This is a genomic window from Anaeromonas gelatinilytica (assembly GCF_016820635.1).
Classification (GTDB): domain Bacteria; phylum Bacillota; class Clostridia; order Tissierellales; family SIT17; genus Anaeromonas; species Anaeromonas gelatinilytica.
In genome coordinates this window covers 1-57,671 of record NZ_WSFU01000054.1, presented here as the reverse complement: position 1 = coordinate 57,671, position 57,671 = coordinate 1, and the positions used below count along the sequence as shown (strand labels likewise).

Annotated in this window: 49 protein-coding genes and 1 riboswitch (1 of these 50 running past the window's edge); of the genes, 43 read left to right on the top strand and 6 right to left on the bottom strand. The window is 27.9% G+C overall.

Annotation, left to right across the window (positions count from 1 at the left end; translation table 11 throughout):
• The 5 genes from GOQ29_RS04295 to GOQ29_RS04275 form a co-directional block, all read left to right on the top strand.
• A protein-coding gene (locus GOQ29_RS04295; RefSeq protein ID WP_203371403.1) for a serine hydrolase crosses the window boundary here: on the top strand, window positions 1-100 show its final stretch. 680 nt of this gene lie to the left of the window's left edge; 100 of the gene's 780 nt are visible here — the last part of the coding sequence; its start codon lies off the left edge, out of view; its stop codon occupies window positions 98-100.
• Between the two features lie 199 nt (window positions 101-299).
• Entirely contained in the window at window positions 300-557 is a 258-nt protein-coding gene (locus GOQ29_RS04290; protein WP_203371402.1) for a FeoA family protein, read from the top strand.
• An 11-nt stretch (window positions 558-568) separates the two neighbouring features.
• Window positions 569-2,422, top strand: a complete 1,854-nt coding sequence (feoB, locus tag GOQ29_RS04285; RefSeq protein ID WP_203371401.1) for a ferrous iron transport protein B — start codon at window positions 569-571, stop codon at window positions 2,420-2,422.
• A gap of 257 nt (window positions 2,423-2,679) precedes the next feature.
• The gene (locus GOQ29_RS04280) at window positions 2,680-2,889 is read left to right on the top strand and encodes a hypothetical protein (RefSeq protein WP_203371400.1); all 210 of its coding nucleotides are present in this window, start codon (window positions 2,680-2,682) and stop codon (window positions 2,887-2,889) included.
• An 81-nt stretch (window positions 2,890-2,970) separates the two neighbouring features.
• The gene (locus tag GOQ29_RS04275; protein WP_484477060.1) at window positions 2,971-4,959 is read left to right on the top strand and encodes a fructose-1,6-bisphosphatase; all 1,989 of its coding nucleotides are present in this window, start codon (window positions 2,971-2,973) and stop codon (window positions 4,957-4,959) included.
• Between the two features lie 224 nt (window positions 4,960-5,183).
• Here GOQ29_RS04275 and GOQ29_RS04270 read toward each other — a convergent pair whose 3' ends face one another.
• Genes GOQ29_RS04270 through GOQ29_RS04260 form a run of 3 tightly spaced genes read right to left on the bottom strand, consistent with a single transcriptional unit; the run spans window position 5,184 to window position 7,649 of the window.
• Entirely contained in the window at window positions 5,184-5,978 is a 795-nt protein-coding gene (locus tag GOQ29_RS04270; RefSeq protein ID WP_203371399.1) for a MetQ/NlpA family ABC transporter substrate-binding protein, read from the bottom strand.
• Between the two features lie 11 nt (window positions 5,979-5,989).
• The gene (locus GOQ29_RS04265; protein WP_203371398.1) at window positions 5,990-6,643 is read right to left on the bottom strand and encodes a methionine ABC transporter permease; all 654 of its coding nucleotides are present in this window, start codon (window positions 6,641-6,643) and stop codon (window positions 5,990-5,992) included.
• On the bottom strand, window positions 6,627-7,649 hold the full coding sequence (locus tag GOQ29_RS04260) for a methionine ABC transporter ATP-binding protein (protein WP_203371397.1): 1,023 nt from the start codon (window positions 7,647-7,649) through the stop codon (window positions 6,627-6,629). Before GOQ29_RS04260 ends, GOQ29_RS04265 begins: the two co-directional genes overlap by 17 nt.
• Window positions 7,650-7,714: 65 nt before the next feature.
• A riboswitch (SAM riboswitch) is annotated at window positions 7,715-7,815 on the bottom strand.
• A 155-nt stretch (window positions 7,816-7,970) separates the two neighbouring features.
• On the opposite strand from GOQ29_RS04260, the gene GOQ29_RS04255 reads away from it, so the two are divergent.
• From GOQ29_RS04255 to uvrA, 22 genes are all read left to right on the top strand, one after another.
• Window positions 7,971-8,615, top strand: coding sequence for a regulatory protein RecX (locus GOQ29_RS04255; protein ID WP_203371396.1), 645 nt, complete (start codon window positions 7,971-7,973; stop codon window positions 8,613-8,615).
• A gap of 91 nt (window positions 8,616-8,706) precedes the next feature.
• The gene (locus GOQ29_RS04250) at window positions 8,707-9,042 is read left to right on the top strand and encodes a YtrH family sporulation protein (RefSeq protein ID WP_203371395.1); all 336 of its coding nucleotides are present in this window, start codon (window positions 8,707-8,709) and stop codon (window positions 9,040-9,042) included.
• Complete coding sequence (locus GOQ29_RS04245; RefSeq protein ID WP_203371394.1) at window positions 9,030-9,494, top strand: sporulation membrane protein YtrI; 465 nt, start codon at window positions 9,030-9,032, stop codon at window positions 9,492-9,494. The genes GOQ29_RS04250 and GOQ29_RS04245 overlap by 13 nt, the downstream gene beginning before the upstream one ends.
• A gap of 457 nt (window positions 9,495-9,951) precedes the next feature.
• Window positions 9,952-11,751: an ABC transporter ATP-binding protein gene (locus tag GOQ29_RS04240; protein ID WP_203371393.1), complete on the top strand. Its 1,800-nt coding sequence runs from the start codon at window positions 9,952-9,954 to the stop codon at window positions 11,749-11,751.
• Window positions 11,752-11,770: 19 nt separating this feature from the next.
• On the top strand, window positions 11,771-13,591 hold the full coding sequence (locus tag GOQ29_RS04235; RefSeq protein ID WP_203371392.1) for an ABC transporter ATP-binding protein: 1,821 nt from the start codon (window positions 11,771-11,773) through the stop codon (window positions 13,589-13,591).
• Window positions 13,592-13,824: 233 nt separating this feature from the next.
• Complete coding sequence (locus tag GOQ29_RS04230; protein ID WP_203371391.1) at window positions 13,825-14,430, top strand: hypothetical protein; 606 nt, start codon at window positions 13,825-13,827, stop codon at window positions 14,428-14,430.
• Window positions 14,431-14,520: 90 nt separating this feature from the next.
• Complete coding sequence (locus tag GOQ29_RS04225; RefSeq protein ID WP_203371390.1) at window positions 14,521-14,784, top strand: hypothetical protein; 264 nt, start codon at window positions 14,521-14,523, stop codon at window positions 14,782-14,784.
• 23 nt (window positions 14,785-14,807) lie between these two features.
• Window positions 14,808-16,061 (top strand): NAD(P)H-hydrate dehydratase, encoded by a 1,254-nt coding sequence (locus GOQ29_RS04220; RefSeq protein ID WP_203371389.1) that lies wholly within the window; start codon window positions 14,808-14,810, stop codon window positions 16,059-16,061.
• A complete protein-coding gene (locus GOQ29_RS04215; protein WP_203371388.1) occupies window positions 16,051-16,494 on the top strand; it encodes a CBS domain-containing protein in 444 nt (147 codons plus the stop codon). The genes GOQ29_RS04220 and GOQ29_RS04215 overlap by 11 nt, the downstream gene beginning before the upstream one ends.
• 19 nt (window positions 16,495-16,513) lie before the next feature.
• Window positions 16,514-17,131 (top strand): outer membrane lipoprotein carrier protein LolA, encoded by a 618-nt coding sequence (locus tag GOQ29_RS04210; protein ID WP_203371387.1) that lies wholly within the window; start codon window positions 16,514-16,516, stop codon window positions 17,129-17,131.
• A gap of 17 nt (window positions 17,132-17,148) precedes the next feature.
• A complete protein-coding gene (gene alr, locus GOQ29_RS04205; RefSeq protein WP_203371386.1) occupies window positions 17,149-18,330 on the top strand; it encodes an alanine racemase in 1,182 nt (393 codons plus the stop codon).
• A 114-nt stretch (window positions 18,331-18,444) separates the two neighbouring features.
• A complete protein-coding gene (locus tag GOQ29_RS04200) occupies window positions 18,445-18,720 on the top strand; it encodes a CopG family ribbon-helix-helix protein (protein ID WP_203371385.1) in 276 nt (91 codons plus the stop codon).
• A 2-nt stretch (window positions 18,721-18,722) separates the two neighbouring features.
• Window positions 18,723-19,073: a type II toxin-antitoxin system PemK/MazF family toxin gene (locus GOQ29_RS04195; RefSeq protein WP_203371384.1), complete on the top strand. Its 351-nt coding sequence runs from the start codon at window positions 18,723-18,725 to the stop codon at window positions 19,071-19,073.
• A 294-nt stretch (window positions 19,074-19,367) separates the two neighbouring features.
• A complete protein-coding gene (locus GOQ29_RS04190) occupies window positions 19,368-20,192 on the top strand; it encodes a YitT family protein (protein WP_286672865.1) in 825 nt (274 codons plus the stop codon).
• 210 nt (window positions 20,193-20,402) lie between these two features.
• On the top strand, window positions 20,403-20,750 hold the full coding sequence (locus tag GOQ29_RS04185) for a protease complex subunit PrcB family protein (RefSeq protein ID WP_350445969.1): 348 nt from the start codon (window positions 20,403-20,405) through the stop codon (window positions 20,748-20,750).
• A gap of 478 nt (window positions 20,751-21,228) precedes the next feature.
• Window positions 21,229-21,915, top strand: coding sequence for a cell division ATP-binding protein FtsE (gene ftsE / locus GOQ29_RS04180; RefSeq protein ID WP_203371382.1), 687 nt, complete (start codon window positions 21,229-21,231; stop codon window positions 21,913-21,915).
• Window positions 21,905-22,801 carry a permease-like cell division protein FtsX gene (gene ftsX, locus GOQ29_RS04175; protein WP_203371381.1) on the top strand — a complete coding sequence of 299 codons (897 nt, stop codon included), beginning with the start codon at window positions 21,905-21,907 and terminating at the stop codon, window positions 22,799-22,801. Before ftsE ends, ftsX begins: the two co-directional genes overlap by 11 nt.
• A gap of 12 nt (window positions 22,802-22,813) precedes the next feature.
• A complete protein-coding gene (locus GOQ29_RS14970; protein ID WP_203371380.1) occupies window positions 22,814-23,947 on the top strand; it encodes a murein hydrolase activator EnvC family protein in 1,134 nt (377 codons plus the stop codon).
• 143 nt (window positions 23,948-24,090) lie between these two features.
• The gene (locus tag GOQ29_RS04165) at window positions 24,091-25,275 is read left to right on the top strand and encodes a S41 family peptidase (protein ID WP_203371379.1); all 1,185 of its coding nucleotides are present in this window, start codon (window positions 24,091-24,093) and stop codon (window positions 25,273-25,275) included.
• A gap of 67 nt (window positions 25,276-25,342) precedes the next feature.
• Window positions 25,343-26,365, top strand: a complete 1,023-nt coding sequence (locus tag GOQ29_RS04160) for a hypothetical protein (RefSeq protein WP_203371378.1) — start codon at window positions 25,343-25,345, stop codon at window positions 26,363-26,365.
• A 100-nt stretch (window positions 26,366-26,465) separates the two neighbouring features.
• Window positions 26,466-28,430 carry an excinuclease ABC subunit UvrB gene (gene uvrB, locus GOQ29_RS04155; RefSeq protein WP_203371377.1) on the top strand — a complete coding sequence of 655 codons (1,965 nt, stop codon included), beginning with the start codon at window positions 26,466-26,468 and terminating at the stop codon, window positions 28,428-28,430.
• 27 nt (window positions 28,431-28,457) lie between these two features.
• Window positions 28,458-31,283, top strand: a complete 2,826-nt coding sequence (gene uvrA / locus GOQ29_RS04150; RefSeq protein WP_203371376.1) for an excinuclease ABC subunit UvrA — start codon at window positions 28,458-28,460, stop codon at window positions 31,281-31,283.
• Window positions 31,284-31,304: 21 nt separating this feature from the next.
• On the opposite strand, the gene GOQ29_RS04145 is transcribed toward uvrA, so the two are convergent.
• The gene (locus GOQ29_RS04145) at window positions 31,305-31,937 is read right to left on the bottom strand and encodes a YgjV family protein (RefSeq protein ID WP_203371375.1); all 633 of its coding nucleotides are present in this window, start codon (window positions 31,935-31,937) and stop codon (window positions 31,305-31,307) included.
• Between the two features lie 22 nt (window positions 31,938-31,959).
• Window positions 31,960-32,649 carry a hypothetical protein gene (locus GOQ29_RS04140; RefSeq protein WP_203371374.1) on the bottom strand — a complete coding sequence of 230 codons (690 nt, stop codon included), beginning with the start codon at window positions 32,647-32,649 and terminating at the stop codon, window positions 31,960-31,962.
• A 112-nt stretch (window positions 32,650-32,761) separates the two neighbouring features.
• Between GOQ29_RS04140 and uvrC the strand changes: the two genes are divergently transcribed.
• The 9 genes from uvrC (at window position 32,762) to GOQ29_RS04095 (ending at window position 47,957) form a co-directional block, all read left to right on the top strand.
• Window positions 32,762-34,630, top strand: coding sequence for an excinuclease ABC subunit UvrC (gene uvrC, locus GOQ29_RS04135; protein WP_203371373.1), 1,869 nt, complete (start codon window positions 32,762-32,764; stop codon window positions 34,628-34,630).
• A gap of 39 nt (window positions 34,631-34,669) precedes the next feature.
• A complete protein-coding gene (gene hprK, locus GOQ29_RS04130; RefSeq protein WP_203371372.1) occupies window positions 34,670-35,590 on the top strand; it encodes an HPr(Ser) kinase/phosphatase in 921 nt (306 codons plus the stop codon).
• Between the two features lie 308 nt (window positions 35,591-35,898).
• Window positions 35,899-39,438, top strand: a complete 3,540-nt coding sequence (nifJ, locus tag GOQ29_RS04125) for a pyruvate:ferredoxin (flavodoxin) oxidoreductase (RefSeq protein WP_203371371.1) — start codon at window positions 35,899-35,901, stop codon at window positions 39,436-39,438.
• A 100-nt stretch (window positions 39,439-39,538) separates the two neighbouring features.
• Window positions 39,539-40,861, top strand: coding sequence for an extracellular solute-binding protein (locus GOQ29_RS04120; protein ID WP_252187507.1), 1,323 nt, complete (start codon window positions 39,539-39,541; stop codon window positions 40,859-40,861).
• Between the two features lie 118 nt (window positions 40,862-40,979).
• Window positions 40,980-41,894 carry a UDP-N-acetylmuramate dehydrogenase gene (gene murB, locus GOQ29_RS04115; RefSeq protein WP_350445968.1) on the top strand — a complete coding sequence of 305 codons (915 nt, stop codon included), beginning with the start codon at window positions 40,980-40,982 and terminating at the stop codon, window positions 41,892-41,894.
• 19 nt (window positions 41,895-41,913) lie between these two features.
• Window positions 41,914-42,783: an RNase adapter RapZ gene (gene rapZ, locus GOQ29_RS04110; RefSeq protein ID WP_203371370.1), complete on the top strand. Its 870-nt coding sequence runs from the start codon at window positions 41,914-41,916 to the stop codon at window positions 42,781-42,783.
• A 1-nt stretch (window position 42,784) separates the two neighbouring features.
• Window positions 42,785-44,098 carry a gluconeogenesis factor YvcK family protein gene (locus GOQ29_RS04105; protein WP_203371369.1) on the top strand — a complete coding sequence of 438 codons (1,314 nt, stop codon included), beginning with the start codon at window positions 42,785-42,787 and terminating at the stop codon, window positions 44,096-44,098.
• 141 nt (window positions 44,099-44,239) lie between these two features.
• Window positions 44,240-46,465, top strand: coding sequence for a PAS domain-containing sensor histidine kinase (locus tag GOQ29_RS04100; RefSeq protein ID WP_203371368.1), 2,226 nt, complete (start codon window positions 44,240-44,242; stop codon window positions 46,463-46,465).
• Between the two features lie 112 nt (window positions 46,466-46,577).
• Window positions 46,578-47,957 (top strand): tryptophanase, encoded by a 1,380-nt coding sequence (locus GOQ29_RS04095; protein ID WP_203371367.1) that lies wholly within the window; start codon window positions 46,578-46,580, stop codon window positions 47,955-47,957.
• Between the two features lie 21 nt (window positions 47,958-47,978).
• Here GOQ29_RS04095 and GOQ29_RS04090 read toward each other — a convergent pair whose 3' ends face one another.
• Window positions 47,979-49,016 (bottom strand): M42 family metallopeptidase, encoded by a 1,038-nt coding sequence (locus GOQ29_RS04090; protein WP_203371366.1) that lies wholly within the window; start codon window positions 49,014-49,016, stop codon window positions 47,979-47,981.
• Between the two features lie 163 nt (window positions 49,017-49,179).
• On the opposite strand from GOQ29_RS04090, the gene GOQ29_RS04085 reads away from it, so the two are divergent.
• From GOQ29_RS04085 to pyk, 7 genes are all read left to right on the top strand, one after another.
• Window positions 49,180-49,596 carry an NUDIX hydrolase gene (locus GOQ29_RS04085; protein ID WP_203371365.1) on the top strand — a complete coding sequence of 139 codons (417 nt, stop codon included), beginning with the start codon at window positions 49,180-49,182 and terminating at the stop codon, window positions 49,594-49,596.
• A gap of 11 nt (window positions 49,597-49,607) precedes the next feature.
• On the top strand, window positions 49,608-50,570 hold the full coding sequence (whiA, locus tag GOQ29_RS04080; protein ID WP_203371364.1) for a DNA-binding protein WhiA: 963 nt from the start codon (window positions 49,608-49,610) through the stop codon (window positions 50,568-50,570).
• Complete coding sequence (locus GOQ29_RS04075) at window positions 50,570-50,842, top strand: HPr family phosphocarrier protein (protein WP_203371363.1); 273 nt, start codon at window positions 50,570-50,572, stop codon at window positions 50,840-50,842. Before whiA ends, GOQ29_RS04075 begins: the two co-directional genes overlap by 1 nt.
• Before the next feature lie 59 nt (window positions 50,843-50,901).
• Complete coding sequence (locus GOQ29_RS04070) at window positions 50,902-54,381, top strand: DNA polymerase III subunit alpha (RefSeq protein ID WP_203371362.1); 3,480 nt, start codon at window positions 50,902-50,904, stop codon at window positions 54,379-54,381.
• Between the two features lie 81 nt (window positions 54,382-54,462).
• The gene (locus GOQ29_RS04065) at window positions 54,463-54,654 is read left to right on the top strand and encodes a hypothetical protein (protein ID WP_203371361.1); all 192 of its coding nucleotides are present in this window, start codon (window positions 54,463-54,465) and stop codon (window positions 54,652-54,654) included.
• Window positions 54,655-54,726: 72 nt separating this feature from the next.
• Entirely contained in the window at window positions 54,727-55,686 is a 960-nt protein-coding gene (pfkA, locus tag GOQ29_RS04060) for a 6-phosphofructokinase (protein WP_203371360.1), read from the top strand.
• A gap of 16 nt (window positions 55,687-55,702) precedes the next feature.
• A complete protein-coding gene (gene pyk / locus GOQ29_RS04055; RefSeq protein ID WP_203371359.1) occupies window positions 55,703-57,460 on the top strand; it encodes a pyruvate kinase in 1,758 nt (585 codons plus the stop codon).
• The last annotated feature ends 211 nt before the right edge of the window (window positions 57,461-57,671 follow it).

Below are 57,671 nucleotides of genomic sequence, written 5' to 3'. Positions count from 1 at the left end.
GTTAACATGGGATGGAATAGATAATATATACGGAAGAAAAATTATAGGGGATATTTCTGAAAAAGTATATAATTATTTTGTAAAGGCTTATGGAGAATAAATCCATAGGCTTTTATTTTGTTTTTTATAGAGAATAATTGACAAATATCTAATAACGATTTATACTAAAATAGTGAAAATTATTATCACCTAAACACTAAAATGTGATTGAAATCATTTAATATATTTTTTTTCGTGTTATAATGAGAATAGATTTCAAGAGAAAACGAATATAGTTATTATAAAAGGGGGAATCATCAATGAATTTAGCTGAAGTAAATAGAGGAGATAAGTTTAAAATAATAAATATCCCTGATACAATGGTAAGGGCTAAAACATTAAGATTTGGTATTTCTGAAGGGTCAACAGTAGAATGTGTTGAAAAGATACCTGGAGGTCCAATAATCCTAAAAAAAAATTTACAAGAGATTGCAGTAGGAAGAAAATTAGCAAAAAAGATAACTGTGGATGAACTACAAACGCAAAAATCTATAGGCAAGACAGTTATAGCTAGATAGGAGGAAACATAATGGATTGTTGTAATATAAGTCATCAGATAGATATTCCAGAAGGAGTAAAGAAGGTAGTACTTACAGGAAATCCTAATGTCGGGAAATCAATATTTTTTAATTCTTTTACCGGTATATATGTAGATGTATCTAATTTTCCAGGAACAACGTTAGATATTAGTTCTGGAAAATTTAAAGATTATATAATAATAGATACTCCTGGAGTATATGGAGTATCATCTTTTAATGATGAGGAGATTGTTGCTAGGGATGCAATTGCATCAGCCGATATTGTAGTAAATGTAGTAGATGCAGTGCATTTAGAAAGGGATTTATTCTTGACTCAACAAGTAATAGATATGGATATACCTACTATAGTAGCAATTAATATGATGGATGAAGCAGAGAAAAAGGGATTAAAAATTGATATAGACAAATTGAGTAATGAGTTGGGAGTACCTGTTATTCCTACAATTGCTCCAAAGGGACAAGGGTTAGAAGAGGTAAAGAATTCATTACATTTAGCTAAAATAGGTAATAGTAGTATTAAGTTGACTGAAGAATTAGAGGATTTAACTGAAAAATCTACAAATAAAGCTGAAGCTGTATTGATAATGGAAGGAGACCCCCATGTTTCGGCTAAAAATAATATTGGTGATATAGATTATAGAGATAAAATATACTTAGATAGAAGAGAAAGAGTTAATAATATAATTAATAAAATTGTTACAGAGACTACTGATAGTATAAGTTTTGGAACAAAATTAGGAAGACTCATGCTTAAACCGATAACTGGTATACCTATGTTGTTGGTTGCATTGTATTTATTATATGAATTTGTTGGTGTATTTATTGCTCAAACAGTAGTAGATTTTACCGAAGGATTTATTTTTGCTGATACCTATGAACCTTTTATTAGAGGAATAATAAGTAATTTAGTATCGGAAACTTCATTCATAGGGCAACTTCTTATTGGTGAATTTGGAGTATTAACTATGTCAATAACATATACCTTTGGATTGTTACTACCATTAGTAATAGGTTTTTATTTGTTCTTATCAATACTAGAAGATTCAGGTTATTTACCAAGAATAGCGGCTTTAGTTGATAGATTACTAACGTCTATAGGATTAAATGGTAGAGCAGTAATACCTATGATATTAGGATTTGGTTGTGTAACTATGGCTACTGTAACTACTAGATTATTAGGTTCTAAAAGAGAAAGGATAATAGCGGTATTCTTATTAGGATTAGCAATTCCTTGTTCAGCTCAAATAGGAGTTATTGTGGGACTTATTGCACCTTTAGGATCTAAATATTTAATAATATATGCGTTATCAATATTTATAGTATATGTGTTATCGGGAACTGTATTAAATAAAATACTTCCTGGGGAATCAACCGATTTATTAATTGATTTACCTCCGTTGAGAATGCCAAGAATAAGTAATGTATTGAAGAAGACATATATAAAATCAATATCATTTATAAAAGAGGCAGGTCCTATATTTGTGATTGGTGCTATAATAATAACAGTACTTCAATATAGTGGTATATTAACTTTTATACAAAATGCAGTGAAACCTATTACAGTAGGATGGTTAGGTTTACCAAAAGAAGCTGCTACAGCTTTTATAATGGGAATAGTTAGACGTGATTTTGGAGCTGCAGGATTAAGTTCATTAGCTATGACTGCAAATCAAACTATTGTAGCTCTAGTTACAATTACATTATTTGTTCCATGTATAGCAGCTATGTTGATTATGCTTAAGGAAAGAACTAAAACAGAATCGGTTGCAATTTGGGTATCAAGTTGGATAATAGCTTTTGTTACTGGAGGAATATTATATAGAATATTAGAATTTATAGCATAGGGAGATGATTGAGTGAATTGCAATACTACAGAAGGTGTAAGAATATGTTCCCAATGCAACAATAAAATAAAGGATCCTAATTTGATTAGGTGTCCAAGATGTAATACTATATTATTAAAGAAATGTTCGGAGTGTAAAGATTGTAGTATTTTTAAAAAGATGGGTTAATGTTATTTATCCTATCTTTTTTATTGTGTTAATTAAATCATGAATTATGATATAATAATTTAGATATCTAATAGGAGGATACGATTATAATGGAAAGTAACAAGACGCAATGCAATGGTTGTGGAAGAAATTGTTTTATAACTCTTCATAAAGAAGACAATAAATATTATATTGAAGGAAATACATGTGTTGGAGGAGAGGAACATTCTAAAAAAACTTGGGATTTTTTAAAGGAAGAAGATTTTCTTAAAAAGAAAGAAAAGAAAAAAGGACTATTTAGAAGTTTATTCAAAAAATAGATGAAATTCATTCATCTATTTTTTGAATAATTATGATATATTAATAAGAGTATATATTATATACAAATAGGGGGAGTTTCAGTGAAAAATATCACTATTAATCAACTAATGAAGGATATAGATTATTTAAAATTATTATCTGAAGAATATTCTTCAATATCCTCGGTTACATCTGAAATTATAAATTTAAATGCTATTTTAAACTTACCAAAGGGGACAGAACATTTTTTAACAGATCTTCATGGTGAATATGAGGCATTTAGCTATGTATTAAGAAATGCTTCAGGGGTATTAAAATTCAAGATAGATGATTTATTTGATGGTGAATTAAATTGTAAGGAAAAAAGAAAATTAGCTACATTATTATACTATCCCGAAGAAAAATTGGATTTAATAAAAAAGGAGATATCTGATTTAGATAGATGGTATAAGAATACTTTAGTACAATTAATTAAAATATGTAGGGTAGTTTCTTCAAAGTATACTAGATCTAGGGTGAGAAAAACATTACCTAAAGATTTTGCATATATAATTGAAGAATTACTACATGAAGAAGAAGAGAGATTAAACAAACATGACTATTTCAATAATATAATAGATACTATTATTGAAATAGATAGGGCTGATGATTTTATAGTGGCTATAGCAAATTTAATACAAAGACTAGCTATTGATAGATTACACATAGTAGGAGATATATATGATAGAGGGCCTTATGCTCATAAAATCTTAGATGATTTAATTGATAGAAGTAATTCTGTAGATTTACAATGGGGTAATCATGATATTTTGTGGATGGGAGCAGCTAGTGGTTCTTTAGCTTGTATAACTAATGTAGTAAGAATAGCATTAAGATATGCGAATTTATCTACATTAGAGGAAGGGTATGGTATTAATTTATTACCATTAGCTACATTTGCTCTTAATACTTATAAAGATGATGAATGTAATAGTTTTATTCCTAAGAAGCCTATAGAAAATTATTATCAAGAGAAAGATTTAGAATTAATATCAAAAATGCATAAAGCAATATCAATAATTCAATTTAAAATAGAAGGACAGATCATTAAAAATAGTCCAAATTATGATATGGATGATAGATTATTATTAGATAAAATTAATTATCGAGAAAATACTATTGAAGTAAATAATCAGAAATATAAATTGAATGATACAAAATTTCCTACAGTAGATAAAAATAATCCATATAGGTTAACTGAAGAGGAAGAAAGAATAATAAATAGAATCAGGGAGTGTTTTTTAGGTAGTGATAAACTTCAAAAACATATAAAATTCCTTTATTCAAATGGAAGTATGTATTTAAAATATAATTCTAATCTTTTATACCATAGTTGTGTGCCAATGACTGAAGAAGGAAGTTTTAGAAAAGTTAATTTAGGGAATGAGAAATTATATGGTAAGACTCTTTTTGATAAATTAGATTTTTTGGTAAGAATGTCATATTTCAATAATGGAGATTTAGATAAAAAATTATATGGACAAGATATTATGTGGTATTTATGGTGTAATGGTGATTCACCATTATTTGGGAAAAATAGGATGACTACTTTTGAAAGATATTTTATAGATGATAAGAGTACTCATATAGAAATTAAAGATCCGTATTATAAATTTAGAGATAATGAAATCATATTAGATAATATATTAAGAGAATTTGGACTAAATCCAGAAGTGTCTCATATAATAAATGGTCATGTTCCTGTTAAAGCTTCAAAAGGCGAGAGTCCAATAAAAGGGGATGGTAAATTATTAGTTATTGATGGAGGTTTTTCAAAAGCTTATCAATCTAAAACTGGATTGGCAGGTTATACATTAATATACAATTCTTATGGAATAAGATTAGCTTCTCATGATCCATTTGAATCTAAGGAGAGAGCCATTGTTGAAGAAACGGATATATTATCTACCTTAGAAGTACTTGAAAAGATGGATAAGAGAAAATATATTTATGATACAGATAAAGGTAAGGAACTTAATGACAGAGTGAAATATTTAAAAAAATTATTAGCTGCTTATAGAATGGGACTTATAAATGAAGATATAGAATAAAAACTTAAATTTAGGTTATTAGTAAAGTTGATAAAAACAAGAAATTTTCTATTTTAAGAAAATTTCTTGTTTTTTTGTTTAATATGTGGACCTTATGTTTTAGTAGGTAGGAAGGAAACATATAAAAGAATAAATACTAGTTCTAAGAAATATACATTAGTAAATAAGATAAAAGACTTATTAGGTATGAAAGTTATTTTTAGTCATGTAGTGGATGGAGCCTTTTAAAATGTTGGAATTATGCCACCTTCATAATTGTTTTCAATAAAGTTCTTTACTTTTTCGCTTTGCAGAGCTTCAATTAAAAGTTTTAAATCTTTTCTATCTTCGTCTCCATTTCTTATTGCTAATATATTTCCATATGGAGAATCTTCTTTTTCTAATATTATTGCATCTTCGGTAGGGGTTAAGTTTGCCTCTAAAGCATAATTTCCATTTATTACAGCTAAATCTACATCATTTAAAGATCTAGGAATTTGCGCTGCTTCAAGAGGCTTAAATTCTAAGTTTTTAGGATTCTCAATTATATCTTCTTCTGTTGCTAATAGACCAGCATTTTCATCTAGCTTTATTAATCCATTATTTTCTAATAACAATAAAGCTCTACCTCCATTAGTTGGATCACTAGGTATTGCGATACTATTTCCTTCTTCAATGTCATCTATGTTTTCTATATTATTTGAATATACACCTAAAGGCTCTAAGTGAATGCTTCCCAATGAAATGAGATCAGTATCGTTATTTTTATTAAAATCTTCTAAGTACGGAGAATGTTGAAAGAAGTTAGCATCTAATTCGCCTTCAGATAATGACAAATTAGGCTTAACATAATCAGTAAATTCAACAATTTCTAGATTTATTCCTTCTTCAGATAAATCTTCCTTAATTTGTTCTAGAATTTCTCCATGAGGTAATGGAGAAGCTCCTACTTTTAAAGTGTTTTGATCAGTAGTATCATTTCCACAAGCGCTTAAAATAATTAATGCTATTAATAATGATGTAAATAATATTTTTTTCATTTAAATTCCTCCTAACGATTTTTATTTAAACTTATTGCAATTTTATTGCCTAATAATTGAACGCCTTGGACTAAAATAATTATAACTATAACAGAAATAATCATTATATCACCTTGAAATCTATAAAATCCATATCTAATAGCTAAGTCTCCTAGACCTCCTCCACCTATAGCCCCTGCCATTGCTGAATATCCAATAAGATTTATAACAGTCAATGTAGTTCCTAATACTAGAGAAGGTAATGCTTCTGGAATAAGAACTTTAAATATAATTTGGAAATTAGATGCTCCCATAGCTAATGATGCTTCAATAACACCTGGATTTACTTCTTTTAAAGAGTTTTCTACAATTCTAGCAAAGAAAGGAGCAGCAGCTATGGATAATGGTACTATACTTGCTGTAGTTCCTATTGAACTTCCTATTATTACTCTGGATATAGGCGAAAGTACTATCATTAAAATAATAAAAGGGAAAGATCTACCTATATTGATTAAGACTCCTAAAATACTGTTTAAAAATCTATTTTCCCAAAGACCTTCTTTTTCGGTTGCATAAAACATTATACCTAGAGGGAATCCAATTATTAAACCAAAAATTCCTGATAAAAAAACCATGTATAAAGTTTCTAAAAGAGGATTTATTAAGAAACTAAATTGATTTATCATTATTGATCACCTCCCATTTGATTCCTTCTGCATTAAGATAATTAATTGAATTCTTAATTTCATTAGAATTTCCACTAATTTGAATAATTAAATTACCTATGTTTGTAGAAGTTAATTTATCTATGTTTCCTGAAATAATATTGATTTCTACATTATTATTTTTAATTAATGAAGAAATAATAGGTTTTTTTGATGATTCTCCTATAAAAGTAAGTTTTATTAATTTGGAGTTTTCCTTATTTGGAATAGTAATATCCTTAATATCATTTGAATGTATCGAGTTAATAAAACCTTGAGTTACTTTAGATTTTGGATTGAAAAATATTTCTTCTATATTACCTAGTTCCACAATTTCTCCATTATTTATTACTGCAACTCTATCACAAATTTCTTTTACTACTTCCATTTGATGAGTAATCATTATAATAGTTAAGTCTAAAGTCTGTTGTAATTTTTTTAATAGTGCTAATATCGATTTAGTAGTTTCTGGATCTAGAGCAGATGTAGCTTCGTCACATAATAATAATTTGGGGTTATTTGCTAAAGCTCTAGCTATTGCTACCCTTTGTTTTTGACCACCACTAAGTTGTGATGGATAGGTATCTCGTTTATCTGCAAGACCTACTAAATCTAATAATTCATTTACTCTTTCAGCAATAATTTTCTTATCTACTTTAGAGATTTCAAGGGGAAATGCAACATTTCTATATACTGTTCTTGAGTTTAGTAAATCAAAATGTTGGAATATCATACCAATATTTTTTCTTTCCTTTAATAAATCTTTTTTATTTAAATTTGTTATGTTTATTTTATCGACTAGAATAGTACCTTGATCTATTTTTTCTAATCCATTGATTGTACGAATAAGAGTAGATTTACCAGCTCCACTCAATCCTATTATTCCAAAGATTTCATTTTTATTGATTCTTAAATTAATATTTTTTAAAGCTGTAATCTTATCGTTTTTAGTATGATAAGATTTATAAATGTTTTTTAGTTCTATCAAATTTGATACCTCCTGTTTTGAATAATAAAAAAAATCCTCTATGAAAGAGGATTTTTAAATAACCTCTCTCATCTTTCGGTATTTACCGCTGGAATTAGCACCATATACTTTAAGTATTGGTTGCCGGGTTTCATAGGGCCAGTCCCTCCACCTCTCTAGATAAGAGTTTCATTATTAAGTTTTTATTTTATACTAAATAAAAGTATAATCTTTTACTTAAATAATGTCAAGAATAAATTTAAATATTTTTTTGTATAGAAAAATATATACTTTTTTAAAACATGTATTTATGAGATAATTTAAATTATAGGAGAGATGAATATGGCTATAATAAGTGAAATAAAATCTGATAATAAAGATATTAATAAAGTACACATATATGTTGATGGAGAGTATTTTAAATCTACACTGAAAGAAATTAGTTTTAATTTAAATTTATATTCAGGAAAAAAAATAGATAGAAGGACTTTGAATAGGATAATAGTAAAGGAAGATACTATAAAATGTAAAAATAAAGCACTACAGATAATTAATGGAGCTTCACAGAGTGAAAAAAATTTAAAATATAAATTACAAAAATATGGGTTTGAAGAAAATATTATAAATTCTGTGATTAATAGTTTAAAGGAATATAATCTAATTGATGATCAGAGATTAGCTAATAGTATAATTAAAGATAAAAGAGCAATAAAAAAGTTTGGAAAAAATATGATCTATTATGAGTTACTTAAGAAAGGAATAGATAAAGATTTAGCTCAAAATGAAATTGATAAATTAGAAGATAAGAATATAGAATTAGAAAATGCTATAATATTAGCCAGAAAAAAAATTAATAAAATAAAAGATGAGGAGAATAATAAAAAATTCCAAAAATTAGCAAGACATTTATCTTACAAGGGTTTTGAATATGATATTATTAAAAAAGCTATATCGAAAGTAATGAATACAGATTATAATGATTATTAGAAATATTGAAGAGTTATTAACTCTTCTTTTTTATGAAAGGATTCTAAAAATTATTTTAATTGCATAATAATAAAAAATAAGGGTTGATGATATGGATGCTTTAAGTAAAATCATATATAATTTTTTTATTGCTTTTGGAGTAATGTTGGGATCTTGCTTTTTTGCTGGTTTAGCAGCTTTATTATTAAATCATCCTCCGTTGAAAACCATGATTGATATAGGTAGAAATATAAAGATATGGGCAATAGCTATATCTTTAGGAGGAACTTTTTCATCCTTTGAAATTTTGGAAAAAAGTATACTTAAAAGAGAAATGATAAGTTTAATAAAACAAGTATTATATATTATTTCAGCTTTAATAGGTGCTAATTGTGGGTATGCTTTGTTAAAATATCTTGGGAGAATTAGTCGATTATGGTTAGAATGAAAGATATAAATAAATATTTTATAACCATAACATTAGGAATTATAATAGGTATGATAATAGGAGCAATAGCAATAACTATATTTGCATCTTATAAAATTGATGAGTATTATCAAAAAATGAATACTTATTATTCATTATTGGAAGAAAAGGATTCAAAATTAAAAAAAATAGAGGAATCTATAAATAGTAATAAATATATTTTAAAGGATATAAATATAAAAATAGAAAATCTTAATGATGAGATTGATGAGATGGAATTAAATAAACATATAAAAGAAAAATATATTGATCTTATAGGAAAAGAAATAAAGGATATTGATATAAATATGATATCAGAAATAGTAGATAATAGAATAATGAAATTTGAGGAAACATCGTATAAGTTAAAGGTAAGAAAAGTATTATTAAGTGATATTTTAGAGTTATATATTGAGGTAAAAGAAGTTGATTAATATTTCAGAAGAATTTTTATAAAAAAAGTACTTGAAATTTTCTGAAATATATATTATAATTAGTTAGTAAAATAACTCAAAAGAAGGAGGTCGTAAAATGAAAACTTTAATGAATGTGTTAAATAAATTATCAATTAAATCTGATTTTATCAAATCGGCCTATGGGAGTTATTTATAATTTTTTAAATTTGACTTTAACCATAGGTATGGGTATCTATGGTTTTTTTATTGTCTAATTTTAGTATAAATTTATACATATTAGGATAATATTATGCATTTAAAGCCATGGATTTATAAATCCATGGCTTTTTTAAGTAGATTTTCAATCTATAAATAATTTAGGAGGTTATAATATGTTTTTTAGAAAAATGAAAAAAATATTAATGCTGAAGGAGAGATATTTATATGATCCCTAATAGTTTAAATATTATTTATTAATACTAGAGGAGGATTTAAAATGAATAGATTAAAATTATTATGGAAATTTATGAGAGGGAATAGATTGATATATTTGGGAGCTATATTAAGTATTGGGTTAGCAACATTTGCTTCAATAATTAATCCATTAGTGTTAAAGATATCAATTGATTCAGTGATTGGTAATAAAGCTTTAGAGGCACCTGATTTTATTATAGATGGAATAAATAGAATAGGTGGAGTAGAGTTTTTGGAAAGGAATTTATATTTAAGTGCATTAGTACTAGTTATACTTACAATTATTCAAGGAATATTTTTATATGCTAAAGGAAAATGGTCAGCTCAAGCAGCAGAGTCTATTGCTAAGAATATAAGAGAAAGTTTATATGATCATATTCAACATCAACCTTATGGTTATCATGTTAAATCAGAAACAGGAGATTTAATCCAACGTTGTACTTCAGATGTTGACACTATAAGAAAGTTTTTGTCGATACAATTTGTAGAGATAGGCAGAGCAATATTTATGATATCATTTGTAGCTGTTATTATGTTTTCATTAGATTTTAAAATGGCATTGGTATCAATAGCTGTAGTACCTATTATATTTACATTTGCTATTGTATTTTTTCTTAAAGTGAAAAAGGCATTTAGATTATCTGATGAGGCAGAGGCAGATATGTCTACTGTGTTACAGGAAAATTTAAGTGGTGTAAGAGTTGTTAGAGCTTTTAATAAAGAAAAATTTGAAATTGATAAATTTGAGGAAAAAAATGAGACTTATAGATATTTGTCCTATAGATTAATAAAATTATTAGCAGGATATTGGGCATTATCAGATTTGTTATGTTTACTTCAAATAGGAGCAGTTTTAATTTTAGGTACTTATTGGGCAACTACTGGAAATATAACATTAGGAACATTAGTAGTATTTACTAGTTATGAAGGAATGTTATTATGGCCTGTTAGACAGTTAGGTCGTATACTAACAGATTTAGGTAAATCTTTAGTATCTTTGGAGAGAATAGAAGAAATTTTAGAGTCACCTATAGAAGAAGTGAAATCTAATGAATTAACTCCAAACATTAAAGGACATATTAAATTTGAAAATGTTTCATTTGATTATGGTGATGGTAATGAAATATTAAAAAATATATCCTTTGAAGTAAAAGAAGGGGAAACTATAGCTATCATGGGTCAAACTGGTTCAGGAAAGTCATCTTTAATTCATTTATTAGCGAGGTTATATGATTATAGGTGTGGATCCATAAAAATAGATGGTGTAGAGCTTAAAGATATACAACGAAAATGGATAAGAAAAAATGTAGGTATAGTTTTACAAGAACCATTTTTATTTTCAAGGAGTATAAAAGATAATATTAGTATCGCAAGGATGGAGGCAAAGGATGCAGAAATAATTGAATCTGCTAGAGTGGCAGCTATTCATAATGTAATTGAGGATTTTGAAAGAGGATATGATACTAAGGTGGGAGAAAAAGGAGTTACATTATCAGGAGGTCAAAAACAAAGGATAGCTATAGCTAGAACATTGATAAATAATAGTCCAATTTTAGTATTTGATGATTCTTTGAGTGCAGTAGACGCTGAAACTGATTTAGCAATAAGAAGAGCCTTAGAAGAAAGGAAAAAAGGAGTAACAACATTTATAATTTCTCATAGAGTGTCTACAGTTGCAGGAGCTGATAAAATTATAGTTTTGAAAGATGGTGAGATAGTTCAAGTAGGAACTCATGAAGAATTGATAAAGAAAACAGGATTATATAAAAGAATATGGACTATACAAAATAACATAGAATCAGAGATTGGCAATATAGTATAGGACGAAAGGAGTGACTGAAATGACAGGATTTGAAGAGCAGGATTATAGTAGTAAATTAGATTTAAGTATATGGAAACGAATATTTAAATATATGAGAAACTATAAAAAGTATTTAATAATTTTAGGCTTTGTTATGGTGTCAGTGGCAGGAATAGATTTAATATTCCCTTTGATGACTAGAAGAGCAATAGATAACTTTGTTGTTCCGGGCAATGTTAATGGTCTAGGTAGGTTTACAATTGTTTATGTATTATTGATCTTATTTCAAGTTGTAAATGTAGGATTATTTATAGCCTTAGCTGGAAAAATTGAAATGGGAATTCAATATGATATTAGAAAATTAGGCTTTAAAAAATTACAGGAATTATCTTTCACATACTATGATAAAACACCTATTGGATGGATAATGGCTAGGATGACTTCAGATGTTAGAAGGCTAGGAGAAACAATAAGTTGGGGTTTAGTAGATTCTGCTTGGGGATTAACTTTTATGTTTGGTGTCGCAGTGGTACTTTTAGTACTTAATTTTAAACTAGCTCTAATTACTTTATCTGTTGTTCCGATATTAGCTATATTGAGCATGTATTTTCAAAAGAAAATATTAAAGGCATATAGGGATGTAAGGAAAATTAATTCAAAAATAACAGGAAGTTTTAATGAAGGTATAAGTGGGGCACAGACTACAAAAACATTAGTTAGAGAAGAGGAAAATCTAAAAGAGTTTACAGATTTAACTGGATCTATGAGATATGTATCTATAAGAGCAGCTATTTTTTCAGCTTTGTTCTTACCTATAGTATTAACATTAGGAAGCTTAGGTACTGGTTTGGCTTTATGGTTTGGAGGTAATGGAGTATTAACAGAAAACATCAGTTATGGTACATTAGTTGCGTTTTTATCTTATACCACATTGTTTTTTGAGCCTGTTAGAGAAATAGCAAGAGTGTTTGCTGAGCTTCAAGCTGCTCAAGCCTCTGCTGAAAGAGTTATATCTTTAGTAGAAATGGAACCAGATATAAAAGATAATGAAGGTATTAGAAGGGAATATGGAGATATACTTAATCCCAAGGAAGACAATTGGGAAGATTTAAAAGGGGATATAGAGTATAAAAATGTAGTATTTAAGTATGAAAATGGTGAAAAAGTATTAGAGAAGTTTAATCTTAAAATAAAATCTGGTGAAACTATTGCATTAGTAGGAGAAACTGGATCTGGGAAAAGTACAATAGTTAATTTAGTTTGTAGATTTTATGAGCCTAGTGAAGGAGAAATATTAATAGATGGTATAGATTATAGAAAGAGATCTCTATCTTGGCTTCATTCTAATATTGGATATGTTTTACAAAGTCCACATCTTTTTAGTGGAACAATAATGGAGAATATAAAGTATGGTGGTAATAATATTACAGAAATGGATGTTATTAGAGTATCTAAATTAGTTAATGCTCATGAATTTATTACAAAATTGGATAAGGGATATGATACTCAAGTTGGAGAAGGTGGAGGAAAATTATCAACGGGTCAAAAACAATTGATTTCTTTTGCTAGAGCAATTGTATCTAATCCCAGAATATTTGTTTTAGATGAAGCTACTTCATCGATTGATACAGAAACAGAAAAGAAAATACAAGATGCAATTGAAAAAGTATTACAAGATAGGACCAGTTTTATAATAGCTCATAGATTGTCAACAATAGTAAATTCAGATAGAATATTAGTCATAAAGAAAGGAAAGATAATAGAGGAAGGAACACACAAACAATTGATTAAAAACAAAGGTTATTATTATGATCTTTATACTAATCAATTTAAGGAAGAAGAGATTAATTCGATTAGCTAAAATAATATTAAACTGTATCTGTTACACCATTATTATCTAAGACTATCTTAAAGGCTATTTGAGTTGTTGGAATTATAAGAACTATTAATTTTACTTTAGAGCTTATACATCTAGTTCCAGGAGAAAAATATATTCCTCCCTATACTAATTTATGATTAATATCATCAATTAGTTATATAATATTATTTTTTTAATTATTAAAATCTAGTATAATAATATAAGGGAGGGGTATTATGTTGTCTAAGGATAAAGATATAGATATAGATTATAATATTATTTTAAAGAATAATATTCCATTGCTTGTGAATAATCCTGATTGGAAAGATTTATTTGGGGATTCGAATGATAAAGAAATAAATATAGAAAAGGAAAAATTATTAGAATTATTAAGAGAAGAGAAAAATTATAATAGAAAATTAAAGAAATTACAAAGAGAAAAAAGAGATGCAATGGTTAATATAGTTAATTTATCTTATAGAGTGAATAAGGATGATAATACGGCTTTAGAAAATTTAGATGACTCTAAGAATAAGATAATTGAAATTAATGATGAGATAAAAGATATTACATTTAAATTAGAGTCTATTCCTAAAGATATTCGTGAAGAAAATTATGAATTATTAAAAGCAACAATTAAAGTAGCTTATAAGGAGTTAAGAGAAAGAGAGAGCAAAATGGATTTCATAAATGATGAAATAGAAGAATTAAGGAATAGACTTAAATCATTGATAGAAGAAAAAAATGATTATGAGGAAACCATACATAAAATATATACATATCTTCATGGAATGATAGGAAAAAATGAAATAGAAAAATTAGATAAAGAATTCTTTGAATAAAAGAAATGTTTAAACATTTCTTTTTTTTTATACGAGATTTGTAGTAAAATAGAATAAAGGAATGTAAAAATATATAAGTGGGGTATTATTATGACGTTTGATCTAGTATTATTTCTGATATTTATTGTTAGTACTTTAGAAATATTCACCAAATTCATAAGTAAATTATTAAATAAAATAGTAGAAAGAGAAAAAGAAAGTAAACTTTATATAATATTCAAATTAATATTTGTAATACTATTTTTAGGTACGGCCATATATTTTCTATATAGAGGAATCTATCTTTTAGGAATTTGGTTTGGAATTCCTATGGATGAAAGTCTTTTAGATATACTTAGAGGATTAGGTAAATAATATAATTAATTAGGTGAGGAATAATGATTATAGGTGTTGGAATAGATATATTAAACATAGATAGAATAAATAAAATAAATACAAATAAATTTTTAAGTAGATTATTTTCTGAGGAAGAAATAGATTATATTAACACAAAAAATGGTAGTGTTACTACTATAGCCGGGATGTTTTCTTCAAAAGAGGCTATATCCAAAATGATAGGTACAGGAGTAAGAAAGTTTAAATGGAAGGATATTGTAATACTACATAATGATTTAAATAAACCATATGTATATTTAAAAGATAATGCAAAAACGATTGCAGAACAAAAGGGCATAGAAAATATAACATTAACAATATCTCATGAGAAGAATTATTCAGTAGCTATGGCTATTGGAGAAGGCCATGAATGTAAGACCAGATATGTTTTAGAGGAGATGAAATCTATTCTTCCTAATAGAAAGAAAAATTCTCATAAAGGAACTTATGGTAGGGTGGGGATAATAGCTGGTAGTATGGGCATGACGGGAGCTGCATATTTAACATCCATATCTGCATTGAGAACAGGTAGTGGACTAGTATATCTTTATATTCCTAAATCATTAAATAAAATTCTAGAAATAAAAACAGTAGAGACTATAACATTACCTTTAGAAGATAAGAATAAAGGATATTTTATTGAAGAAAGTTATAAGGATATTCATAGTTTAAATAATTATGATGTTTTGGCAATAGGACCAGGAATAGGTCAAAAAGAAGAAACTAGAAGTTTTATAATTGATGTAATAGAAAATTACAACGGAAAATTAATCTTAGATGCTGATGGAATAAATAATTTAGCAAAAAATACTGATATATTAAAGTGTCGAAAGGGTATAACAATAATAACACCTCATATGGGAGAATTATCTAGATTAATCGATGTAAGTGTTAAAGATATAGAAAAAGATAGAATTCAATATGCTATTGATACTTCAAAAAAATTTAATGTAATAACTGTATTGAAAGGGTATAATACAATTGTTACGGATGGAGAAAAAACATATATTAATTCTACTGGTAATCCTGGAATGGCTACAGCAGGAAGTGGAGATGTACTTACAGGGATTATATCAGGGTATATAGCCCAAGGCATTGAAGGATTTGATGCTTGTAAAATTGGAGTTTATACTCATGGATTATCTGGAGATTATGCTAAAGAAGAAAAGGGAGAATATGGATTGATAGCAACAGACATTATTAATAGTCTACCAAAAACAATAAAAGAAATAAGGAGGAATGAAGATGAAAGCTAGAGATATAATGACTAAAGAAGTTATTACAGTATCTGAGGAAGAGAATATTGAAAATGCAACAAAACTACTTATTAAAAATAAGATTAGTGGGGTACCAGTAGTTAATGAAGATAATAAAGTTGTTGGAATTGTTACAGAAACAGATTTAATATTTAAGGATAAAGATATAAGTATACCATCTTATGTACCATTGTTAGGAGGATTTATTTTATTAGACAGTGTTAAAAAATTTGAAAATGAATTAAAAAAAGTAGCTGCCTATAAAGTAAAAGATTTAATGAGTACACCTGCTATAAAGGTAGAAGAAGATGATGAAGTTAGGAAAGTAGTGAATCTTATGTTAGATAAAAGAATAAATAGAGTACCAGTGATTGATGAAGAAGGAAAAATAAAAGGTATAATAGCTAGATCAGATATACTAACTCATTTATAAATGGGAAGGGAGTAGTTAAGTGAAAAAAAATTTTGTGGGTTTAATATTTCTATTATTAATAATAGTTACCTCTTGTCAGGTAAAAAAACCGACAAATGAAGAATTATTTAATGAATTACAAAAAACTATTAATGAAATAGATAATTATATGTGTAAAGCAGAAATAACAATAATAGGAAATAAAAGTCCAGCAGAGTATTCAGCCACTCATTTATTTTCAAAACCTAATAAATATAGAATTGAATATGATGATGGAAAACAAATTATTACATATGATGGGAATAAGACATATTTGATATATCCTGATATTGATAAATCTTCAGTGATAAGAAATAATAAAAAAACAGAAGAAGATAAAAGTTTTTTTATAGGATATTTTATACAGTTAATCTTAACGAATGAAGAAATGCAATTGGAAAATGAAAAACAAAAAGGAAAGGATTATTTCGTGATTTCCTTAGAGATGCCTGGTAATAACATATATAGAGCTAAACAAAGGCTGTGGATTGATAAGAAAAATTTTAAGCCTTATAAGATGGTAATATTAGATAAGGATGAAAAAGAAAGGGTTATTGTATACTATAAAGAATTTAAATATAATGTAAATGTATCAGAACAAAAATTGTTTAATCAATGATAATATGGGGTGAAAAAATGTTTAAATTAGAAAAAACAAGACCTGTATGGGTGGAGATAAATTTAGATAATTTAGCTAATAATATACGAGAAGTAAGAAGAGTCACAAGAAAAGAAACAATGGTTACTGCAGTAGTAAAAGCAAATGGATATGGACATGATGCAGTAGAAACATCAAAAGTGTTTTTAGAGAATGGAGCTGATAGATTAGCTGTAGCTACCTTATCTGAAGCTATCGAATTAAGAAAAGGTGGGATATTGAATACACCTATACTTATATTAGGATATACACCAAACTCTCAAGTGGAGGATATTATTGATTATAATATTATGGCTACTATATATACTTTGGATCAAGGGAAAGCAATATCAGATGAGGCATTAAGAAAAAATAAGATATCTAAGATACATATAAAATTGGATACTGGTATGGGAAGATTAGGATTAAAAAATAATGAAAAAAGTATAGAAACCATAATAGAAATCTCTAAATTGCCTAATGTAGAAATAGAAGGTATATTTACTCATTTTGCAAGAGCTGATGAAAAAAATAAAGAATTTACTAAAATACAATTTAGCAGGTTTGAAGAAATAATTCAGAAATTAGAAAAAAGAGGAATTAATATACCAATAAAACATGTTTCTAATAGTGCGGCTATTATTGATTTACCAGAGTATAATTTAGATATGGTTAGAGCTGGTATTATGTTGTATGGTTTATATCCATCAAAAGACGTAAACAAAGATAATGTAAAGTTAAAGCCAGCTATGAGTTTAAGAGCAAAATTATCATATATTAAGAATGTACCAGAAAATACTGGTTTGAGTTATGGACATATATATAGTACAGACAAGGAATCTAAAATAGGTACATTACCAATTGGATATGCTGATGGTTTTACTAGGTTATTGAGTGGAAATGCAGAAGGAACAATTAAGAATAGGAGAGTAAAAATAGTAGGGAGAATTTGTATGGATCAATGTATGATTGATTTATCTGAAATAGATAATGTTAATATTGGAGACATTGTAACATTATTTAGTGATGGAGAGAATAATACATTGCATATTGATGAAGTTGCAGATAGATTAGGTACTATTAATTATGAAATTGTATGTATGATGGGAAAAAGAGTGCCAAGAGTATTTAAAAAAGGGGATACTATTATTGAGATAAAAGATTATAATTTATATAATTGAAAATATATTATTTGTAATATATAATCTAGTATATACTGTTATATATACGAATATAATATAGATAAATATATAAATTGGAATGATATCTTAATAATTTCTTTTGGAGGTGCTCTTATGACTCAAACAAAAAGAATAATGATTAGTCTTCCTGATACTATGTTAGAAGAAATTGATGGAATTGTTTCTATTGAAAAGAAAAACAGAAGTGAATTTATTAGGGAAGCTATGAAACTTTATATTCGGGAAAGGAAGAGAGTACAAATCAGAGAGCGAATGAAAATAGGTTATAGAGAGATGGGAAATATAAACTTATCAATAGCTGAAATAGGTGTAGAAGAAGACAATCATGAACTCTGTGATTATGAAGCAAAATTGACAGGATGTGAATGATTTTGATTATTAAAAGAGGAGATATATTTTATGCTGATTTGAGCCCAGTTATAGGTTCGGAGCAAGGTGGAGTTAGACCTGTACTAGTAATACAAAATGATGTTGGTAATAAGTATAGTCCAACTATAATAATTGCAGCTATTACATCTCAAATTAATAAGGCTAAACTACCTACTCATATAGAGATAGTTGCATCGGAATACGGATTAACTAAAGATTCTGTTATACTATTAGAACAAATAAGAACAATAGATAAAAAGAGATTAAGAGAAAAAGTAGGACATTTTGATGAGGATATGATGGATAAGGTAAACGAATGTATAAAGATAAGTGCGGGATTAGTAGAATTCTAAAAACTTAATAAAAATAATTAAAGTTAGAAATTATTATATTTCTAACTTTTTTAATGCTTTTATTTATCGAATCCAATATAAGCAATGTTGGGTATAATAAATTACGACAAAATTTCCTTGGAAATATTATTATTTTTATATATTTAATAAAAACATTTTTTCTTAGTTAATTATAATATAAAATAAACATGCAGAATCATTTATAAATGTAATAGATATATTTTTTATGTAAACTATAAAGGAGGAGATATAACAATGAATGATAAAAAGTAGTATAGATATTTAATAGATTATTTGGCTATAGCTATGGGTACGGTTATAATGGCGATATCATTAAATATGTTTTTAGAACCAAACATGATAGCACCTGGAGGAGTTAGTGGATTTGGAATAGTTATACAAAAAGTTACAAATGGATTTTTAAAGGTTTATGTAACTAATTTATTAATCAATGTTCCTTTATTTATTATAGGAGTAGTAACTTTAGGGAAAGCATTTGGAGCAAAAACATTATATGCAACTCTTACACTATCTTTTTTCATAAGAGTTTTACCTAAGAATATAGCTACGACTAATTTATTATTAGCCTCAATATTTGGAGGTTTACTTATAGGTATGGGAATAGGAATGGTATTTAAATTTGGAGGAACTACAGGAGGAACTGATTTAGCAGGAGCTATATTACATAAATATATACCTAGTTTAAGTATTGCTAAATTAATGATGGTTATTGATTTTATGGTAGTTGTATTTGCAGGGTTAGTAGATCAAAAGCTTGATACTGCACTATATTCTACAATTGCATTATATATATTAGTTAAAGTAATTGATGAGATTATGGAAGGGCTTAGTTATTCTAAAGCTTTCTTGATAATTTCAGAGAAACCAGAAGAAATAGGTGAAGCTATATTAAAAGAAATTGATAGAGGAGCAACTATATTAAAAGGAAAAGGCATGTATACTGGATTAGATAGAGATGCATTATTATGTGTAGTGAATAGAGCAGTAATTACAAAACTTAAAGAATTAATTCATAAATTAGATAATAGAGCTTTTGTTATGTTAACAGATATTCATGAAGTATTAGGAGAAGGATTTAAAAAGATTAATAGTAACTAATTATTTCTATATGAATTAACATACAAGAATAATCCCTCTATAGATGGAATATTATTTATTAGATGGAAGAAATATAAAGGATATTCAGTGATTTTTAAGTTAAATAGGGGGGGTTGTATGAAAAAATTATGGATAATTATTATCTTGTTAATAATTATCTTAGGTGTTATTTTTATCCCTAAATTTTTGTTGGATCGGGGGGATGAAAAAGTGGCTTTTAAAGTTATCGAAGAAGATGCAATACCTGATAAAATACAGCAGTTATTGCCTAAGTATCAAAAAGAAGAAAGAGCTCTTGCTTGTAAAGTAGATAAGAAGATATATGTTATTGTTACAAGAGGGGAAAAAAGAACTGATGGATATAGAGTAACAATAGATAAGATTGAAAAGAAATCTAATGAAGATAAATTTGATTTAATTGTTTATGCAGAATATAAAGACCCTAAACCAGATGAGATAGTACCTCAGGTGATTACATATCCAACTATAGTAGCTGTTACTGAGCTTGAAGCATTACCAGAGAGAATTTATCTTGAAACGAAATTTATTGAGGAATGATAAAACTTTATATTATATAAAAAGCTAATTATACAGATGAAATTAGTAAATTTTTAGAGGATTAATATATAAACATTTATATGCAAAAAACAGAAGAATTAATTCTTCTGTTTTTTGCATATTTGCATATAAATGTTATAATGTATATTAATGATTAAGATTATATTATAAAAGTGTAAATAAAAATATTAAATATTACTATTTAATTACAAAAAATAGAGCATTTTTCTAAAATGTTTCTAAATGGTTACAAAATTATTGAAAAAAGTCCTTTTAATTTCCTTTAAATTTTATTATAATAGTTTATAAGTAATATTATCTTAATAATATATTTTGAGTTTGGGAAATGTTAATTATAGTTAATGATTTATAATACAATGAAGATAATTTAAAAGAATATGACTATTTTGAGTCATAATAAATAAATAAAAAAACATAAATTGTTGTAGATTTATAAAACCAGACAGGAGTGAAGACATTGATACATCTACAAAACGTTGTAAAAAAGTATAAAAAAGGTGTTGTAGCATTAAATGATATTAATATTGACATAGAAAAAGGTGATTTTGTATTTTTGGTAGGTTCTAGTGGAGCTGGAAAATCTACTTTGATAAAATTACTTATGAAAGAAATAAATCCTGATAAAGGGAAAATAATTTTTAATGATAAAGATATAACAGAAGTTAGTAATAGAGGTATACCAGAGATAAGACGTTCTATTGGTATAGTTTTCCAAGAGTTTAGATTATTAGAAAATAAGACAGCTTATGAAAATGTAGCATTTGCTATGGAAATAGTAGGCAGTACTCCAAAGGAAATAAGGAGACAAGTACCTAATGCATTGGGGTTAGTAGGTTTGAGTGATAAGGCTGATAGTTTTCCTAGTCAATTATCAGGAGGAGAACAACAAAGAGTATCCATTGCAAGAGCGATTGTAAATAGACCTACTGTGCTTATTGCAGATGAGCCTACAGGGAATCTTGATCCAGATACCGCTTGGGAAATAATGGGTATATTAAAAGACATAAGTAGAAGAGGGACAACAGTTTTAATGGCTACTCATGCTAAGGATATTGTTGATATTATGAAGAAGAGAGTGATTGCATTATCCAAAGGAAGAGTTATTAAAGATGACAGAAAGGGTGTTTATGACTATGAATTTTAGGACAATCTTATATACCCTAAAACAAGGTTTAGTAGGTGTTTGGCGTAATAGAATGATGAGTTTAGCATCAATTGGTTCAGTTACATCTACACTAATTATATTAGGTATTATCTTGGTATTGGTATTGAATGTAAATAATCTTGCAGTTATGTTAGAGCAAGAGTTTGATGAAATAGAAATATTTATTGCTGAAGATGCAACAAAAGAACAGATAGAAAATTTAAATGATAAATTGGAGAATATTAATGGTATTTCAGAAATAAGATATAAATCTAAAGAAGAAGCATTGAAAGATATGCAAGAACAATGGGATGATAAAGCATATTTATTAGAAGATTTAGAGGAGAACCCATTTCCAGATTCATTAATTATACGAATAGATAATATTGAAGAATCAGAAAAAATTGTGAAAAGTGTCAAAAATATGGAAGGTATAGAAGATATAAAATACTTTAGAGATATTATTGAAAAGATGGTAAATATATCGACATTAGTAAGAAATGGTGGTTTGGTTATAATAGGTATATTAGTATTAATATCTATATTTATTATTTCTAATACTATTAAGATAACTGTTGCAGCTAGAAAAAAAGAAATCAATATAATGAAATATGTAGGAGCAACTAATGGTTTTATAAGAGGACCATTTATAGTAGAGGGAATATTATTAGGAATTATTGGCTCCATTGTATCAATATTTATAATAGAATTTAGTTATAAGTATTTATTTGAAGTAGCTAGTAAACAACTTTATGTTTTTTCTAATGTTTATATGATACCGTATTATAATCTTTTTGGTGATGTAGTTCTTATATTTATGTCTATTGGAATTGGGATTGGTATTATAGGAAGTGTAGTATCCTTAAGAAGATTTTTGAAAGTCTAAGGGGGTGTTATGGTGAGGAAAAAGAAGGTATTTTCATTGGTGATTATCTTAACCATATTCTTTAATCTAAGTATGGCATATGCAGATAATACTAATGAATTAAAGGAAAAACAAAAAGAAGTTAAAAGCAAACTAGAAAATACAAAAGATGAATTAAAAGATAAAGATAGCGAACTATCTGAAGCAAAAAAAGAAATTGAAAAATTGGATACAGAAATAAGTGAAGCTGAAAAAGAGATAAAAAAAATAGAAAGTAAGATTAGTGAAGTACAAGATGAGATGAAAGTTACGGAAAAAGAATTAGATAAAGCACAGAAAAATATAGAGGATAAAGATGAAACTCTTAATTCACGATTAAGAGTAATGTATAAGAATGGTAATGTTAGTTATTTAGAAGTTTTGCTTGGAGCGGAGAGTTTTACTGATTTGCTTAGTAGATTAGATTTAGTTCAAAGAATAGCAGATCAAGATATTGAGCTCTTGAAATATATGCAAGAACAAAGAGATATAATTGAAGATAAGAAAAAAGAACTTGAAACAAAGAAAAAATTGTTTAATCATGAACAAAGTAGAGTTAAAGAAGAAAAAGAAAAATTACAATTGGCAAATAGATCAAAGCAAAAAAAGAAGAGTAAGTTAGAACAAGAGTATTCTGAATTAGAAAAATTAGAAAATCAACTTAATAAAGAAGCTAATAGTATTACTAGTGAAATTCAAAAATTGCAAAGTTCTACTATGGAATATGTAGGAGGAGTTTATAAATGGCCAGTTCCTGGACATAATAGAATTAGTTCTCCTTTTGGTAATAGAATTCATCCAATTAGTGGATCAAAGAGTTTCCATACAGGTATAGATATAAGTTATGGAGGACAGTATGGAACTACAGTGGTAGCTGCTAATAGTGGAAAGGTAATTTTTTCTGGATGGAAGGGTACTTATGGGAAAGCTGTTATGATTGACCATGGAGGACAAATGGTAACTTTATATGCACATAATCAATCGCTTTTAGTGAATGTAGGAGATAATGTTAGTGCTGGTCAAGCGATAGCTCTTGGTGGTAGTACTGGAAATTCTACAGGACCTCATTTGCATTTTGAAGTAAGAAAAAATGGAAAGTATATGAATCCAATATCATATTTAAAATAATTGAAAGAACAGAGTACAAATTTAATTTGTACTCTGTTTTTTGAGTTATAATTCAAAAATTGAAAAGGTAATAGTTAAGTGGTATAATGTTAACGTGTATTTAATAGACTTAATTATTAGAATATTTACTTGAGGTGAATTTAATGATATCAAAAAAGAAAGCTATTGCAATAGGTTTAGTACTAGTTTTATTAACAGCTGCTGGGACTTTTTTATTAGATAATATGGTTCAGTTAACTGTAGGTTCTAAGGTTATAATACCTAAAAATCAATTAGATAATGCAAATAAGGTTGCATATCTTAAAGAATATATTGATCAAAATTATTTAAATAAAGTTACAGAAAAAGAAATGTTAGATGGACAAATAAAAGGATTATTCCAATCTTTAGATGATCCATATTCAGTGTACATGACTAAAGATGAATTTAGTGATTTCATGGATCAAACAGAGGGAAGTTATGGAGGAGTGGGAATCATTGTTACTCCAGGAGAGGATAATTATATTACAGTAGTATCTCCTATAGAAGATACTCCAGGGGAAAAGGCTGGTATAAAACCTGGGGATAAGATAATTAAAGTAGATGATAAAGAATTTTTAGCTGAAGAAATGGATAAAGCAGTAGATGTTATGAAGGGTAAACCAGGAACTGATGTTGATCTTACTATTATAAGAGAGGAAGAAGAATTAACATTAACATTAACTAGGGAAGAAATACGTCTTGTAAGTGTTAATTCTCGAATGCTTGAAGGAAATATTGGATATATTAGAATAATTCAATTTGATGAATTAGTATATGATGATTTCAAGAAACATCTTTCTGAATTACAAGATAGTGGAATGAAAAGTTTAATTATTGATTTAAGAAATAATCCAGGAGGATTATTACAGCAAACTGCCGATATTGCTGATTTATTAATAGGAGAATCTCCCATTGTTTATACTGAAACAAAAAATGGAGAAAAAGAATATTATAATTCTGATAAGGATAAGTTAGATATTCCATTAGTTCTTTTAGTGAATGAAGGCAGTGCTAGTGCATCTGAGATATTAGCTGGAGCAGTAAAAGATACTAATAGTGGAACTATATTAGGAACTACTACGTTTGGAAAGGGAATTGTACAAAGAATAGAACAATTAAGTGATGGGTCAGGATTTAAGCTTACTATTTCAGAATATTTTACACCTAATGGAATAAACATTCATGGAAAAGGAATAAAACCAGATATAGAGGTTGAACTACCAGAAAATGTAGAATGGGGCGTTGAAAATATAGAAGAAGATATACAACTTAATAAGGCTATAGAGGTTCTAAAAGAAAAGATGTAGGGCTACCTATATCTTTTCTTTTTGTGTAAATTATTTGTTCTATAGGCAATACTCACTATAGGAGGTGTTGAATATAGAATATTTATTATTAATTAATCCTTTAATTATTATAAGTATATTAACTATATGTTATAAAGAGAATAGAAAAAGAAAGAATGAAGTATTATTATTTGGTAGTGAGATAAGGAATAGCAAAAAAATTTTATTGAACAACATTATTTTGGGTATATTAATGGGAATTATGACTAGCTTATTAATAAAATATTTTAATATAAAAATTGATGTATATATATTGTTAGTGTATATCGTTTCTTTAATGTTGTCTTTAATAAACAAGAGATTTTTATGTATAGTTTATGGCGGAAGTATAGTATCAATAGTATTTTGTTTAACAGATAATATTGATAAGTCTATAAATATTTTATATCTGATTGGTATATTTCATTTAATAGAAGGAATTCTTATTTATTTGGATGGTTATAGAAATAGAAGTCCTATGTATTTAGAAAGAAAAGGGATAATTATGGCAGGTTATTATTTTGATTTGTTATGGTTACTTCCGATAATCGTAAATATCAATGGTAATATTATTATTTTACCGCTGATATTAGGATTTAGAAATTTAATAAGTAGTGGTAAAGTGAAGAAAAGGATTAATAAATATGGAATTAATTCTTTTATTTATGGTATTACTAATGTTTTTTTTATTTCATTAGTTTATCCAAATAAAGGATTAGTAATATTATTGTCTATAAGTTTAATAATCGAACATGAATTGATTATAAGATATAATACTAAAAATTATGAAGATACTAAATATTTAAATACGAAAAGGGGAGTAAAAGTTTTAGATGTAATAGATGAGAATAATCTATTGCATCCTTTAGACATTATAGTTGAAATTAATAATTGTAAAGTAAATGATGTAAATGATATAAAAAAAATAATTTCAAAATATGATAAATTTTATTCTATAAAATATATTGATAACGATAATAAAATAAGAAATATAAGTATGAGTTCATATAGACTAAATATAATACCATTGATAAATACTCCTCCTATAATAGCTAATTATATTAAAAAATAAAGGGTAAAAATATAAATATATCTATTGACTTAATTTAAAAGTAAACATATAATAAGTAACGAACGGGTGTTCTTCAAAAGAGCAATATAGAGGTGATAAAATGGAAAAATTTAAATTGAAATCAGAATATCAACCTACTGGGGACCAACCAGTGGCTATAGATAAATTAGCAAAAGGAATAGAAGATAATAAAAAGTTTCAAACTTTATTAGGAGTAACGGGTTCTGGTAAGACTTTTACTATGGCTAATATAATAGAAAAAGTTCAAAAACCAACATTAGTAATAGCTCATAATAAGACATTGGCAGCTCAATTGGCTAGTGAATTTAGGGAGTTTTTTCCTGATAATGCTGTAGAATATTTTGTAAGTTATTATGATTATTATCAACCAGAAGCTTATGTTCCTGGTAGTGATACTTATATAGAAAAAGATGCGTCAATAAATGATGAAATAGATAAATTACGACATTCAGCTACAGCATCATTATTTGAAAGAAAAGATGTAATAATAGTTGCAAGTGTATCTTGCATATATGGTTTAGGAGATCCAATAGATTATGAAAATTTAGTTGTATCTTTAAGACCTGGTATGAATAAAGATAGGGATGAAGTAGTTAGAAAATTAGTAGATATTCAATATGAAAGAAACGATATTAATTTTATTAGGGGAACATTTAGGGTTAGAGGAGATATTGTAGAAATATTTCCAGCTTCTTCAAGTGAAAATGCTATAAGGGTTGAGTTCTTTGGAGATGAAATTGATAGAATCACGGAAGTCAATTCATTGACTGGAGAAATAATCGGCAGAAGAAGTCATGTATCTATATTTCCAGCTTCACACTTTGCTACATCCCAAGATAAAATTGAAGAAGCTATTGTAAATATAGAAAATGAATTAGAGGAAAGATTAAAAGAATTGAGAAGAGAGGATAAACTTTTAGAGGCTCAAAGATTGCAACAACGAACAATGTATGACATAGAAATGTTAAGGGAAATGGGATATTGTAATGGAATAGAAAATTATTCACGACATATTAGTGGAAGATCAAAAGGAAGTAAACCTTATACTTTGATAGATTATTTTCCAGATGATTTTTTAATAGTTGTGGATGAATCTCATGTTACTATTCCGCAGGTAAGGGGAATGTATGCTGGAGATAGATCTAGAAAACAAACCCTAGTAGATTATGGATTTAGATTACCATCGGCTATGGATAATAGACCTTTAAGATTTGATGAATTTGAAAATCATATTAATCAAATGATATTTGTAAGTGCTACCCCTGGGTCTTATGAAGCTGAGAAATCTGAAGAAATCGTAGAACAAATTATTAGACCTACTGGATTATTAGATCCTTTAGTTACAGTAAGACCTACAGACCATCAAATAGATGATTTGGTTAAAGAAATTAAAAATAGAGTTGAGAAGAATGAAAGAATATTAGTGACTACTTTGACTAAAAAAATGTCAGAGGATTTAACTAATTATTTTAAAGAAATAGGAATAAAGGTAACTTATCTTCATTCAGATATTAAAACTATTGAAAGAATGGAGATAATAAGAGATTTAAGACTGGGAAAATTTGATGTTTTAGTTGGTATAAATTTATTAAGAGAAGGATTGGATTTACCAGAGGTTTCTTTAGTAGCTATTTTAGATGCAGATAAAGAAGGATTTTTAAGATCTGAAACTTCTATGGTACAGACCATAGGAAGAGCAGCTAGAAATTCACAAGGTGAAGTTATAATGTATGCAGATAAAATAACTAATTCTATGAATAGAGCAATTAGTGAAACTAATAGAAGAAGAAGTATACAAATCTCTTATAATGAAGAACATGGTATAACTCCTACTACTATAAGAAAGTCTATTCGAGATGTTATTGAAGCAACTAAAATTGCAGAAGAAGAAGAAAAATATAATACAAGTAAAGATATGTCTAAAGAAGAAATTAAAAATATAATTATTAGATTAGAAACAGAAATGATTGAGGCAGCAGAAAATTTACAATTTGAAAGAGCAGCGGAATTAAGGGATAAAATAGCATCGCTTAATGAAAATTAATTGCGTCTAATGGGAAAGAGGGATAAAATGGAAAAAAACAAAATTATAGTTAAAGGAGCCAAGGAACATAATCTTAAAAATATTGATATAGAGTTACCTAGAGATAAATTTATAGTATTAACAGGTTTGAGTGGGTCAGGAAAATCTTCCCTAGCTTTTGATACTATATATGCGGAAGGACAAAGAAGATATGTAGAGAGTCTTTCTGCCTATGCAAGGCAATTCTTAGGTCAAATGGAAAAACCGAATGTTGAATATATAGAAGGATTATCTCCTGCTATTTCAATTGATCAAAAAACAACAAATAGAAATCCTAGATCTACAGTGGGAACAGTTACTGAAATCTATGATTATTTTAGATTATTGTTTGCTAGGATTGGTATTCCTCATTGTCCTAAGTGTGGACAAGAGATTACATCTCAAACTATAGATCAGATGGTTGATAAGGTTATGGAATTAGAAGAAAGGACTAAGATTCAATTATTAGCACCAATTATTAGAGGGAAAAAAGGACAACATAAAAAGTTATTAGAGAATATTAGAAAAGAAGGCTATGTTAGAGTTAGAATTGATGGAGAAATATTTGATATAAATGAATTAAATGGACTAGCAAAAAATAAAAAGCATACTATTGAAGTAGTAGTAGATAGAATAATTATTAAAAAAGACATAGAAAAGAGATTGGCAGATTCTTTAGAAACAACATTGGAATTATCAGAAGGACTAGCTATAGTAAATATTATTGGTGGTAAAGATATATTGTTTAGTCAAAATTTTGCTTGTCCAGATTGTGGAATAGCCTTAGAGGAGATTTCTCCAAGGATGTTTTCATTTAATAATCCTTTTGGTATGTGTCCAACTTGTAACGGATTGGGAAATCATAAGAAAGTTGATAGGGAATTAGTTATACCTAATAAAAATTTATCTATAAATCAAGGAGCAATAGCTCCGTATAGTGGAGCTGGAGAAGGCACTTATTATTATCAAATAATTAAGACCATTGTTGAAAAATATAAATTTGATTTAGATACCCCAATTAAGGAAGCTTCAAAAGAAATGATAGATGAATTATTATATGGAACTAAATGTGAAAACATCAAATTTTCTTTTGATAGTAGATTTAGTGGACATAAGATGTATAATGGCCCTTTTGAAGGGATTATAAATAATCTTCAAAGAAGATATAATGAAACACGATCCGATTATATGAGGGATAAAATAGAAAGTTATATGAGTATTATACCTTGTAGTGATTGTCATGGGGCAAGATTAAAGGATGAGAGTTTAGCTGTTACAGTAAACGATAAAAATATTGCCGAAATAACAGAAATGTCTATAAAAGATAGTTTAGAATTTTTTAAAAAGCTTAAACTTACTGAAAGAGAGGAAATGATAGCTCATCAAATACTAAAGGAGATAAATAGTAGACTAGAATTTCTAAGTAATGTGGGATTAGAATATTTAAATTTATCTAGAAGTGCAGGGACATTGTCTGGTGGAGAATCTCAAAGAATAAGATTAGCTACTCAGATAGGTTCAAGTTTAGTCGGAGTATTATATGTATTAGATGAACCAAGTATTGGACTTCATCAAAGAGATAATGATAGATTATTAGAAGCTTTAAGAAATCTTACGGATTTAGGAAATACTCTTTTAGTAGTGGAACATGATGAAGATACAATGGCTGCTGCTGATCATATTGTGGATATTGGTCCTGGAGCAGGGATAAATGGTGGTAAAATAATAGCACAAGGTACTATGAAAGAAATAATGGCTTATGAAGAATCTATAACAGGTCAATATTTGAGTGGGAAGAAAAAGATTGAAATCCCAAGTGAAAGAAGGAAAGGTAATGGAAAAGAAATAAAAGTAATAGGTGCTAAAGAACATAATCTTAAAAAGATAGATGTAAAAATACCATTGGGTGTATTTAATTGTGTAACAGGAGTTTCTGGTTCAGGTAAGAGTACATTAGTAAATGAAATATTATATAATAGATTGGGGCAAGAACTTCATAGAAGGAAAGCAAGACCTGGTTCTCATAAAGATATAAAGGGAATAGAAAATATAGATAAGGTAATAAACATAGATCAATCACCGATTGGAAGAACTCCGAGATCAAATCCTGCTACTTATACTGGAGTATTTGATTATATAAGAGAACTGTTTGCAATGACTCCTGAAGCTAAAATGAAGGGTTATAAAAAAGGTAGATTTAGTTTTAATGTTAAAGGTGGAAGATGTGAGGCTTGTAGTGGAGATGGAATAATTAAAATTGAAATGCATTTCTTACCTGATATATATGTACCATGTGAAGTGTGTAAAGGGAAGAGATATAATAGAGAAACATTACAGGTGAAATATAAGGGTAAAACTATTTCTGATGTATTAGATATGACTGTAGAAGAATCAGTTGAGTTTTTTGATAATATACCTAAAATTAAAAGGAAGTTAAAGACATTAAATGATGTTGGATTAGGATATATTCATTTAGGTCAACCATCAACACAATTATCTGGTGGAGAAGCTCAAAGGATTAAATTAGCTACTGAATTAAGTAAGAGAAGTACTGGAAAAACATTGTATATACTAGATGAGCCTACTACAGGATTACATTTTGCTGATATTCATAAACTTATTAAGGTATTAAATAAATTAGTTGAGAGTGGTAATACTGTATTAGTTATTGAACATAATTTAGATGTAATAAAGGTAGCCGATCATATTATAGATCTAGGACCTGAAGGAGGAGATGGTGGAGGTACTATAGTAACTGAAGGTACGCCTGAAGAAGTATCAAAAGTAAAGCAATCTTATACTGGTAAATTTTTAAAGAAAATATTAGATAGATAGAATGAGTATATCTAGATATACTCATTCTATCTCTTTAACGAAATAATCATTTCCATCTTCTATTATTTTAGTGAATCCCATTTTTTCTAGATATTTATCATGTTTATTATTTAAGGATATACTTACGAATTTATTATATCCTTTATTTAAAAAATGCTTTTTTTGGTCTTCAAATAGATATTTGCCAATCTTGAAGTCTCTATATTCGGGTATAACATAATCTAGTTCAATTTTTAAGGTATTAGAATCATATTCGGATGCTATGAATACTCCAGCCGGTATCATATTTCTTAATATATAAATATTTACAACTGAATCATCAATATCAAATTTTGATCTAGAAAAATAATTTAAAATATCTTCTTTATAAAATTCTAGAAAATATTGAAAATAATCTGTATTTGTATTTATAGGTAAGATTTTGAAATAATCTTTAGAGCCATATATTTTAATTAAATAATAAATATTAATAAATACTATACCTAAATTCATAATTCCTACAGGTAATGCTCCAATTAGGAAGCCATAGATTGCAAATATTAAAGAGCCTAATAGATTAATCCATCTAAGCTTAATAACAGAAGACATAAGTAATGAAACTAATACTATAAATGATGCTATATATCCTAACCATTCTAACAAATCTACTTGCATATTTCACCTCCATTTTAAATAATTAATTAAATTTTTTCATTGGTATTTTCTTTTGTTTTAAAATACCAAGAAATTGTCGTGATAATTCATTATCTGTATTAAATACTAATTTTCCCTGTTCTCCAATCAAGTATAGTTCTATTGTTTCAGGAAATGTAAAATATTCTTTAATATCATTATAAGTATATACGTTAGAATCATTTAAAATATTGGATCCATAAATAATAGGTAAACTAATTCTTAAATCAATTCCTGATATTATAATATAATCCTTAGTAAAATAACCATATAATGATTTTGATGAAAATTTTAAGGCAATTTCTATAATAATTATAGATAAAATGAATAATAAAACTTTGGGTAATGTTATTGATTGAATAGAAAAGTTTCTTATCATAGAACTAAAATATATTAATATTATGACTAAATATATCAATAATTTTTCATTTATTTGAAATTTTTTTGCTTTTGATTTGATTAAAATTTGATTTTCGTTTATATATTTATTAGTATATATTTTTCTTATAATTCCTTGAAATGCTATAAAAGTGAAAAAATAAAATGTAAATAATATAGGAGAAACTATATTATAATAAATATAATCACTAATATTATTAATAAAAGGTGAGAATATAATTCCTATTATAGTAACTAAAAATATGGTTAAGAAAAATGCTAAAAAAAATAAAATGGTGTGTTTAGTTCCTAACAAGTTTTAACCTCCTTATATTTCTTTTTATAAGCTTATTATAACCAAATTTATCGACTACTTCAATTATGATATTATATAATTATGAAAGAAAATTGTAAAAGGATGATATAATATGAGTTTTCATATACAAGAAGAATTAAAAAAGCTTCCTGATAATCCAGGAGTTTATATAATGAAAGATAGTAAAGGACAAATTATATATGTAGGTAAGGCAATTAGTCTCAAAAAAAGAGTTAGACAATATTTTCAATCTTCATCAGTTAAATCAACTAAGGTAAGAACGATGGTAAGTCATATTAAAGAATTTGAATATATAATGACTGATTCAGAAATAGAGGCACTGATATTAGAGGCAAATTTAATTAAAAAACATAAACCCAAATATAATGTTTTGCTAAGAGATGATAAACAATATCCTTATATAAAGATTACTACTAATGAATCATATCCTAGAGTTATAAAAACACGAAAAATTTTAAAAGATGGAGCCAAATATTTTGGGCCATATACTAGCGGTGGAGCAGTAAATAGTACATTAGATATAATAAGGGATCTATATCCTATTAGGACATGTAAGTTGAAACTTGAAGAAGGTAAGCAAGTTAGAGAAAGACCTTGTTTGAACTATTATATTGGTAAATGTTTGGCTCCATGTATGGGGAATGTAAAACACGATAAGTATATGGAAATGATTAATGAGATAATAATGTTTTTAAATGGTAAAGAGGAAAAGTTAATAGATATAATTAAGAATAAGATGAATACTGCTTCTAAAAACTTAGATTTTGAAGAAGCGGCTAGATATAGGGATCAATTATTATCCTTACAACATATTTTAGAAAAACAAAAGATAGTATCAACAAATATTGTAGATCAAGATATAGTTGCTATGGCTAAAGGTACAGATGATGCCATTGTTCAGATTTTCTTTGTAAGAAATGGGAAATTAACTGGTAGAGAACATTTCGTAATAACAGATATTGAGGGACAATCTAGGAAGGAAATTTTATCTGCCTTTACAAAGCAATTTTATATGGGGACTGCCTATATACCTAAAGAGATATTAATGGAAGATGAGTATGAAGATATTGAATTAGTATCTAGATGGCTTACTCAAAAGAGAGGTTCAAAGGTATATATTAAAGTGCCTAAACGTGGAGAGAAAAATCATTTAATGGAAATGGTACGAAAAAATGCGTTGGAGGCTTTAAATCAATATAGTGATAGGATAAAGAGAAATATGGCAGAAAGTAAGGGAATATTAATAGAATTGAAAAAAATATTAAATTTAGAGTATATTCCTAATCGAATAGAAGCCTTTGATATATCTAATATTCAAGGGGTTGAGTCTGTTGGATCAATGGTTGTTTTTGAAGGTGGAAAAAAGAAAAGTAGTGATTATAGGCGATTTAAAATAAAATCCATAGAAGGGCCTAATGATTATGGGAGTATGGAAGAAATATTGTGGAGAAGATTTAATAGAGCCATGGAAGAAAGAGAATTGATAAGGGAAAATAAAATTGGAATTGAGAGTTTCTCTGTTTTACCTGATTTAATAATGATGGATGGTGGTAAAGGACAAGTTAATATTGCGTTAAAAGTTATGAAAGAATTTAATCTAGATATTCCAGTATGTGGTATGATTAAGGATGATTTTCATAGAACTAGAGGCTTAATATTTAAAAATAAAGAAATTAAAATATCTAAGAACAGTGAAGTATTTAAATTGATTACAAGAATTCAAGATGAAGCTCATAGATTTGCTATAAGTTATCATAGAAGTTTACGAGATAAAAGAATGTTTAAATCAGTTTTAGATAATATATCTGGAATCGGAGAAAAGAGGAAGAAGGCATTGCTTAGAGAATTAGGATCAATTGATAAGATTAGGAAGGCAGAAATTGAAGAATTAAAGAATGTAGAGGGAATGAATATTAAGTCAGCTGAGTCAGTATATAACTATTTTAGAAATAAGAAATAGAATATTTATTAAATCAAATATAATGGAAGGGGAATAAATATGGAATCAGTATCTATAAAGAGAATAATAAAAGATTTAGATGTAGAAGTTATTTATGAGAGTAAGAGAGGCGATGATAAAATAATAAAAAGTGATATAAATAGACCAGGGTTACAATTAGCAGGCTATGAAGAGTATTTTGCTCATGAGAGAATACAAATCATAGGTAAGGCTGAATGGAATTATCTTCAAACGCTAGATACTGAAGTTAAGTATGATCGATTAAATTTTTTCTTTTCTTATCCAATTCCTGCTTTAATAGTTACGAGAAATCTAGAAATTACTGAAAAAACTCTTGATTTAGCAAAAAAATATGATAGGACAATATTAAGAACAGGACTTCCAACAACTAAATTTGTAAATAAATTAATAACTTGTTTAGATGATATGTTAGCTCCAAGTACTACTATTCATGGTGTATTAGTAGATATTTATGGTATAGGGGTCTTAATAGTGGGAAAAAGTGGAGTTGGTAAAAGTGAAACTGCATTAGAACTAATAAAAAGAGGACATAGATTAATAGCAGATGATGCTGTGGAAATAAAAAGAAAAGATGATGGAATACTTAAAGGTATGGCTCCAGAGCTAATACGACATTTTTTAGAGATTAGAGGTTTAGGTATTCTTGATATAAAGCGATTATATGGAGTTGGAGCAGTACGAAATTCTAAAGGAATAGATTTAATTATAGAATTGGAATATTGGAATGAAAAAAAAGAATATGACAGAATAGGTTTAGATGAAGAATATGATGATATATTAGGAATCGAAATACCTAAAATTGTAGTTCCAGTGAAGCCAGGTAGAAATCTTGCTATGATTGTTGAAGTGGCAGCTAGAAATCATAGACAAAAAAAGATGGGATATAATGCAGCTGTGGAATTTAATAATAAATTAATGGGAGAAATAGAGAGAAAGTAACCATTAATTACCTATATTTTTAGTATGAAGATAACCGAAATTTATCAATTTTGTAATATCTTTTATTTTAATATTTTTTATTTAATATCTTATATTAAATTAACCAATAATGAGATATTGGAGTTAACTTAATTTTAGAATATATTTAACATTATATTGTATACAAAAATATTTTTTGAACTTTTAACATACTTTTTTAAACAAAACAAAAAATTGTATATTATTGACTTTGGTAGAATTGTTTAATATACTTAACTTGAGTGATTTTGTAATTTAGTTCACACACAAATATAAGGGGGTAATTATATATGGCAAAAGTTATGAAAACCATGGATGGAAATACAGCTGCGTCTCATGTATCTTATGCATTTACAGATGTTGCTGCAATTTATCCAATAACACCTTCATCACCAATGGCTGAGTACGCTGATGATTGGGCGGCTCATGGCAGAAACAATATTTTTGGTCAACCAGTTAAGGTTACTGAATTACAGTCTGAGGGAGGAGCATCCGGAGCAGTTCATGGCTCTTTACAGGGAGGAGCATTGACTACTACATTTACGGCTTCTCAAGGTTTATTACTTATGATACCTAATATGTATAAAATTGCTGGAGAACTTTTACCAGGAGTATTTCATGTAAGTGCTCGTGCAGTAGCTAGTCATGCACTATCAATATTTGGAGATCATTCAGATGTTATGGCAACAAGACAAACAGGATTTGCTATGTTAGCATCTGGTAGTGTACAAGAGGTTATGGATTTAGCTGGGGTTGCTCATCTTTCAGCAATAAAATCTAGAGTTCCTTTCGTACATTTCTTTGATGGATTTAGAACTTCCCATGAAATACAAAAAATAGAAGTAGTAGATTATGATGAGTATGCTAAATTAGTAGATTATGATGCCGTTAAAGCTTTTAGAAATAGATCATTAAATTCAGAGCGACCTGTAACAAGAGGTACTGCTCAAAATCCAGATATATTCTTCCAAGCTAGAGAATCTTCAAATAGATTTTATGATGAATTACCTAAGATAGTAGAAGATTATATGAATGAAATGTCAAAAGTAGTAGGAAGAGAGTATAAACCTTTTAATTATTATGGAGCAGAAGATGCTGAGAGAGTAATTGTAGCTATGGGTTCTGTTACAGAAACAATAGAAGAAACTATAGATTACTTGATGAATAAAGGAGAAAAAATTGGAGTTATAAAGGTACATCTTTATAGACCATTCTGCAAAGAATTCTTCTTTAATGCATTACCTAATACAGTTAAGAAGATAGCCGTATTGGATAGAACCAAAGAACCAGGAGCTTTAGGAGAACCTTTATATCAAGATATTAGAACTTTATTCTATGAAGAAGAAAATCAACCTATTATTGTAGGCGGAAGATATGGATTAGGTTCTAAAGATACTACTCCTTCACAAATTAAGAGAGTATTTGATGAATTAAATAAAGAAAATCCTAAAAATGGATTTACTATAGGAATTAATGATGATGTTACTCATACATCATTAAATGTAGAAGAAGAAATTAATACTACTCCAGAAGGAACTATTAGATGTAAATTCTGGGGATTAGGATCCGATGGAACGGTTGGAGCTAATAAAAATGCTATAAAAATTATTGGAGATAATACAAATCTTTATGCTCAAGGATATTTCTCTTATGATTCTAAAAAATCTGGTGGGGTTACTGTATCTCACTTAAGATTTGGTAAAAATCCAATTAAATCAACTTATCTAATAGATGAAGCAGATTTCATTTCTTGCTCTACTCAATCTTATGTTGATAAATATGATTTATTAAAAGGATTAAAAAGAGGTGGAACTTTCTTATTAAATACATTGTGGTCACCAGAAGAAATAGAAAGTAAACTTCCAGGAACTATGAAAAAATATATGGCAGAGAATGATATCAAATTTTATGCAATAAATGCAACTAATATTGCACAAGAAATAGGATTAGGAAATAGAACTAATATGATAATGCAGTCAGCTTTCTTTAAATTAGCAGATGTAATTGATTTAGATGATGCTATTGATTATTTAAATGATGCGATTGTTAAGTCATATGGTAAAAAAGGTGAAAAAATAGTTAAGATGAATCAAGAAGCTGTTAAAAAAGGTATAGATTCATTAGTAAAAATAGAAGTTAAGGAAGAATGGAAAGATGAGACTGTTGCAAGTCAAGTAGCAGCAGGAGTAGAGGCTCCAGATTTCATTAAGAATATTCTTGAGCCAATTAATAGACAAGAAGGAGATTTACTACCAGTAAGTTCTTTCATTGATGCTGAAGATGGAACATTCCAAAATGGAAGTGCTGCATTTGAAAAACGAGGTATTGCAGTAAATGTTCCAGAATGGCAAGCTGATAATTGTATTCAATGTAATCAATGTTCCTTTGTTTGTCCTCATGCAGCTATAAGACCAGTACTTGCTGATGAGAACGAAATGGATAGAGCTCCAGAAGGGTTTGAAACAATTGATGCAATGGGTAAGCAGTTTAGTGATTTAAAATATAAGATTCAGGTTTCAACTTTAGATTGTACTGGATGTGGAAACTGTGCAGATATATGTCCTGCTAAAGATAAAGCATTAATTATGAAACCTATTGAGACTCAAACAGAAAAAGAAGTTTCAAATTGGGATTTTGCAATGACTGTATCTGAGAAAAAAGATAGAATGAATATAAATACTGTAAAGGGAAGTCAATTTGCTAAACCTCTATTAGAATTCTCAGGAGCTTGTGCAGGTTGTGGAGAAACTCCTTATGCGAAAGCAGTAACACAATTATATGGAGATAGAATGATTATAGCTAATGCTACAGGATGTTCATCAATTTGGGGCGGATCAGCACCTTCAACTCCTTATTGTATGAATTCTGAAGGTAAAGGACCTGCTTGGGCAAATTCATTATTTGAAGATAATGCTGAGTATGGTTATGGTATGGCTGTAGCAGTTAGTCAATTAAGAGATAAATTAGAGATATTAATGAAAGAGCTTATAGAATTAAATGTTTCGGATGAAATTAAATCAGTAATGAGTGAGTGGATTGAAGGAAAGAATAATGCAGATGATTCTAAAGAGGCAACAGAAAAAATTCTTTCAATACTTGAATCTAATAATATTACAGATGAAAGAGCAAAAGAAATATTAACTGAAATAGAAGAAAATAAAGATTATTTAATCAAGAAATCAATGTGGATTGTTGGTGGAGATGGATGGGCATATGATATTGGTTATGGTGGATTAGACCATGTACTTGCTTCAGGAGAAGATGTAAATATATTAGTATTTGATACAGAAGTATATTCAAATACTGGTGGGCAATCTTCAAAAGCTACTCCAACAGCAGCAGTTGCTAAGTTTGCTGCTTCAGGCAAGAAAACTAAGAAGAAAGATTTAGGAATGATAGCAACAACTTATGGCTATGTATATGTTGCTCAAGTTGCAATGGGAGCTAATAAGAATCAGTTTATGAAGGCATTAGTTGAAGCTGAAAGTTATAATGGACCTTCAATAATTATTGCTTATGCACCATGTATAAATCATGGTATTAAAGCTGGTATGGGTAAATCCCAAGAGCAAGAAAAGAATGCTGTAGAAGCTGGATACTGGCATTTATATAGATATAATCCAGAGCTTAAAGAACAAGGAAAGAATCCATTCACCCTTGATTCTAAAGAACCAAAATCTTCATTTAGAGATTTCTTAATGAGCGAAGTTAGATATACTTCTTTAGCAAAAACATTCCCAGAGATTGCAGAAGAATTATTTAATCATGCTGAGGAAGATGCAAAAGAAAGATACGCTAATTATAAGAGAATGGCTGAAATGGAATATTAATTCTAAAATTAAGGGATGATGATTAATTTCATCATCCTTTTCTTTTTCCTTTTCATAAACATCCTTATTATAGAATATTTATATATGGGGGTGAAACATTTTGAAATGGACTAAAAAAATATTTAGATTAATAATTATAATATTTATTATAATATGGCCTATATATATGTTGATAATAAAAGATAATGAAAATTTGCATAAAAGGGAAGAGCCATGGAAAGGTATTATAACAATGTGGGATTATCCTAGATTAGATATCGAAAAGGGCACTAGATACAATTGGATTACAGATATTATTGAGGAATTTGAGAAAAACCATCCTGGAGTTTATGTAGAGTTTGAACCTTTGGACTGGAAAAAAGGCCCAGCAAAATTAGAAGCAGCATTAAATACTTCTACATTACCAGATATTTCTCCAGTTGCAACTGAATATGAGTATATGGATAAAGATATATTGGAACCTTTAAATGTATATATAGATGAAATTGGAAAAGATACATTTAGATATCAGACTTTAGAAGCAGTAACTAAAGATGGAGAAATATATGGAATTCCTTTTATGATGACTACGTATGGAGTATATCTTAATTTAGATTTGTTTACTGAAAAGAGAGTTAAACCTCCTAAAGATGGAAATTGGACTTATAAAGAATTTGTAGAAAAGATGAAGAAGCTTACTTTTGATGGAGATGAAGATGGGGAAGTCGATCACTATGGTTTTACTTCTTTTATAGAATCAAATAAGTATAATTTATGGGGATTTTTACTTTCTGATGGAGGAAATGTATTAAACGAACAAGGTAATAGATATGTTTTTAATGGTGAAAAAGCATTATCTGGACTTGAAAAAGTAGTAGATTTAAAATATAAATATAAAGTAACACCTGAAAGTTTTGGAATTGATAATGAAAATGAAAGCTGGACGAAATTTTATAAAGATAAAAATATTGCAGCTTATCCTACTGGTTCATGGGCTTGTATAATATTAGATGAATTAAAAAAATCTGGTGAAGGTTTTAATTTTATGGTAGTTAATTATCCAATTGGAAACAATAAAATACCTAGTTTATTAAATAATTCAGTAGCAGCCTATGGTATAAAAAAACAAGAAAAAGAAAAAAAATTAGAATTATGTGTTGAATTATTAAAGTCTATTATAGCAAGGGAAAATCAATTAAAATTAAAGAATATGGGAGTATTTTCTGTAAGAAAAGATATAGAAAATCTCTATCCAAATAATCCTGAAATGAAGAAATTTAATAATTATATGAAATATTCAAGAGGGGTTCCTAGGCATAAAAAATGGAGAGAAATGGATAGAATTATACAAAATCAAATTCGATTAGCTATAATAGGTGAAAAGACATCTGAAGAAGCATTAAAAGAATCTAATAACCAGATAAATTTACTTTTGGAAGATTAATTTATAAATTTTATGGTACAATAGTTACGTATAAATAATTATTTTATATTATGTTATTTTAGATTAGTTAATAATTTATTTAAAATAATTGTTATTTTATATACAGGAGTTGATATAATTGAATAATGATAAAATATTTGAACTGTTAAATAAAGAATTTAAAAATGTGATTATGAAAAGAAATGTGTTGATGAAAGAGCATACATTTTTTAAGATAGGTGGTCCGGCAGATATAATGATATTTCCAAAGAGCATCAGTGAGATATCAAATATAATTAAGTTTTGTAATGATACTGATATAGATTATTTTGTATTAGGAAATGGAACTAATTTGTTAGTCAGGGATAAGGGTATAAGAGGAGTAATTATCAAAATAGATGAGAATTTAAGTCATATAAAGGTAGAAGGAAATAGAATTATTGCTGAAGCTGGAGCCAAAGTATCTAAAGTTGCAAAATTAGCCTTACAGAATTCTCTTACAGGATTAGAAGGAGCTAGTGGTATTCCAGGATCTTTAGGTGGTGGAGTAACAATGAATGCAGGAGCTTATGGAAATGAACTTAAGGATGTGATAAGAAAGGTAAAGTGTATAGATGGAGATGGAAATATTATAGTGTATTCTAGAGAAGAAATGCAATTTGGATATAGACATAGTAGAATTCATGAAGAGCCACTTTTAGTAGTAGAAGTAGATATGGAATTTGAAAAGGGAGATTATGATGAAATAAAAAAATCCATTGATGATTATACTAAAAGAAGAAATAATAAACAGCCATTGCATCTTCCTAGTGCAGGAAGTACATTTAAAAGACCTGAAGGAGATTATGCTGGAAGATTAATAGATGTTTCAGGTCTAAGAGGTGTAAGATATAATGATGCTCAAGTGTCAGAAAAACATTGTGGATTTGTTGTGAATTTAGGGAATGCCACATGCGAGGATGTATTGACTTTAATAAGAACAATACAAAAGACAGTAAAGGATAAACATGGAGTAGAGCTTGAAAGAGAAGTATTAATAGTAGGTGAAGAATAACATCTTAGGAGGAGATAATATGGGATTTGTTATAATTACAGGATTATCTGGAGCAGGAAAAAGTCAAGCTATAAAAGTGATGGAAGATATAGGGTTTTATTGTATGGACAACCTGCCACCATCATTACTTCCTAAATTTGCCGAATTATGTTATCAATCTATGGGAAAAGTTAAAGAAGTAGCATTAGTTGTTGATATAAGAGGTGGAGAGTTTTTTGATGATCTTTTTGAGAATCTAAGTAAACTTAAAAATTATGGATACAATTATAAAATAATGTTTTTAGATGCATCTGATGAGATTTTGATTAAAAGATATAAAGAATTAAGAAGACCACATCCTCTATCTCCTAATGGACAAATAGTTGATGGTATTGAAAAGGAAAGGGAAAGATTAACTGAAATCAGACAAAAATCTGATTATGTTTTAGATACTAGTGACTTTACTTTGGGTATGTTGAAGGAAGAAATAAAAAATATTTTCATGGAAGGTGAGAAAAAGGATAATTTTACCACATCAGTAGTATCCTTTGGATTTAAACATGGAATACCTTTAGATGCAGATTTAGTTTTTGATGTAAGGTTTCTTCCCAATCCTCATTATATAGATAAACTAAGAGAACTCACTGGTAATGATAAAAAAGTAAGAGATTATGTGATGGATTGGAAACAATCTAAAGATTTTTTAGATAAACTAACAGATATGATTACCTTTTTAATTCCTTATTATATGAAGGAAGGAAAAAGTCAGTTAATTGTAGCTATTGGATGCACTGGAGGAAAGCATAGGTCTGTAACTATAGCTAATGAATTGTATCAGCATTTAAAGAATAATAATTTTAAGACCATGATTAAACATAGAGATAGTAATGAAGTTATTGAGAAGGAATAATATGAAGATAAATAAGAATAAAATAAAAATGGGATTAAAAAGATGGATTGTTTTAAGTATAATAGGAATTTTTTTATTATCTTTAGGGCTGTCTTCTATTTATAATAGAATAGGTCTTAATATGGATAAGTCATATACTTATATAATTATTAGTAGTATAGGGATTGTTTTTTTAATTATTTCAGTTAAAAATGGACTTAGCACAATATTAGGAGTAGTTAATAAACATAAATATGAAGTGGATTTAAGTAAGAATTCAGTAGCTTATATGATTAACAAAGAAAAAATATTAGATAAAGGTCCTAAGATAGTAGTTTTAGGAGGTGGAACTGGATTATCTGTATTATTAAGGGGTCTAAAAAATTATACTGCGAATATTACTGCTGTAGTTACTGTTGCAGATGATGGAGGAGGTTCAGGAATACTTAGAGAAGATTTAGGTATGTTACCTCCCGGTGATATTAGAAATTGTATATTAGCACTGGCAGATACTGAGCCGACGATGGAAAAATTAATTCAGTATAGATTTACAGAAGGAAATTTAAAGGGGCAGAATTTTGGAAATTTATTTATAGCTGCAATGAATGGTATATATGGTAATTTTGAGATGGCAGTGAAAGAAATGTCTAATGTATTGGCGGTTTCTGGAGAAGTATTGCCAATGACTTTACAAGATACTACATTATATGCCAAGTTAGAAAACGGTAAAGTAATTAAGGGTGAATCAAATATTACAGTAACAAATGAAAAAATAAAAAGCAGAATAGAAAAGGTGTTCTTAAAGCCTCAGAAACTTAAACCTTTGAATGAAACTATTAATAAAATTCGAGAAGCAGATATTATATTGTTAGGACCTGGTAGTCTATATACTAGTGTAATCCCTAATTTATTGGTTGAAAACATAACTAAAGAATTAGAAAAGTCTAAAGCTACTAAGATATATATAAATAATGTTATGACTCAACCTGGTGAAACAGATGGATATTCAGTAAAAGATCATGTGGAAGCTATTATTAAACATAGTAGTGAAAAAATAATTGATTATGTTATAACAAATAATGAAAGCTTACCGAAAAATATATTGAAAAGATATTCATTAGATGGAGCATCTCCTGTCTTATTAAATAGTGATGATAAAGAATATTTAAAAGAAAAAGATATTAATATAATAGAAGATAAATTAATTGATATTAAAAAGGATTATATAAGACATGATGCTGAAAAATTAACGGAAATAATAAGTAATTTGTATCAAGGTAGTAGAATGTCTAAACTAAATTTCTTGAATTTTAAAAAAGATATTAGTAAAAGCTAATATCTTTTTTTAGTCTTTTAAATCATAATAATACCTTTTATGTTCGCATTTTACATTAAAAATTTTGGAATAATTATGTTAATAAAAAGGGTTTTTGAATGTTTATGTATAATTAGTTATATGGGGTATAGGAGGGATAAAATGGATTCTAAATATCAAAATTGTGAAGATATGACAAAAAGTAATATAATGGAAAAAGAAATTAATCCTTTAGTTAAGAAAAGTTGGGCAAGCTCGAAATCTTATGGAATTAAGAGTGGTGACTCTGGAAAAACAATAGAATATACTAAACAAGAATTCAAGAAAATCATGAAAGAATATGACGAAGTTATAAAAATAATTAGTTCTTATGCAAATATATTATTGGCTAATTCAATAGAATGTGATCAATTGGCGATTAATTTATTTGATAGACAATGCTATTTAATTCATCAATGGGGACATAAAGACTATATATCCTGTTTAAGGGAAATAGGATTGATAAGGGGGACTTGTTGGAAAAATAAAGTAATGGGAACTAATGGGCCAGGAGAGGCCTACTTATTAGATAAGACTATTATCATTGAAGGATATGAACAATATTTGAAAAACAGAAAAAATTTATCTCAAATATCCGTTCCTATTCATGATGCTAAGGGAAATTTATTTTGTATTTTAGATATAACTATACCTGATAAAGAAAATGTAATATATTATTATAATACATTAGTGATGATATGTAATGGTACAGAAAGAGAATTGAAAAGAATGGATTATATCGATAATAATAGTGTGAATAATCAATATAGTAGATCTTTAGAGGATTATGCTTTTGTTAATGATAAATTTTTAAAATTAATTAAAAAATATAAGAATAGAAATATGCTGTTAAATGCAACTTTTAATCAACACTATACTGGAACTGCTTATTATTCTCATGATGGAGAGACGATTCTTGATGCAAATGAAAAATATGTGGACATAGTTAGGGAAGTCTCCGAAAGTAGAATTGATAAGGAGTTTAAACATTTTGATAATAAATGGGATGGAAAAGAAGTAGTATATGAATATTTAAGAGAAAGAAAAAGAATTGATGAAAAAGGAAAAATAGGAGTAGCAACAATATCTAAGGGAGATGAATTAAGACATTACAATATAAATGTAGAGCCAATTAAAAAAGATCATGATATAGTTGGATGGCTAGAAACTATAAATGATATTACAGAGATAAAAGAAAAAGATAAATTATTTGTAGATGTCTTAGACAGATTTCATATTCCAGTGGTTGTTACTACTTATCCAAATCTAGAGATTAAGTACATAAACATGTATGGTAAAGAATTAATCAATAAGTTTGCAGGTGAAAAATTATCTTTAGATGAAATTAATAGTAAAACTTTATTTGAGCTTAATAATGAAGCAATAAATACTATGATACGTAGATTTAAACATAAAAACTTTTTAGATTCAAAACAAGTAGATATTAAATTATGTGATGGATCTATAAAAACATTAAAATTGAGTGAAACTCCATTATATGATAAAAATAATAATCTTAAAACTGTTGTTATTGCTGGAGTAGATATAACAGAAGAATTTAAATTTCTTAAAGCTAAAGATCAATTTTTTTCAATAATTTCTCATGAATTAAGATCACCAGCAAATATAATTATAGCGGCTTCTCAATTATTGCTAACAGATAAATATAGAAAAGAATTAAAATTAAATGCTGTTGGACATATTGAGAAAATACAGATTAATTCATATAGATTGTTAAGATTAATAAATAATTTTTTAGATATACAAAAATCAGAAGCGGGATATTTAAAATTGAATATGGTTAATTTTGATATAGTAAGTTTTTCTGAAGAATTGGCCAATTCAATTACTCATTTAACTGATAGTAAAAAGATTCAAGTGATTTTTGATACTGAATTTGAGGAAAAAATTATCGCTTTAGATGTTGAAAAGTATGAAAGAATATTATTAAATCTATTATCAAATGCTACTAAATTTACTCCAGAAGGGGGTAAAATATTAGTAAATATTTTTAAAAGTAAAAATAATATATGTATATCTGTTAAAGATACAGGAATTGGTATTGCAAAAGACCAATTGAAGAAAATATTCAAAAAGTTCACCATAGTAGATAGTACTTTATCAAGGGTTGGTGAAGGAACTGGTTTAGGACTTAATTTAGTAAAGATTCTTGTTGAAAAAATGGAAGGAACAATAAGCGTTTATAGTGTAGAGGGAAAAGGTACAGAGTTTATAGTATCTTTACCAGATAAAAAAATAGAAAGTAAAGAGTTGGCTACAGTTAAGAGAACAAAGAAAGAATTGGAACACATAACAAATATAGAATTTTCCGATATAAATCAAATATAAATTTTAAATTAATAAATAAAGGAGTTTTAAAGGAATTATAGAATATAATCGTATAGAAAGAATATTCATAATAATAGAATATTTAAAAAATTATAATAAAGGGGGAGTTCCAATGTATGAAAATATGGCAGAGCCATATAAGATTAAAATGGTAGAACCTATTAAACTTATATCAAAAGAAGAAAGGGAAAGAAAGATAAAAGAAGTAGGATATAATCAATTTGCTTTAAAAAGTGAAGATGTATTCATTGATTTAATAACCGATAGTGGTACTGGAGCTATGAGTGATAATCAATGGGCTGGTTTAATGCTAGGAGATGAGGCCTATGCAGGAAGTAAGAATTATTATAATCTTAAGGATAATATAAAAGATATAATAGGATATAATTATTTTGTTCCTACTCATCAAGGGCGAGGTGCAGAAAACGTTTTATTTCCTTTATTAATAAAGAAAGGACAATATGTTTTGGGAAATATGCACTTTGATACAACAAAAGCTCATATTGAATTAAAAGGTGGTAGAGCTGTAAATTTAGTTGTTGATGATGCCTATGATACTCAAACAGAACATCCTTTTAAAGGTAATTTTGATATAGATAAATTAGAAGTATTTATTAATGAAAAGGGTGTAGAAAACTGTGCATTCATAATCATAACAGTGACTTGTAATAGTGCTGGAGGACAACCTGTATCCATGGAAAATATAAAGAATGTTAAAAAAATTGCAGATAAATATGGATTAAGAGTATTTTTTGATGCGGCTAGATTTGCGGAAAATGCATATTTCATTAAGAAAAGAGAAGATGGATATGCAAATAAAAGTATAAAAGAAATAATTAAAGAGATGTTCTTCTATGGAGAAGGACTTACTATGAGTGCTAAGAAAGATGGAATAGTAAATATGGGTGGAATGATAGCGATTAAAGATGATGAAGAACTTTTTAGTGGAGTAAGACAGAATGTCATACCAATAGAAGGATTTCCAACATATGGCGGTTTATCAGGAAGAGATATGGAAGCATTAGCTAGAGGGCTTAGAGAAGTAATAGAGGAAGATTATTTACAATCTAGAATAGGCCAAGTAGAATATTTAGGTAAAAAATTAGATGAAGCAGGAATACCTATTCAAAAACCTGTGGGAGGTCATGCTGTATTTGTTGATGCTAAGAAAATGCTTCCTCATATACCATATCATCAATTTCCAGCTCAAGCATTATGTGTAGAATTATATAGGGAAGCAGGAATAAGAGCTGTAGAAATAGGGTCATTTTTGTTAGGTAGAGATCCAGATACAAATGAACAGTTAGAATCACCATTAGAATTATTAAGATTAACTATTCCTAGAAGGGTATATACTAATAATCATATGGATGTTATAGTAGAAGCATTTAAAAATATAAATAAAAGAAAAGATGAACTAAAAGGTTATGAATTTACTTATGAGCCAAAAGTATTAAGGCATTTTATAGCTGAATTGAAACCAATGGAATAAATAAGGATGGCTTAGCCATCCTTATTTTACTAAATATGCAATTCCTAATTTAATTGTGTTCTCGATAGAGTCCATATGACATCTTTCGTGACCATGGGAACTATCTACTCCTGGACCGATTAATCCATGTTTAAATTCCCATCCAGCACTTAAAGCTGCACTGGCATCTGAACCATAATGCGGATAAATATCTACAGCATAGTTTAATTCATTTTCTTTTGCTAATTGAACTAAATTTTTTCTTAAATTATAATCATAAGGTCCACTAGAATCTTTAGCACATATAGTAACTTTGTATTCATCAGAAGTTTGACCTTCTCCAACTGCCGCCATATCTATAGCAACAAATTCAAAAGTTTTTTCTGGGATAGAAGCACTAGCCCCATGACCTACTTCTTCATAATTACTTATAAAGAAATGAGTAGTATACTTAGGAGTTATATTTTCATTTTTTAAATATTTAGCTATACCTAATAAAATAGTAACTCCTGCCTTATCATCTAAATGTCTTGATTTTATAAATTCATTTTCTGTAATAATGGTTCTAGGATCAAAACTAATAAAGTCACCAATATTTATACCTAGTTTTTCAATATCTTTTTTAGAATTCACTTTTTCATCGACTCTAACTTCTAAAGAGTTTTCATCTCTATTTGATTTGTCTGCTTTACTTCCATGAACATGTACAGAAGCTTTATCTAGAACTATAGTGCCGTTATATTTAATTTCGCTAGAAGAGATGATTGTACAATGCTCTCCTTCTATGGAATGCCAATCATATCCTCCAATTTGAGTTAACTTTAATCTACCATTAGATTTTATTTCTTTTACCATTCCTCCTAAAGTATCTACATGAGCAGATAGAGTTCTGTGATTATTATTATCTTTTCCTGGGATAGTAGCTATCAATGCTCCCTTATGAGTGAAATATGTATTTATATTAAGAACAGTAAATTCATTTAACATAAATTTCATGACTTCTTCTGTATAACCAGTAGGACTAGGGATCTTTAGAATATTATCCAAAACATATTTCACATAATTTTTATCAATAACCATAACTAACACCTCGCTTTTTGAATTTTTTGACTATATAATAATTTTATAATATAATGAGTACTTAATTCAACTTTTTTCACTTTTAAAATTTATGGTATAATATAATATAGACTGTTAAAAAAGAATACTTCTCTTGATTATATAGATACAGGAGAGTGATTACATGAGGAAAGAGATAAGCTCAGGAGGCGTTGTAGTATTTTGTAATACTATATTGTTATTAAAGAAATATAACGGAGATTGGGTTCTTCCCAAAGGAAGAGTTGAAGATAATGAAACTCTAATGGAAGCCGCTATTAGAGAAGTATGCGAAGAAGGAAATGTTAAAGGAGAAATTATTCAATATTTAGGAAGCATAAATTATTATTTTAGAAATAATAGAAATCCTAGAAATAAATTAATTAATAAAACAGTTCATTGGTATCTAATGAAAACTAGTAGAATGAATTGTTCTCCACAAAAGAAAGAAGGATTTATAGAAGCTAGATTTGTTCACATTGATAGAGCAATATCAATTGCTAAATATGAAGACGAAAGAAAAATAATAAAAAGAGCTATAAATAAGATTAATTTTGATTAGGGGTAGATAAAATGTCATTTTCATCTAAAACTAAAAATAAATTATCAAGACTAGAAATAAATGATTCTTGTTGTCCAAAGGCAGAATTAGCAGCTTTAGTAAGAATGAGTGGAAGTATCCAACTTACTGGTAGTAGAAAAATTAATTTGAAGTTTTCTACTGAAAATGCTGCAATAGCTAGAAGGATATTTACATTAATAAAGACTCTTCATAATACTCAAACAGAGGTTATGGTTAGGAAAAATAAACAATTAAAAAAGAATAATAGTTATCTTATGATTATACATGATCCAGATAGTGTAGATGCAATTATAAAAGATACAGGTCTTTTTAAATTACATGATAATAATATTTTAAATATTAATTATAAGGTGCCCAAGCATATAATTAAAAAAAGGTGTTGTAAGAGAGCATATATAAGAGGAGCCTTTCTTGGAGGAGGATCATTAAGTGATCCAGAAAAAACTTATCATTTAGAGTTTGTGACTCATAATAAAGAACATGGTAAAGATTTATCTAAAATTATAAATTCATTTAACTTAAATTCAAAGATTGTATTAAGAAAAGATAATTATGTAGTGTATATCAAAGAAGGAGAACAAATTGTAGATTTATTAAATATAATAGGAGCTCATAATTCACTATTAGAATTAGAAAATATTAGGGTTTTAAAGGATATAAGAAATAACATTAATAGAATAGTGAACTGTGAAACTGCAAACCTAAGTAAAACTATCAATGCTGCTTTAAGACAAGTAGAAAATATAGAATATATTAAAAGTACCATAGGTATTGATGAATTACCAGAAAATCTTCAAGAAGTGGCAAGAGCAAGATTAACACATAGAGAAGCAAGTTTGAAAGAATTAGGAAATATGTTAATGCCTCCGATCGGAAAATCAGGAGTTAATCATAGATTGAGAAAAATAGAAGAAATAGCAGAAGAACTAAAGAAAGAAAGAGGGGATTTATAATGGTGTCAAAAGAAGTTATTGTAAATAATAAGATTGGTCTTCATGCAAGACCAGCGGCATTATTTGTTCAAACAGCAAGTAAATTTTTAAGTAAAATATCAATAGAAAAAGACGGCAAAAAAATAAACGGAAAGAGTATAATGGGAGTTATGGCTTTAGGTGTATGTCAAGGAGATACAATAATAATAGCTGCTTCTGGAGAGGATGAAAAAAAGGCTGTAGATGATTTAGAAAATTTATTGATAAATAAGTTAGAAGAAGAATATATCTAAATAAATTATTGTTCTAATTTTATATGTATAGATGAATTTTAATTAAGGAGTAGATTATAATGTCAAAATTCACTCATTTACATCTTCATACAGAATATAGCCTTTTAGATGGTGCATCTAGAGTGGATAAGCTCATGGATAGAGTAAAAGATAAAGGTATGGATAGTGTTGCTATTACAGATCATGGAGTGATGTATGGGGTTGTAAATTTTTATAAATCTGCTATCAAAAAAGGTATAAAACCTATAATAGGCTGTGAAGTATATATATCGATGGAAGAATATACAAGAAAAGATCCTAATAAAGATAAAAAGCAATACCATCTAGTTTTATTAGCAGAAAATAATACAGGGTATAAAAATCTGATTAAAATAGTATCAGAAGGATTTGTTAATGGATTTTATTATAAACCTAGAGTAGACTTCTCTGTTTTAGAAAAATATAAAGAAGGAATAATAGTATTAAGTGGTTGCATAGGAGGAGAAGTTCAACAGGCTCTCCTTAATAATGATTATGATAAAGGATTGAATATTGCTAAAAAATATAAACATGCTTTTGGTAAAAAGAATTATTTTTTAGAAATACAAGATCATGGGATAAAAGAGCAGAAGTTAGTAAATAAAGAGTTGATTAAATTAAGCAAAGAATTAGATATAGATTTAGTTGCAACAAATGACGTTCACTATATTAATAAAGAAGATGCAAAGTTTCATGATGTACTATTGTGTATACAAACGGGTAAAACAATTAATGAAGATAATAGAATGCAATTTCCTTCATCTGAATTTTATTTAAAGTCTTATGAAGAAATGGCTCAGTTATTTCCTGAGCAATTAGATGCATTAGAGAATACTAATAAAATTGCAAATAGATGTAATGTTAAATTAGATTTTGATACTCTTCATTTACCAGAATTTGATTTACCAGAAGGTTATACCAATGAGAGTTATTTTGATGAATTATGTTATAAAGGATTAGAAGAAAGATATGATAATATTACTCAGGAAATAAAAGATAGACTTGAATATGAAATAAAAGTTATAAAGGACATGGGATATGTAGATTATTTTTTAATTGTATGGGATTTTATTAAATATGCTAAAGATAATGGTATTATGGTAGGTCCAGGAAGGGGATCTGCTGCTGGGAGTTTAGTTTCATATACCTTAGGAATAATAGATATAGACCCTATTAAATATAATCTCATATTTGAGCGTTTTTTGAATCCTGAAAGAGTTACTATGCCTGATATTGATATAGATTTTTGCTATGAAAGAAGAGAAGAAGTCATAGATTACGTTATAAGAAAATACGGTGATGATAGAGTAGCTCAGATAGTTACATTTGGTACAATGGCGGCTAGAGGAGTCATAAGAGATGTGGGGAGAGCATTAGATATTTCTTATGGAGAAGTAGATTATATAGCGAAGCAAATTCCCATGGAGTTAGGAATAACAATAAACAAAGCATTAGATATGAATAAAAAATTAAAGGAATCTTATGAAAATGATAGCAATACAAAAAATATTATTGATACAGCAAAAGATATAGAAGGTATGCCTAGACATACATCTACTCATGCAGCAGGTGTAGTTATTTCTAAATTGCCAGTTACGGAATATGTTCCTTTAGGGAGAAATAATGATTCTATAATTACTCAATATACAATGACAGAGCTAGAAGAATTAGGATTATTAAAAATGGATTTTTTAGGACTAAGAAATCTTACCGTCATAAGGGATACAAAGAATTTAATAGAACAGAATCATAATGTGAAAATAGATTTTTCTAATTCAGATTATGATGATTCAAATATATATCAAATGTTTAGCAAAGGAGAAACCTTAGGAGTCTTTCAATTTGAAAGTGCTGGTATGAGACAATTCTTAAAAGAACTTAAACCTACCGAATTTGAAAATATAGTAGCGGCAAATTCTCTTTTTAGACCTGGTCCTATGAGGCAAATACCAAGATATATAGAAAATAAAAATCATCCGGAAAAAATTGATTATACTCATGAGGCTTTAGAACCAATACTTAAGGTAACTTATGGGTGTATGGTATATCAAGAACAAGTAATGCAGATAGTTAGAGATATAGGTGGCTATTCTATGGGGAGATCTGATTTAGTAAGAAGAGCCATGGGAAAAAAGAAAATGGATGTTATGGAAAGAGAAAGAAGACATTTCATATATGGAAAAGAAGATGAAGAAGGAAACATTGAAATTCAAGGAGCAGTAAGAAATGGAATAGACGAAGAATATGCTAATAAAATATATGATGAAATGATAGACTTTGCTAAATATGCTTTTAATAGGTCTCATTCTGCAGCTTATGCTGTATTAGCCTATGAAACAGCTTGGCTTAAATATTATTATCCTGTAGAATTTATGGCAGCACTATTGACTAGTGTAATGGGAAATACTAATAGTGTATCTTTATATATCCATGAGAGTAAAAGTCTAGAAATAGATATATTAGCTCCAGATATTAATGAAAGCTATGATAAGTTTACAGTATCTAATGGAAAAATTAGATATGGACTAGCTGCTATTAAAAATGTAGGAACATCTCTTATTGATTCAATAGTAAGTGAAAGAAATAGTGGAGGAAAATTTTTAAGTCTTACAGATTTTTGTAGTAGAGTCGAAAGTCAATCATTAAATAAGAGAGCTATAGAAAGTCTTATAAAAGCAGGTGCATTTGATTCTATAAAAGGAAATAGAGCTCAATTATTAGCAATATATGAGAGAGTGTTAGAAGGAGTTCAACAGGATAAAAAAAGAAATTTAAAGGGACAATATAATATGTTTGATGATATGACATCACAAGAGGGGAATAATATAAAAGAAGATATTTTGCCTGATATAAGGGAATTTCCTGAAAGAACTATATTATCAATGGAAAAGGAAATGTTGGGAATATATATAAGTGGTCATCCTCTTTCTAGTTTTGAAAATGAATTAAATATAGTATCTACATTAAATACTAGTGAAATAATTGAACTAAATGATAGCACAAATGCTGGAAATAAGGATTTAGTTCATAAGGATGGTAGTAAAATTAAAATCGGTGGAATTATTTTATCAAAGAAGAATAAAATAACAAAAAATAATAATATGATGGCTTTTGCAACATTAGAAGATTTATTTGGAACAGTAGAATTAATTATATTCCCTAAAGTATATGATTTATATTCTAAATATATAGAAGAAGATAATATAGTCATAATAGAGGGTAAATTATCAATTAATGAAGAAGATGAGCCAAAGATTATTTGTTCAGCTATTAAACCCCTTATTAAAAGAGAAAAAAATAAGTTATATTTAAAAATAGCAAAAAATCAAGAAAGCAATAAAATGGAAGATATAAAGCATATATTAAAAAAATACAAAGGAAAAACTCCTGTATATATATATATTGAAAAGAATAAAAAAACAGTGATGGCTGAAAGAGATTTTTGGATAGATATTAATAATGAGGTTGCTTTTCAAGAGTTAAACACTCTTTTAGGAGAAGAATGTGTTAAACTTTGTTAGGATATAATTTTATACGATTTAAAATTATGGTATAATTACTCTGTAATATTGTATTTATAAAGAAATTTTGGAGGTATTGTAATGTGGACAGCGGTTCATATAGTTGAAGGTGAAGAATTAGCAAAAGAATTAAAAGATAAATTAATAAAAGAAGGATTTTTGATAAAAATAAAACCTTTTTCTAAAGAAGGGGATACAATAATATATAAAATAATGGCACCGGAATTCGAGGCAAATGAAGTCCATAGTGCTATAATAGATTTAAGGTATTAATAAAAAAATATAATTTTTAAATTGTGTGGGACTATTTTTGACTATCATGGATAAAATGTGAGGAGGCATAGTATGAAGACTATTGGAGTATTAACTAGTGGAGGCGATGCACCTGGTATGAATGCATCTATAAGATCTGTCGTAAGAACAGCAATATATAATGGGATTAAAGTTGTGGGAGTTAAAAAAGGGTATGATGGACTAATTAATGGTAATTTAGAAGAAATGGGATTATCTAGTGTGGCTGATATTATACATAGAGGAGGTACTAAACTTAGAACTGCAAGATCTGAAGAATTTAAAACAGAAAAAGGAAGAAAAAAAGCCTTAAATATATTAAAAGTATTTGATGTAGATGGTCTTATAGTAATAGGAGGAGATGGTTCTTTTAGGGGTGCTAAAGAGCTTAGTAAACTGGGAGTGCCAACAATAGGCATACCAGGAACTATTGATAATGACTTAGGATATACTGATTATACTATTGGTTTTGATACTGCTATTAATACAGTATTAGATGCGATAAGTAAAATAAGAGATACTTCTACATCTCATGGAAGAGCTAATATAGTAGAAGTTATGGGGAGAAGCTCTGGAGATATTGCTCTTTATTCTGGATTAGCAGGTGGAGCTGAAAGCGTTATAATTCCAGAAGTAGGTAATGATGTAGATGAAGTTTGTCAGAAGATAATAAAGGGAAGAAACAGGGGTAAACTTCATAGTATAATTATGCTTGCAGAAGGTATAGGAAAAGCTGATGAATTGAGTAAAGAAATTGAAAGTAAAACAGGAATTGAAACGAGAGTTACAATTTTAGGTCATATACAGAGAGGTGGAAGTCCTACTGCATTTGACAGGATATTAGCTAGTAAGATGGGTTCAGAAGCTGTGAAATTATTATTGAGTGGTGAATCGGGTAAAGCAGTGGGTATAAAAGATAATAGAATAATTAATATGGACATAGATGAAGCGTTAAATGTTGAAAGCAAATTAGATAAAGATATGTATGAATTAACAAAAATATTATCTATATAATAGGAGTGAGGGATTTATGAAAAGAACTAAGATTGTATGTACATTAGGACCTGCATCAGAAACAGAAGAAATTTTGACAGAATTAATAAAAAACGGATTAAATGTAGCAAGGCAAAATTTTTCTCATGGAAATTATGAAGAACATAAGCAAAGGATGGATTTAGTCAAAAAAATTAGAAAAAATTTGAATGTACCAGTAGCTATTATGTTAGATACAAAAGGACCAGAGATAAGAACCAGAAATTTCAAAGATGGTAGAGTATTATTACAAGAGGGTGAAACTTGTATAGTAACTACTAAGGATATATTAGGAGATAAAAATACATGTCCAATAACTTATAAGGATCTTCCAAGAGATGTATCTTCAGGAGATACTATATTAATAGATGATGGATTAATTGAATTGGAAATTATAGAGGTAGTTAATGATACAGATATAAAATGTAATGTAAAAAACACTGGAGAGGTAAAAAATAAAAAAGGCGTAAATGTTCCAGGAGTGAAAGTAAATTTACCAGCTATAACCGAAAAAGATAGAAAAGATATAGAATTTGGTATAAAAAATAATATAGATTTTATAGCAGCATCTTTCATAAGAAAACCATCTGATGTATTAGAAATTAGAGAGATTCTTGAAGACAATAATGCTGATGATATTGAGATAATATCTAAGATTGAAAATCAAGAAGGTGTTGATAATATTGATAGGATATTAGAAGTATCTGATGGTATAATGGTGGCTAGAGGGGACTTAGGTGTAGAAATACCACCAGAAGATGTTCCATTAGTTCAAAAAATGATTATTAAAAAATGTAATTTAGCAGGAAAACCAGTCATAACAGCTACTCAAATGTTAGACTCAATGATAAGAAACCCTAGAGCAACAAGAGCCGAGGTTGCAGATGTTGCTAATGCAATATTAGATGGTACTGATGCAATAATGTTATCTGGAGAAACTGCAGCAGGGAATTATCCTGTAGAAGCTGTAAAAGCTATGGCAACTATAGCCATGAAAACTGAAGATTCTTTAGATTATGATGGGTTATTAAGATCAAGAGTTAAGCTACAAGAAATAAGTGTAACAAATGCTATTAGTCATGCTACCTGTACTACAGCTCAAGATTTAGAAGCACAGGCAATAATAACAGCTACTAGTTCAGGTTATACTGCAAGGGCAGTATCTAAATTTAGACCAGCGGCTCCTATTATAGCAGTAACTACATCGGAAAAAGTTAGAAGAAAGCTTGGCTTAGTTTGGGGAGTTAATCCTTTACTTTCAAAAAAATCTTCATCTACAGATGATATAATAGATGATTCAGTATCTATGGCATTAGAGAATGAATATATCAATAATGGAGATTTAGTAGTTATCACAGCAGGAGTTCCAGTTGGTAAAGCAGGATCTACTAATTTATTAAAGGTTCATACAGTAGGAGAAGTTATTTTAAAAGGAACAGGCATTGGAGATAGAAGTGCTATAAGTAATGTATGTATAGTAGCTAATAAAGAAGAAGCAGAGGTAAAATTTAATGATGGAGATATATTAGTTGCAATAAATACAGATAGAGATATTGTTTCTTATATGGAGAGAGCATCAGCAATAATTACAGAAAAGGGAGGACTCACTTCTCATGCAGCTGTAGTTGGATTAAATATAGAAAAGCCTGTGATTGTTGGTGTGGAAAATGCTACAACACAATTAAAAGATGGAGAACTTATTACAGTTGATAGTATAAGAGGATTTATTTATAGAGGGAAAGCTAGAGTATTATAGTAATAAATAATGTCAAGATTAAATATTTATCTTGGCATTTTAACATATTTTTTATTGTGAAACTTTATTTAATAAAAGTTTTAGAGTATTGATAAATACAAGGGTTAATAGTTACAGAAAATATTGGAAGACAATAAAAAATAGGGGCTGTAGGGGATGAAATCCCCTGCCGTATTAGAAGGGTGCTCAGGTGCACGTATTATGCACCGTC

Bases quoted from the DNA above. Each gene is read 5' to 3' on its own strand.
- nifJ (WP_203371371.1), top strand. From the start codon at position 35,899: ATGGCAAAAGTTATGAAAACCATGGATGGAAATACAGCTGCGTCTCAT.
- GOQ29_RS04235 (WP_203371392.1), top strand. From the start codon at position 11,771: ATGACAGGATTTGAAGAGCAGGATTATAGTAGTAAATTAGATTTAAGT.
- GOQ29_RS04200 (WP_203371385.1), top strand. From the start codon at position 18,445: ATGACTCAAACAAAAAGAATAATGATTAGTCTTCCTGATACTATGTTA.
- alr (WP_203371386.1), top strand. From the start codon at position 17,149: ATGTTTAAATTAGAAAAAACAAGACCTGTATGGGTGGAGATAAATTTA.
- GOQ29_RS04245 (WP_203371394.1), top strand. From the start codon at position 9,030: ATGGTTAGAATGAAAGATATAAATAAATATTTTATAACCATAACATTA.
- ftsX (WP_203371381.1), top strand. From the start codon at position 21,905: ATGAATTTTAGGACAATCTTATATACCCTAAAACAAGGTTTAGTAGGT.
- GOQ29_RS04255 (WP_203371396.1), top strand. From the start codon at position 7,971: ATGGCTATAATAAGTGAAATAAAATCTGATAATAAAGATATTAATAAA.
- GOQ29_RS04225 (WP_203371390.1), top strand. From the start codon at position 14,521: ATGACGTTTGATCTAGTATTATTTCTGATATTTATTGTTAGTACTTTA.
- hprK (WP_203371372.1), top strand. From the start codon at position 34,670: ATGGAATCAGTATCTATAAAGAGAATAATAAAAGATTTAGATGTAGAA.
- GOQ29_RS04100 (WP_203371368.1), top strand. From the start codon at position 44,240: ATGGATTCTAAATATCAAAATTGTGAAGATATGACAAAAAGTAATATA.
- GOQ29_RS04280 (WP_203371400.1), top strand. From the start codon at position 2,680: ATGGAAAGTAACAAGACGCAATGCAATGGTTGTGGAAGAAATTGTTTT.
- GOQ29_RS04095 (WP_203371367.1), top strand. From the start codon at position 46,578: ATGTATGAAAATATGGCAGAGCCATATAAGATTAAAATGGTAGAACCT.
- pyk (WP_203371359.1), top strand. From the start codon at position 55,703: ATGAAAAGAACTAAGATTGTATGTACATTAGGACCTGCATCAGAAACA.
- uvrA (WP_203371376.1), top strand. From the start codon at position 28,458: ATGGAAAAAAACAAAATTATAGTTAAAGGAGCCAAGGAACATAATCTT.
- rapZ (WP_203371370.1), top strand. From the start codon at position 41,914: ATGGGATTTGTTATAATTACAGGATTATCTGGAGCAGGAAAAAGTCAA.
- GOQ29_RS04215 (WP_203371388.1), top strand. From the start codon at position 16,051: ATGAAAGCTAGAGATATAATGACTAAAGAAGTTATTACAGTATCTGAG.
- uvrB (WP_203371377.1), top strand. From the start codon at position 26,466: ATGGAAAAATTTAAATTGAAATCAGAATATCAACCTACTGGGGACCAA.
- GOQ29_RS04265 (WP_203371398.1), bottom strand. From the start codon at position 6,643: ATGATAAATCAATTTAGTTTCTTAATAAATCCTCTTTTAGAAACTTTA.
- GOQ29_RS04105 (WP_203371369.1), top strand. From the start codon at position 42,785: ATGAAGATAAATAAGAATAAAATAAAAATGGGATTAAAAAGATGGATT.
- feoB (WP_203371401.1), top strand. From the start codon at position 569: ATGGATTGTTGTAATATAAGTCATCAGATAGATATTCCAGAAGGAGTA.
- GOQ29_RS04270 (WP_203371399.1), bottom strand. From the start codon at position 5,978: ATGAAAAAAATATTATTTACATCATTATTAATAGCATTAATTATTTTA.
- GOQ29_RS04090 (WP_203371366.1), bottom strand. From the start codon at position 49,016: ATGGTTATTGATAAAAATTATGTGAAATATGTTTTGGATAATATTCTA.
- GOQ29_RS04240 (WP_203371393.1), top strand. From the start codon at position 9,952: ATGAATAGATTAAAATTATTATGGAAATTTATGAGAGGGAATAGATTG.
- GOQ29_RS04220 (WP_203371389.1), top strand. From the start codon at position 14,808: ATGATTATAGGTGTTGGAATAGATATATTAAACATAGATAGAATAAAT.
- GOQ29_RS04075 (WP_203371363.1), top strand. From the start codon at position 50,570: ATGGTGTCAAAAGAAGTTATTGTAAATAATAAGATTGGTCTTCATGCA.
- GOQ29_RS04290 (WP_203371402.1), top strand. From the start codon at position 300: ATGAATTTAGCTGAAGTAAATAGAGGAGATAAGTTTAAAATAATAAAT.
- GOQ29_RS04145 (WP_203371375.1), bottom strand. From the start codon at position 31,937: ATGCAAGTAGATTTGTTAGAATGGTTAGGATATATAGCATCATTTATA.
- GOQ29_RS04230 (WP_203371391.1), top strand. From the start codon at position 13,825: ATGTTGTCTAAGGATAAAGATATAGATATAGATTATAATATTATTTTA.
- uvrC (WP_203371373.1), top strand. From the start codon at position 32,762: ATGAGTTTTCATATACAAGAAGAATTAAAAAAGCTTCCTGATAATCCA.
- GOQ29_RS04070 (WP_203371362.1), top strand. From the start codon at position 50,902: ATGTCAAAATTCACTCATTTACATCTTCATACAGAATATAGCCTTTTA.
- GOQ29_RS04065 (WP_203371361.1), top strand. From the start codon at position 54,463: ATGTGGACAGCGGTTCATATAGTTGAAGGTGAAGAATTAGCAAAAGAA.
- pfkA (WP_203371360.1), top strand. From the start codon at position 54,727: ATGAAGACTATTGGAGTATTAACTAGTGGAGGCGATGCACCTGGTATG.
- whiA (WP_203371364.1), top strand. From the start codon at position 49,608: ATGTCATTTTCATCTAAAACTAAAAATAAATTATCAAGACTAGAAATA.
- GOQ29_RS04085 (WP_203371365.1), top strand. From the start codon at position 49,180: ATGAGGAAAGAGATAAGCTCAGGAGGCGTTGTAGTATTTTGTAATACT.
- GOQ29_RS04165 (WP_203371379.1), top strand. From the start codon at position 24,091: ATGATATCAAAAAAGAAAGCTATTGCAATAGGTTTAGTACTAGTTTTA.
- GOQ29_RS04250 (WP_203371395.1), top strand. From the start codon at position 8,707: ATGGATGCTTTAAGTAAAATCATATATAATTTTTTTATTGCTTTTGGA.